This window comes from Blautia sp. An249, assembly GCF_002159835.1.
GTDB lineage: Bacteria > Bacillota > Clostridia > Lachnospirales > Lachnospiraceae > Blautia_A > Blautia_A avistercoris.
The window spans coordinates 1-56,291 of the sequence record NZ_NFJL01000016.1 but is presented as its reverse complement, the minus strand read 5'-3'; the positions used below and the strand labels follow the sequence as shown (position 1 = coordinate 56,291).

59 protein-coding genes and 1 pseudogene (1 of these 60 running past the window's edge) are annotated in these 56,291 nt (G+C 51.3%); 53 read left to right on the top strand and 7 right to left on the bottom strand.

Annotated elements, in window-relative coordinates; genetic code table 11:
- The 21 genes from B5F53_RS14290 to B5F53_RS14190 all read left to right on the top strand — a co-directional run.
- Positions 1 to 481: the 3' portion of a DJ-1 family glyoxalase III gene (locus B5F53_RS14290; RefSeq protein WP_087224494.1), read on the top strand. It extends 74 nt beyond the left edge of the window; the window shows 481 of its 555 coding nt (coding positions 75–555); its start codon lies off the left edge, out of view; it ends in the stop codon at positions 479 to 481.
- Positions 482 to 638: 157 nt separating this feature from the next.
- Positions 639 to 1,925 (top strand): trigger factor, encoded by a 1,287-nt coding sequence (gene tig / locus B5F53_RS14285; RefSeq protein ID WP_087224492.1) that lies wholly within the window; start codon positions 639 to 641, stop codon positions 1,923 to 1,925.
- 27 nt (positions 1,926 to 1,952) lie between these two features.
- Positions 1,953 to 2,534: an ATP-dependent Clp endopeptidase proteolytic subunit ClpP gene (gene clpP / locus B5F53_RS14280; protein WP_087224490.1), complete on the top strand. Its 582-nt coding sequence runs from the start codon at positions 1,953 to 1,955 to the stop codon at positions 2,532 to 2,534.
- 100 nt (positions 2,535 to 2,634) lie between these two features.
- Positions 2,635 to 3,954 carry an ATP-dependent Clp protease ATP-binding subunit ClpX gene (clpX, locus tag B5F53_RS14275; protein WP_087224488.1) on the top strand — a complete coding sequence of 440 codons (1,320 nt, stop codon included), beginning with the start codon at positions 2,635 to 2,637 and terminating at the stop codon, positions 3,952 to 3,954.
- 15 nt (positions 3,955 to 3,969) lie between these two features.
- A complete protein-coding gene (lon, locus tag B5F53_RS14270; protein ID WP_087224486.1) occupies positions 3,970 to 6,288 on the top strand; it encodes an endopeptidase La in 2,319 nt (772 codons plus the stop codon).
- Between the two features lie 16 nt (positions 6,289 to 6,304).
- A complete protein-coding gene (gene yihA / locus B5F53_RS14265; RefSeq protein ID WP_087224484.1) occupies positions 6,305 to 6,910 on the top strand; it encodes a ribosome biogenesis GTP-binding protein YihA/YsxC in 606 nt (201 codons plus the stop codon).
- Positions 6,911 to 6,940: 30 nt separating this feature from the next.
- The gene (locus B5F53_RS14260; protein ID WP_087224482.1) at positions 6,941 to 7,786 is read left to right on the top strand and encodes an energy-coupling factor transporter ATPase; all 846 of its coding nucleotides are present in this window, start codon (positions 6,941 to 6,943) and stop codon (positions 7,784 to 7,786) included.
- Positions 7,777 to 8,649, top strand: coding sequence for an energy-coupling factor transporter ATPase (locus B5F53_RS14255; RefSeq protein WP_087224481.1), 873 nt, complete (start codon positions 7,777 to 7,779; stop codon positions 8,647 to 8,649). The genes B5F53_RS14260 and B5F53_RS14255 overlap by 10 nt, the downstream gene beginning before the upstream one ends.
- Positions 8,646 to 9,449, top strand: a complete 804-nt coding sequence (locus B5F53_RS14250) for an energy-coupling factor transporter transmembrane component T family protein (RefSeq protein WP_087224479.1) — start codon at positions 8,646 to 8,648, stop codon at positions 9,447 to 9,449. Before B5F53_RS14255 ends, B5F53_RS14250 begins: the two co-directional genes overlap by 4 nt.
- A 52-nt stretch (positions 9,450 to 9,501) precedes the next feature.
- Entirely contained in the window at positions 9,502 to 10,242 is a 741-nt protein-coding gene (gene truA / locus B5F53_RS14245; protein WP_087224477.1) for a tRNA pseudouridine(38-40) synthase TruA, read from the top strand.
- A 226-nt stretch (positions 10,243 to 10,468) separates the two neighbouring features.
- Positions 10,469 to 10,897, top strand: a complete 429-nt coding sequence (gene rplM / locus B5F53_RS14240) for a 50S ribosomal protein L13 (RefSeq protein ID WP_087224475.1) — start codon at positions 10,469 to 10,471, stop codon at positions 10,895 to 10,897.
- 17 nt (positions 10,898 to 10,914) lie between these two features.
- A complete protein-coding gene (rpsI, locus tag B5F53_RS14235; protein WP_087224473.1) occupies positions 10,915 to 11,307 on the top strand; it encodes a 30S ribosomal protein S9 in 393 nt (130 codons plus the stop codon).
- A gap of 443 nt (positions 11,308 to 11,750) precedes the next feature.
- The gene (locus B5F53_RS14230) at positions 11,751 to 12,572 is read left to right on the top strand and encodes a ParA family protein (RefSeq protein WP_002576359.1); all 822 of its coding nucleotides are present in this window, start codon (positions 11,751 to 11,753) and stop codon (positions 12,570 to 12,572) included.
- On the top strand, positions 12,529 to 13,455 hold the full coding sequence (locus tag B5F53_RS14225; protein ID WP_002576358.1) for a ParB/RepB/Spo0J family partition protein: 927 nt from the start codon (positions 12,529 to 12,531) through the stop codon (positions 13,453 to 13,455). The genes B5F53_RS14230 and B5F53_RS14225 overlap by 44 nt, the downstream gene beginning before the upstream one ends.
- A 12-nt stretch (positions 13,456 to 13,467) precedes the next feature.
- On the top strand, positions 13,468 to 13,743 hold the full coding sequence (locus B5F53_RS14220) for a DUF5720 family protein (protein ID WP_002576357.1): 276 nt from the start codon (positions 13,468 to 13,470) through the stop codon (positions 13,741 to 13,743).
- 33 nt (positions 13,744 to 13,776) lie between these two features.
- Complete coding sequence (locus B5F53_RS14215) at positions 13,777 to 13,962, top strand: hypothetical protein (RefSeq protein WP_038270780.1); 186 nt, start codon at positions 13,777 to 13,779, stop codon at positions 13,960 to 13,962.
- 69 nt (positions 13,963 to 14,031) lie between these two features.
- A complete protein-coding gene (locus B5F53_RS14210; protein ID WP_002576355.1) occupies positions 14,032 to 14,925 on the top strand; it encodes a DUF6017 domain-containing protein in 894 nt (297 codons plus the stop codon).
- 48 nt (positions 14,926 to 14,973) lie between these two features.
- Positions 14,974 to 15,336, top strand: coding sequence for a DUF7768 domain-containing protein (locus B5F53_RS14205; RefSeq protein ID WP_002578791.1), 363 nt, complete (start codon positions 14,974 to 14,976; stop codon positions 15,334 to 15,336).
- Complete coding sequence (locus B5F53_RS14200) at positions 15,329 to 15,640, top strand: DUF5720 family protein (protein WP_002576353.1); 312 nt, start codon at positions 15,329 to 15,331, stop codon at positions 15,638 to 15,640. Before B5F53_RS14205 ends, B5F53_RS14200 begins: the two co-directional genes overlap by 8 nt.
- Positions 15,641 to 15,741: 101 nt before the next feature.
- A complete protein-coding gene (locus B5F53_RS14195; RefSeq protein WP_002576352.1) occupies positions 15,742 to 16,242 on the top strand; it encodes a PcfB family protein in 501 nt (166 codons plus the stop codon).
- Between the two features lie 2 nt (positions 16,243 to 16,244).
- On the top strand, positions 16,245 to 18,074 hold the full coding sequence (locus B5F53_RS14190; RefSeq protein ID WP_026649524.1) for a VirD4-like conjugal transfer protein, CD1115 family: 1,830 nt from the start codon (positions 16,245 to 16,247) through the stop codon (positions 18,072 to 18,074).
- 146 nt (positions 18,075 to 18,220) lie between these two features.
- Here B5F53_RS14190 and B5F53_RS14185 read toward each other — a convergent pair whose 3' ends face one another.
- A complete protein-coding gene (locus B5F53_RS14185; protein WP_002382856.1) occupies positions 18,221 to 19,429 on the bottom strand; it encodes an IS110-like element ISEnfa110 family transposase in 1,209 nt (402 codons plus the stop codon).
- 471 nt (positions 19,430 to 19,900) lie between these two features.
- On the opposite strand from B5F53_RS14185, the gene B5F53_RS14180 reads away from it, so the two are divergent.
- The 14 genes and pseudogenes from B5F53_RS14180 (at position 19,901) to B5F53_RS14120 (ending at position 33,072) form a co-directional block, all read left to right on the top strand.
- Positions 19,901 to 20,119: a Maff2 family mobile element protein gene (locus B5F53_RS14180; protein WP_002588903.1), complete on the top strand. Its 219-nt coding sequence runs from the start codon at positions 19,901 to 19,903 to the stop codon at positions 20,117 to 20,119.
- Positions 20,120 to 20,202: 83 nt separating this feature from the next.
- Entirely contained in the window at positions 20,203 to 21,072 is an 870-nt protein-coding gene (locus tag B5F53_RS14175; protein WP_002578790.1) for a VirB6/TrbL-like conjugal transfer protein, CD1112 family, read from the top strand.
- A 20-nt stretch (positions 21,073 to 21,092) separates the two neighbouring features.
- A complete protein-coding gene (locus B5F53_RS14170) occupies positions 21,093 to 21,515 on the top strand; it encodes a PrgI family protein (RefSeq protein WP_002578789.1) in 423 nt (140 codons plus the stop codon).
- A 10-nt stretch (positions 21,516 to 21,525) separates the two neighbouring features.
- A complete protein-coding gene (locus B5F53_RS14165) occupies positions 21,526 to 23,907 on the top strand; it encodes a VirB4-like conjugal transfer ATPase, CD1110 family (RefSeq protein WP_002578788.1) in 2,382 nt (793 codons plus the stop codon).
- On the top strand, positions 23,904 to 24,278 hold the full coding sequence (locus B5F53_RS14160; protein ID WP_033126285.1) for a DUF3851 family protein: 375 nt from the start codon (positions 23,904 to 23,906) through the stop codon (positions 24,276 to 24,278). Before B5F53_RS14165 ends, B5F53_RS14160 begins: the two co-directional genes overlap by 4 nt.
- A complete protein-coding gene (locus tag B5F53_RS14155) occupies positions 24,271 to 26,007 on the top strand; it encodes a CD1108 family mobile element protein (protein WP_002588927.1) in 1,737 nt (578 codons plus the stop codon). Before B5F53_RS14160 ends, B5F53_RS14155 begins: the two co-directional genes overlap by 8 nt.
- A 30-nt stretch (positions 26,008 to 26,037) precedes the next feature.
- Positions 26,038 to 26,295, top strand: a complete 258-nt coding sequence (locus tag B5F53_RS14150; RefSeq protein WP_002588926.1) for a DUF4315 family protein — start codon at positions 26,038 to 26,040, stop codon at positions 26,293 to 26,295.
- Complete coding sequence (locus B5F53_RS14145) at positions 26,285 to 27,058, top strand: DUF4366 domain-containing protein (RefSeq protein WP_002588925.1); 774 nt, start codon at positions 26,285 to 26,287, stop codon at positions 27,056 to 27,058. The genes B5F53_RS14150 and B5F53_RS14145 overlap by 11 nt, the downstream gene beginning before the upstream one ends.
- Positions 27,055 to 27,273 carry a hypothetical protein gene (locus B5F53_RS14140; RefSeq protein WP_038270835.1) on the top strand — a complete coding sequence of 73 codons (219 nt, stop codon included), beginning with the start codon at positions 27,055 to 27,057 and terminating at the stop codon, positions 27,271 to 27,273. The genes B5F53_RS14145 and B5F53_RS14140 overlap by 4 nt, the downstream gene beginning before the upstream one ends.
- Entirely contained in the window at positions 27,254 to 29,353 is a 2,100-nt protein-coding gene (locus tag B5F53_RS14135; RefSeq protein WP_002588924.1) for a type IA DNA topoisomerase, read from the top strand. Before B5F53_RS14140 ends, B5F53_RS14135 begins: the two co-directional genes overlap by 20 nt.
- Complete coding sequence (locus B5F53_RS14130; RefSeq protein ID WP_002588923.1) at positions 29,350 to 29,631, top strand: hypothetical protein; 282 nt, start codon at positions 29,350 to 29,352, stop codon at positions 29,629 to 29,631. Before B5F53_RS14135 ends, B5F53_RS14130 begins: the two co-directional genes overlap by 4 nt.
- A 2-nt stretch (positions 29,632 to 29,633) precedes the next feature.
- Positions 29,634 to 32,295, top strand: a pseudogene (locus B5F53_RS14125) (LPD16 domain-containing protein); the annotation flags it as partial.
- A gap of 26 nt (positions 32,296 to 32,321) precedes the next feature.
- Positions 32,322 to 32,855 (top strand): YodL domain-containing protein, encoded by a 534-nt coding sequence (locus B5F53_RS20980; RefSeq protein WP_416385621.1) that lies wholly within the window; start codon positions 32,322 to 32,324, stop codon positions 32,853 to 32,855.
- Position 32,856: 1 nt separating this feature from the next.
- Positions 32,857 to 33,072, top strand: coding sequence for a transposon-transfer assisting family protein (locus B5F53_RS14120; protein ID WP_002588921.1), 216 nt, complete (start codon positions 32,857 to 32,859; stop codon positions 33,070 to 33,072).
- Positions 33,073 to 33,121: 49 nt separating this feature from the next.
- Here the strand turns inward: B5F53_RS14120 and B5F53_RS20380 are convergent, their stop codons facing one another.
- Positions 33,122 to 33,925: a hypothetical protein gene (locus tag B5F53_RS20380; protein WP_072853160.1), complete on the bottom strand. Its 804-nt coding sequence runs from the start codon at positions 33,923 to 33,925 to the stop codon at positions 33,122 to 33,124.
- Here B5F53_RS20380 and B5F53_RS20375 point away from each other — a divergent pair.
- The 6 genes from B5F53_RS20375 (at position 33,924) to B5F53_RS14090 (ending at position 44,237) form a co-directional block, all read left to right on the top strand.
- The gene (locus B5F53_RS20375) at positions 33,924 to 34,280 is read left to right on the top strand and encodes a TnpV protein (protein ID WP_072853158.1); all 357 of its coding nucleotides are present in this window, start codon (positions 33,924 to 33,926) and stop codon (positions 34,278 to 34,280) included. The genes B5F53_RS20380 and B5F53_RS20375 overlap by 2 nt on opposite strands.
- Before the next feature lie 767 nt (positions 34,281 to 35,047).
- On the top strand, positions 35,048 to 42,322 hold the full coding sequence (locus B5F53_RS14115; protein WP_330396216.1) for an SNF2-related protein: 7,275 nt from the start codon (positions 35,048 to 35,050) through the stop codon (positions 42,320 to 42,322).
- A gap of 1 nt (position 42,323) precedes the next feature.
- Entirely contained in the window at positions 42,324 to 43,130 is an 807-nt protein-coding gene (locus tag B5F53_RS14110) for a DUF3848 domain-containing protein (protein ID WP_002578490.1), read from the top strand.
- Positions 43,127 to 43,471, top strand: a complete 345-nt coding sequence (locus B5F53_RS14105) for a plasmid mobilization protein (protein WP_002578491.1) — start codon at positions 43,127 to 43,129, stop codon at positions 43,469 to 43,471. Before B5F53_RS14110 ends, B5F53_RS14105 begins: the two co-directional genes overlap by 4 nt.
- Before the next feature lie 152 nt (positions 43,472 to 43,623).
- Positions 43,624 to 43,929, top strand: a complete 306-nt coding sequence (locus B5F53_RS14095) for a hypothetical protein (RefSeq protein WP_002578492.1) — start codon at positions 43,624 to 43,626, stop codon at positions 43,927 to 43,929.
- A complete protein-coding gene (locus B5F53_RS14090) occupies positions 43,926 to 44,237 on the top strand; it encodes a CD1845 family protein (RefSeq protein WP_002578493.1) in 312 nt (103 codons plus the stop codon). Before B5F53_RS14095 ends, B5F53_RS14090 begins: the two co-directional genes overlap by 4 nt.
- A 33-nt stretch (positions 44,238 to 44,270) precedes the next feature.
- On the opposite strand, the gene B5F53_RS14085 is transcribed toward B5F53_RS14090, so the two are convergent.
- Complete coding sequence (locus B5F53_RS14085; RefSeq protein ID WP_002578494.1) at positions 44,271 to 44,510, bottom strand: helix-turn-helix domain-containing protein; 240 nt, start codon at positions 44,508 to 44,510, stop codon at positions 44,271 to 44,273.
- Between the two features lie 120 nt (positions 44,511 to 44,630).
- Between B5F53_RS14085 and B5F53_RS14080 the strand changes: the two genes are divergently transcribed.
- The 6 genes from B5F53_RS14080 (at position 44,631) to B5F53_RS14050 (ending at position 49,030) form a co-directional block, all read left to right on the top strand.
- Complete coding sequence (locus tag B5F53_RS14080) at positions 44,631 to 45,068, top strand: hypothetical protein (RefSeq protein ID WP_002578495.1); 438 nt, start codon at positions 44,631 to 44,633, stop codon at positions 45,066 to 45,068.
- Positions 45,069 to 45,204: 136 nt separating this feature from the next.
- Complete coding sequence (locus B5F53_RS14075; protein ID WP_002578496.1) at positions 45,205 to 45,798, top strand: type IV toxin-antitoxin system AbiEi family antitoxin domain-containing protein; 594 nt, start codon at positions 45,205 to 45,207, stop codon at positions 45,796 to 45,798.
- Positions 45,795 to 46,649, top strand: coding sequence for a nucleotidyl transferase AbiEii/AbiGii toxin family protein (locus B5F53_RS14070; RefSeq protein WP_002578497.1), 855 nt, complete (start codon positions 45,795 to 45,797; stop codon positions 46,647 to 46,649). The genes B5F53_RS14075 and B5F53_RS14070 overlap by 4 nt, the downstream gene beginning before the upstream one ends.
- On the top strand, positions 46,646 to 46,978 hold the full coding sequence (locus B5F53_RS14065; RefSeq protein ID WP_002578498.1) for a hypothetical protein: 333 nt from the start codon (positions 46,646 to 46,648) through the stop codon (positions 46,976 to 46,978). Before B5F53_RS14070 ends, B5F53_RS14065 begins: the two co-directional genes overlap by 4 nt.
- Positions 46,979 to 47,033: 55 nt before the next feature.
- A complete protein-coding gene (locus tag B5F53_RS14060) occupies positions 47,034 to 48,449 on the top strand; it encodes a relaxase/mobilization nuclease domain-containing protein (RefSeq protein WP_002578499.1) in 1,416 nt (471 codons plus the stop codon).
- 284 nt (positions 48,450 to 48,733) lie between these two features.
- The gene (locus B5F53_RS14050) at positions 48,734 to 49,030 is read left to right on the top strand and encodes a hypothetical protein (RefSeq protein ID WP_002576327.1); all 297 of its coding nucleotides are present in this window, start codon (positions 48,734 to 48,736) and stop codon (positions 49,028 to 49,030) included.
- 80 nt (positions 49,031 to 49,110) lie between these two features.
- Here B5F53_RS14050 and B5F53_RS14045 read toward each other — a convergent pair whose 3' ends face one another.
- Positions 49,111 to 49,464, bottom strand: coding sequence for a helix-turn-helix domain-containing protein (locus B5F53_RS14045; protein WP_002576326.1), 354 nt, complete (start codon positions 49,462 to 49,464; stop codon positions 49,111 to 49,113).
- 165 nt (positions 49,465 to 49,629) lie between these two features.
- Between B5F53_RS14045 and B5F53_RS20720 the strand changes: the two genes are divergently transcribed.
- The 6 genes from B5F53_RS20720 (at position 49,630) to B5F53_RS14015 (ending at position 53,634) form a co-directional block, all read left to right on the top strand.
- Complete coding sequence (locus B5F53_RS20720) at positions 49,630 to 49,827, top strand: helix-turn-helix domain-containing protein (protein WP_009246557.1); 198 nt, start codon at positions 49,630 to 49,632, stop codon at positions 49,825 to 49,827.
- A complete protein-coding gene (gene bcrR / locus B5F53_RS14035; RefSeq protein WP_002576325.1) occupies positions 49,817 to 50,431 on the top strand; it encodes a bacitracin resistance transcriptional activator BcrR in 615 nt (204 codons plus the stop codon). Before B5F53_RS20720 ends, bcrR begins: the two co-directional genes overlap by 11 nt.
- Positions 50,432 to 50,611: 180 nt before the next feature.
- Entirely contained in the window at positions 50,612 to 51,529 is a 918-nt protein-coding gene (gene bcrA / locus B5F53_RS14030; protein WP_002576324.1) for a bacitracin ABC transporter ATP-binding protein BcrA, read from the top strand.
- On the top strand, positions 51,522 to 52,271 hold the full coding sequence (locus B5F53_RS14025; RefSeq protein ID WP_002576323.1) for an ABC transporter permease: 750 nt from the start codon (positions 51,522 to 51,524) through the stop codon (positions 52,269 to 52,271). The genes bcrA and B5F53_RS14025 overlap by 8 nt, the downstream gene beginning before the upstream one ends.
- Positions 52,271 to 53,098, top strand: coding sequence for a bacitracin resistance undecaprenyl-diphosphatase BcrD (gene bcrD / locus B5F53_RS14020; protein WP_002576322.1), 828 nt, complete (start codon positions 52,271 to 52,273; stop codon positions 53,096 to 53,098). The genes B5F53_RS14025 and bcrD overlap by 1 nt, the downstream gene beginning before the upstream one ends.
- Before the next feature lie 167 nt (positions 53,099 to 53,265).
- Entirely contained in the window at positions 53,266 to 53,634 is a 369-nt protein-coding gene (locus B5F53_RS14015) for an RNA polymerase subunit sigma-70 (protein ID WP_242970332.1), read from the top strand.
- Positions 53,635 to 53,699: 65 nt separating this feature from the next.
- Here B5F53_RS14015 and tnpC read toward each other — a convergent pair whose 3' ends face one another.
- The 3 genes from tnpC to tnpA all read right to left on the bottom strand — a co-directional run bounded on the left by tnpC (position 53,700) and on the right by tnpA (position 56,207).
- Complete coding sequence (gene tnpC / locus B5F53_RS14010; RefSeq protein WP_087224471.1) at positions 53,700 to 55,370, bottom strand: IS66 family transposase; 1,671 nt, start codon at positions 55,368 to 55,370, stop codon at positions 53,700 to 53,702.
- 146 nt (positions 55,371 to 55,516) lie between these two features.
- Positions 55,517 to 55,870: an IS66 family insertion sequence element accessory protein TnpB gene (tnpB, locus tag B5F53_RS14005; protein ID WP_087163148.1), complete on the bottom strand. Its 354-nt coding sequence runs from the start codon at positions 55,868 to 55,870 to the stop codon at positions 55,517 to 55,519.
- A complete protein-coding gene (tnpA, locus tag B5F53_RS14000) occupies positions 55,863 to 56,207 on the bottom strand; it encodes an IS66 family insertion sequence element accessory protein TnpA (protein WP_242970331.1) in 345 nt (114 codons plus the stop codon). Before tnpA ends, tnpB begins: the two co-directional genes overlap by 8 nt.
- Between the last annotated feature and the right edge of the window lie 84 nt (positions 56,208 to 56,291).

Sequence of the window (56,291 nt, the reverse complement as noted above, 5' to 3'; positions counted from 1 at the left end):
AAGAGCAGGGGTGTCCGTAACAACTGTTTCAATTAAGGAAGAAAAAGAGATTGTCAGTTCCCATGGGATTCCCATGAAAACAGACACATTATATAAAGATATGGATTTTTCCCAAATGGATATGCTGGTACTTCCGGGAGGAGGAAAGGGAACAGAGAACCTGGAAAATTATCAGCCCTTAAGGGAACTGGTAACGGAATTTGCCGCACAGGGGAAGAAAGTTGCCGCTATTTGTGCTGCGCCGAGGATCCTGGCGGGGCTGGGCCTTCTGAAAGGGAAGAAAGCTACCTGTTATCCTTCTGTGGCAGAGATGCTGGAAGGAGCACAGCTGACAGAGAATCCGGTGGAAGTGGACGGAAATATTACCACCAGCCGGGGAATGGGGACAGCTATTGATTTCGGACTGGAACTGACGGCTCAGCTCTGCGGAGAAGAAGCGGCGGAAAAGGTAAGAAAATCCATTGTTTACAGGTGTTCATAAAAAGTCAACAGAAATAGTAAAAAATACTGGCATTTTTAAAACTCTTATGTTATACTTCTTTAATGATTGCAAAAGTGGAGCGGTATGCCGGAAATGATGCGGGCCTGTCCGCTTAAAATAGAAATGTTCCCTAAAAGTTAAGGAGGAGTTAACCAATATGAGTTTACAAGTTGAAAAAATGGAAAAAAACATGGCGAAACTTACCATTGAAGTTTCCGCAGAAGAATTAGAAAAAGCAATTGACAGTGCATACCGGAAAAACAGAAGTAAAATTTCAGTTCCCGGATTCCGCAAAGGAAAAGTTCCGAGAAAGATTATTGAGCAGATGTACGGTAAAGGGATCTTCCTGGAAGACGCTGCCAATGAGCTGATTCCGAGAGCATATTCCGAAGAACTGGAAAACTGCGATCTGGAAATCGTATCCCAGCCGGAAATCGACGTAACACAGTTAGAACCGGGAAAACCATTCATCTTCACAGCAGAAGTAGCAGTGAAACCAGAAGTAACACTGGGCGAATATAAAGGTCTGGAAGTTCCGAAGGCAGAACTGGAAGCAACAGAGGAAGAAATTGCTGCAGAACTGAAAAAGGAACAGGAAAACAATTCCAGAACCGTTACCGTAGAAGACAGAGCGTCTGAAAACGGAGACATCGTAACTCTGGATTTTGAAGGATTTGTAGACGATGTGGCATTTGAAGGCGGGAAAGGAACCGACTATGCCTTAACACTGGGTTCCAATACTTTTATCCCGGGCTTTGAAGAGCAGTTAACAGGACTGAAAGCAGGAGACGAGAAAGACGTAAACGTAACTTTCCCGGAGGAATATCAGTCCAAAGAACTGGCAGGAAAACCTGCAGTATTTAAATGTACAATCAAGAAAGTAGAAGCAAAAGAACTTCCGGAACTGGATGATGAATTTGCAAAAGATGTATCTGAATTTGATACTTTAGACGAATATAAAGCAGACGTAAAGAAAAAACTGGAAGAGAAAAAAGCAGAAGATGCAAAACGTCAGAAAGAAGACGCAGCGATTGAGAAAGTAATCGAAGGCGCGCAGATGGAAATTCCGGAAGCTATGATCAAAGCTCAGGTAAACCAGATGGTAAACGACTTTGCAGGCAGAATGCAGGCTCAGGGCTTAACTATGGAGCAGTACTTCCAGTTTACAGGACTTTCTGCAGAGAAGATGGCGGAAGATATGAAACCTCAGGCCTTAAAACGCATTCAGACAAGACTGGTTCTGGAGAAAATTGCAGAAGTTGAAAACATTCCGGTAAGCGATGAGGAACTGGATGAAGAATTCAAGAAGATGGCAGAGATGTACAAGATGGAATTCGAGAAGCTGAAAGAGCTGATCGGAGACGGCGAGAAAGAGCAGATGAAGAAAGACATGGCTGTTCAGAAAGCAGTTACCCTTGTTGCAGACGCTGCGAAAGAAGTATAATTGCCATAGACAGGAGGCAGATATATTATGAGTTTGGTACCTTATGTCATTGAACAGACAAGCAGAGGAGAAAGAAGCTATGACATTTATTCCAGGCTGTTAAAAGACAGGATCATCTTTCTGGGAGAAGAGGTAAATGACGTATCCGCAGGGATAATTATTGCCCAGCTTCTGTTCCTGGAATCAGAAGATCCGGGAAAGGATATTCATTTATATATCAACAGCCCGGGCGGTTCTGTTACAGCAGGAATGGCTATTTACGACACGATGCAGTATATTAAATGCGATGTTTCTACGATATGTCTCGGCATGGCTGCAAGTATGGGTGCATTCTTACTGGCAGGCGGTGCAAAAGGCAAGAGAATGGCGCTTCCCAATTCTACGATTATGATTCACCAGCCATCAGGCGGCGCTCAGGGACAGGCAACAGAAATTCAGATTGTTGCAGACCATATTGCCAAGACCAAAAAGACATTAAACGAAATTCTGGCAGCCAATACGGGACAGCCCCTGGAGGTTGTGGAAAGAGATACCGATCGTGATAATTATATGTCTGCAGAAGAAGCAAAGGCATATGGCTTAATTGACAGTGTTATCATGCACAGATAAGAAAGAATGAATAAGTAAGACTCCTTGGCTGTGCGCCGGGAGTCTTATTGTTAATATTGCCCTGAAAATCAGGCGACAGTAGAAAGGATAAGGAGTATCAATGGCGGATAAAATAAAAGACAGAGTCAGGTGTTCGTTTTGCGGAAAGACAGAGGATCAGGTGCGGAAATTAATCGCGGGTCCGGACGGAGCATATATCTGTGACGAGTGTATTGGAATTTGTTCCGAGATCATGGAAGAAGAGCTCCATATATATGGAGGCGAGGAGGAAGATCTGGATATTAATTTATTAACGCCGGAAGAGATTCATGGAATTCTGGATGATTATGTAATCGGGCAGGACAGTGCGAAAAAAGCGCTGTCAGTGGCCGTTTATAATCATTATAAGAGAGTCATGGCGCCCAAGGATCTGGATGTGGAGCTTCAGAAAAGCAATATTCTCATGCTGGGTCCTACCGGTTCCGGTAAAACCCTGCTGGCCCAGACTCTTGCAAGAATGCTGAATGTTCCTTTTGCCATCGCGGACGCTACCACATTGACAGAAGCCGGATATGTGGGAGAAGATGTGGAGAACATTCTTCTGAAAATTATTCAGGCCGCTGATTACGATATTGAGCGGGCTCAGTATGGAATTATTTATATTGATGAAATTGATAAGATTACCAGGAAGTCTGAAAATGCCTCCATTACCAGAGATGTATCCGGAGAAGGGGTACAGCAGGCTTTACTGAAAATTCTGGAGGGAACCGTAGCCAGCGTGCCACCCCAGGGAGGCAGAAAACATCCGCATCAGGAGTTTATTCAGATTGACACTACCAATATTCTCTTCATCTGCGGAGGCGCTTTTGAGGGACTGGAAAAAATTATAGAAACCAGAAAAGATACGAAATCTATCGGTTTTGGCGCAGACGTTTCCCAGCTGAAAGATAAAAACGTGGGAGACGTGTTAAGAGAAGTAATGCCCGAAGACTTTATCCGGTTCGGTATGATTCCGGAATTTATCGGACGTGTTCCGGTTGTGGTAACGTTAGACGCGTTAGATGAAACAGCTTTGGTAAGAATTCTGGAAGAGCCGAAGAATTCTCTGACGAAACAATACCGGAAACTCTTCGAGATGGACGGAGTGGATCTGACTTTCCAGAAAGACGCGCTGAAACTGATTGCACAGAAATCTATGGAAAGAAAGACGGGAGCCAGAGGACTTCGTGCAATTATGGAACATTCCATGATGGATCTGATGTATAAAGCGCCGTCAGATCATACTATCCGCAAGTGCGTAATCACCAAAGAAGTGGTGGAAGGAACCGGTGAGCCGGAGATTATCCACGAGAAAGCGGAAGAGAATCCTTTAAAAGGCGCCAGACGCAGTTCCAAAGGGACCTCAAAGGTAAAACGGAAAGAAAAACCAGAAACTGCCTGACAAGGAGGCAAACGGATGAAAAATTTAATAGAAACCATTCCGGCGATTGCATTGCGGGGAACAACCATTCTGCCGGGAATGATTATCCATTTTGACGTGAGCCGTCAGCGTTCCATTAAAGCAATTGAGGCGGCCATGTTAAAAGATCAGAAAATATTTTTAGTAAGCCAGAAAGATCCGGATGTGGAAACACCGGGTCTTCTTGACTTATATCAAATCGGCACCATTGCGTATATTAAGCAGGTAGTGAAGCTTCCCCAGAATCTGATTCGGGTTCTGGTGGAAGGAATCGAGCGGGCGGAGTTACTGAGCATTGAAAAAGAACAGCCTTATCTGGAATTTGAAATTGCACATTTTGCTGAGGAAGAGGATCTGCCCATTGCCGATAATGTGAAAAAGGCCATGTGCAGGAGTCTGAAAGAGCTGTTCCAGAGCTATTGTTCAGAAAACGGGAAAATCAGCAGGGAACTGGTCAGCCAGATATTAAACATTGAGGATGTGGAGCAGTTAGTGGATCAGATCTGCGTACATCTTCCCATCCGCTATCAGGACAAGCAGAGGCTGCTGGAGGCAGTAACCCTGTCCGAGCGGTATGAACTTCTGGGTGTGATTTTAAGCAATGAGATTCAGATTATTCAGATTACCCATGATTTGCAGAAGAAGGTAAAAGAGAGAGTTGACAAAAACCAGAGAGAATATATTCTGAGAGAACAGCTTAACCTCATCCGGGAAGAACTGGGAGAAGACAATCCTCAGACAGATGCAGAAAAATATAAAAAACAGGCAGAAGAGCTGGCTGCTTCCCGGGAAGTAAAAGATAAAATTATAAAGGAAATTGACCGCTTTAAAAGTATCAATGCAAATGCGGCGGAAAGCCCGGTACTGCGCACCTATATTGAGATGCTTCTGGCCCTGCCCTGGGAACATTATTCCCGGGATTGCGAGGATTTGAAAGAAGCAAACCGGATCCTGGAGGAGGATCACTACGGACTCAAAGATGTAAAGCAGAGAATTATGGAATTTCTGGCTGTCCGCCTTCTGACACAGAAAGGGAAAAGCCCGATTTTATGTCTGGCGGGACCGCCGGGAACAGGAAAGACGTCCATAGCCAAATCGGTGGCACGGGCCCTGAACAAAAAGTATGTGCGGATCTGCCTTGGAGGCGTAAAGGACGAGGCAGAGATCCGCGGGCACAGAAGAACATATGTGGGAGCTATGCCGGGAAGGATTGCAGAAGCTCTGAAACAGGCAGGGGTAGGAAATCCGCTGATGCTTCTGGATGAGATTGACAAAACAAGCGGGGACTACAGAGGAGATACTTCTTCTGCCCTGTTGGAAGTACTGGATCCGGAACAGAACAGCCATTTCAGTGATCACTATGTGGAAATTCCCATTGATTTGTCAGAAGTGCTGTTTATTGCCACTGCCAACGACATACAGGAAATTCCCCGTCCCCTTTTAGACAGAATGGAGGTTATCGAGCTTTCCAGTTATACAGAAAATGAGAAAGAGCATATTGCCAGTCTTCATCTTCTGCCAAAGCAGCTTGCGGTACACGGCCTGAAACCGGAACAGCTTATTATCCGGCCGGCAGTCTATAAGAGTATTATTAATGGATACACAAAGGAGGCCGGAGTCCGGAATCTGGAGAGAAAGATCGGACAGATTTGCAGAAAAGCCGCAAGGGAAATTCTGGAGAACGGAAAAGAGAAGATTGTGGTTACTTCCAGAAATCTGAAAACCTATTTAGGTCCTGTAAAATATACATATAAAACCGCCAATAAAAAAGATGAGGTGGGAATTGCCAGGGGACTGGCCTGGACCAGCGTAGGAGGCGACACCCTGCAGATAGAAGTAAACGTCATGCCCGGGAAAGGAGAACTTTTGCTTACCGGTCAGTTGGGCGATGTTATGAAAGAGTCTGCCCAGGCAGGCATCAGCTATATTCGTTCTGTGGCAGACAGCTATGGAATCTCGCCGGAATTTTTCCGGAACAATGACATTCATATTCATATTCCCGAAGGGGCAGTTCCCAAAGACGGCCCTTCTGCCGGTATTACTATGGCTACGGCAATGCTCTCTGCCATCACGGAAAAGCCGGTGAAAGCAGAGGTGGCAATGACAGGGGAAATCACTCTGCGGGGACATGTGCTGCCCATCGGAGGACTGAAAGAAAAACTGCTGGCCGCCAAGTTTGCAAAGATTAAAACCGTTCTGGTTCCGGATGAAAACAGAACCGATGTCCAGGAAATGGATAAAGAAATTACAAGCGGTCTGCGGATTGCCTATGTGGAAAATATGCAGGATGTGATTTCAGAAGCTTTTACAAATTAAAAAAGGGAGAAGTTACATGATAATAAAGAACGTATCTTTAGATATTGTATGTGGAATTACCAGTAAACTGCCCAGTAATCAGGTGCCGGAAATCGCTTTTGCCGGAAAATCCAATGTGGGGAAATCCTCTCTGATTAATGTGCTGATGAACCGGAAGTCTCTGGCCAGAACCAGCGCCCAGCCGGGAAAAACACAGACCATTAATTTTTATAATATCAATGATGTGATGTATCTGGTAGACCTTCCGGGTTACGGTTATGCAAAAACGGCCGTTTCGGAAAAAGAAAAATGGGGAAAGATGATAGAGAAATATCTGCATCATTCCAGAATGTTAAAGGCCGTTTTCTTACTGATTGATATTCGTCACCAACCCTCAGAAAATGACAGGATGATGTATGACTGGATGATCTATAACGGATATGAACCCATTATTATTGCCACGAAAGCAGATAAATTAAAACGAAGCCAGCTTCCCAAACATGTAAAAATGATTAAAGAAGGGCTGAATCTGCGTCCCGGCGGAAAAATTATACCATTTTCTGCAGCCAGTAAGCAGGGAAGAGAAGAAATATGGGATTTAATGGATGAGCTGCTGGGGCTGAAAGAACCAGAACAGAAGTAGAAATACAGAGGCTTTTTACAGGAGGCAGTCATGGGAATTATTAAGGCGAAGAAACTGGGATTTGAATATGTAAAATACGACGACAATGGAAACGTACAGGAAGGCAGCCATGCCATAGAAAGTGTGGATTTGGATATTAAAGAAGGGCAGTTTATCGCTGTTCTGGGGCATAATGGAAGCGGAAAATCCACTCTGGCCAAGCATATGAACGCATTGCTTCTGCCTACGGAGGGGACTCTGTGGGTGGATGGAACATCCACAGCCGAAGAGGAGGATCTCTGGAAAATCAGACAGAAAGCCGGAATGGTTTTCCAGAATCCGGATAACCAGATTATTGGCACGGTAGTGGAAGAAGACGTGGGATTCGGCCCGGAAAACATGGGGGTGGCCACGGACGACATCTGGAAACGGGTAGATGATTCCCTGGCAAAGGTGGGGATGATTTCCTACCGCCACCATTCACCCAATAAACTTTCCGGGGGACAGAAACAGAGGGTGGCCATTGCCGGTGTGATGGCCATGCATCCCCGCTGCATTATCTTAGACGAGCCTACGGCTATGCTGGATCCCAACGGCCGGAAAGAAGTTCTGCATGCTGTGCGGGAGTTAAATGAAAAGGAAAACGTTACGGTTATCCTGATTACCCATTACATGGAGGAAGTGGTTTATGCAGATAAAGTCTATGTGATGGATCAGGGACAAATCGTAATGAAGGGAACGCCCAGAGAGATTTTCTCCCAGGTAGAAACCCTGAAAAAGTACAGATTAGATGTTCCTCAGGTAACCCTCCTGGCTCACGAACTGAAGTTAGCCGGCGCAGAGATTCCGGAGGGGATTCTGACAATTGAGGAGTTGGTAAACGCGATATGTCAATAGAATTAAGAGATGTAACTTATACGTACAATCCGGGAAGTGCATATGAAATTCATGCTCTGGAAAATATCAGCCTTAAGATCCCGGACGGACAGTTTATTGGAATGATCGGGCACACAGGAAGCGGAAAATCCACATTAATCCAGCATTTTAACGGCTTAATCCGCCCCACCCGGGGAGAAGTTTTATATAACGGAGAGAATATCTGGGAAGAAAAGTATAACCTGCGGCATTTAAGAAGCGAGGTAGGACTGGTCTTCCAGTATCCGGAACATCAGCTATTTGAGACGGATATTATCACAGATGTCTGTTTCGGACCAAAGAACCAGGGATACAGCCAGGAAGAGGCAGAACAGCAGGCCAGACTGGCGCTGGCTCAGGTGGGAATTCCGGAAGAATATTATCAGAAGTCCCCCTTTGAACTTTCCGGGGGACAGAAAAAACGGGTGGCCATTGCCGGAGTTCTGGCAATGAATCCAAAGATACTGATTCTGGATGAACCTACAGCAGGACTGGATCCCAGGGGGCGGGATGAGATTCTGGATGAAATAGCCCTTCTCCATAAAAAGAGGGGGATTACCATCATTCTGGTATCCCACAGCATGGAAGATATTGCGAAATATGTGGAACGGATTATTGTTATGAACGGGGGAAAAGTAGCCTTTGACGGAGTACCCAAAGAAGTGTTTTCCCACTATCGGGAACTGGAGCAAATTGGTCTTGCTGCTCCGCAGATTACGTACATCATGCATGAACTGAAAGCTCGGGGACTGGATGTGGATACAGGAGCAACTACGGTGGAGGAAGCGAAAGAAAGTATACTAAAGGCTCTGCACAAGAACCAGGGCGGAAAGGAAAAATCATGATCCGGGATATTACAATAGGACAATACTATCCGGGAAAATCGGTGCTTCACCGGTTAGATCCCAGAACAAAATTTATCGGAACGCTGGCTTTTCTGATTTCGGTCTTTGTGTTCCATACGTTTTTGGGTTATCTGGTAGCCACGATATTTCTGGCGGCAATGATTAAACTTTCCACGGTACCGGTAAAATTTATTTTTAAAGGTCTGAAGGCCATCGTAATTATTCTGATGATTACCGTGTTCTTCAATATGCTTTTGACTCCGGGAGAGGTTTTGTGGAAGTTTGGCATCCTGAAAATTACGAAAGAGGGTGTTTCCCTGGCTGTAAAAATGGCAATCCGGTTAATTTATCTGGTAATCGGTTCCTCTGTGATGACTCTTACGACCACACCTAACCAGCTTACAGACGGACTGGAGAGACTGCTGCGTCCGCTGAACAAGATTCACGTTCCCGTTCATGAAATTTCCATGATGATGTCCATAGCCCTTCGCTTTATTCCTATTTTACTGGAAGAGACGGATAAAATTATGAAGGCGCAGATGGCAAGGGGAGCGGATTTTGAAAGCGGAAACTTCATTCAGAGAGCCAAAAATATGGTTCCTCTTTTAGTTCCGTTATTTATCTCTGCCTTCCGGCGGGCCAACGATCTGGCCATGGCTATGGAAGCCAGATGTTACCATGGAGGTGCGGGCAGAACCCAGATGAAACCTCTGAAATATGCATCCGGGGACTGGATCGCTTTTGGAATTTTAGTTCTTTATATGGGAATTGCAATCGGTTTTCGAATAGCAGGATTATAGACAAAGGCCGCGGCAGAAAATGGATTTTGCAGCGGCTTTTTAAGGAGGATTTATGAAACGGGTAGGATTGGTAGTGGCATATGACGGAACAAACTACTGCGGGTGGCAGGTACAGCCCAACGGAGTAACCGTTCAGGGGATTTTAAATGAAAAACTGTCTGAACTTCTGGGGGAAGAAATCGAGACAATCGGAGCCAGCAGAACGGATGCGGGCGTTCATGCCCTGGGAAACGTGGCGGTATTCGATACCAATACGAGAATTCCGGGGGATAAGATTTCCTATGCTTTAAATCAGCGGCTTCCGGAGGACATCCGCATTCAGTTGTCGGAAGAGGTGGAGGCGGAATTTCATCCCCGATACTGCGACAGCGAAAAGACTTATGAATACAGGATCTTAAACCGGCGGTTTCCGGTGCCCACGGAACGACTGTATTCTTATTTCTATCACTATCCCCTGAATGTGGAAAAAATGCGGGAGGCCACATCGTATCTCATTGGCCGTCATGATTTTAAAAGTTTCTGCGGAGCGAAGGCTCAGGTAAAAAGCACCATCCGTACCATAACAGCTATAGAAATATGGAAAGACGGGGATATGATCACCATTCGTATCTCCGGAGAGGGATTCCTGTACAATATGGTAAGGATTATTGCGGGGACTCTGATAGAAGTGGGAAACGGACAGTATCCGCCGGAACAGGTAAAAGAGATTTTAGAAGCCTGTGACCGGGAAGCTGCCGGACCCACAGCTCCGGCTCATGGGCTGACGCTGATGGGGATTGCTTTTTTTGATTAAAAATCGAAAATAAGGCGGAAAAATGGTTGACACAAAATACCAGATATAATATAATAACTCAATGTGACGTAGTGCGAAGATGTCTATAAGCCAAAGCCCCGGCTCAGACGTCTCAAAGCAGTTCGGACATTCTGCTATCCGCATGAACGTTTCAAAAATATGAAAAATGCATAAGAAATGCAGACAAAATATTGATTGATACAGATTATATACAGGAGGTATAACCATGCAGACTTATATGGCTAATCCAGATAAAATCGAAAGAAAATGGTATGTAGTTGACGCTGCTGACTGTACACTGGGCCGTATGGCATCAGGAATCGCCGGCGTTTTAAGAGGAAAGAATAAACCACAGTTTACACCTCACGTAGATACCGGTGATTATGTAATCGTTGTAAATGCGGATAAGGTGAAAGTGACCGGAAAGAAATTAGAACAGAAAATCTACTATCGTCATTCTGGATATGTAGGAGGAATGAAAGAGACTACATTAAAAGAAATGTTAGATAAGAAACCGGAAAAGGTAATCGAACTGGCAGTAAAAGGTATGCTTCCCAAAGGACCTTTAGGAAGAAGCATGTTAAAGAAGCTTTTCGTTTACGCTGGACCTGAGCACAAACATGAAGCTCAGAAACCGGAAACATTAACATTTTAGTGAGGAGGTAGAGAATATTGGCTAACGCAAAATATTACGGAACAGGAAGAAGAAAAAAATCAATCGCAAGAGTTTACCTGGTACCTGGAACCGGTAAAATCACAATTAATAAAAGAGATATTGATGAATATTTTGGTTTAGAGACACTGAAAGTGATCGTACGTCAGCCATTAGTTGCTACAGAAGCAGAAGGCAAATTTGATGCGATCATCAATGTACACGGCGGCGGATATACAGGACAGGCCGGTGCTATCAGACACGGTGTTGCCAGAGCTCTGCTTCAGGCAGACGCTGACTACAGACCGGCACTGAAAGCTGCAGGTTTCTTAACAAGAGATCCACGTATGAAAGAAAGAAAGAAATACGGCCTCAAGGCTGCCCGTCGCGCTCCGCAGTTCAGCAAGCGCTAAACTTTATCAAAAGTGGTCAAAAACCCCGGAACTACGCGGTTTCCGGGGTTTTTCCTTTTCAAATGGTTTGACGCAATTTGACAGAACGAAGCCTCTTTTAACCCGTTTTCTATGGGTTAAATGGTGGACAACCACCCCAAAAAGAGGGCTTATGGGTTAAAAAATAGGACAACCGAGACGCGATTTTGGGATGCCAAGGGGATGTTTATTTATACATCTCCAAGAGACCTTTTTCGTGAAAACGGTTTGTCTGAATTTGACCTAATTTGAACAAAAGAGAATAAATCTAATCGCCAAGCGCTCAGTATTTTCTACTGGGCGCTTTTTGCGTTTCCGGGGAATTTCATTCCGGGATAAGAAAAGGCCGTCACTTTCAATTTTTGAAGTGGCGGCTTTTTCTATTTCCAGAAGCCATAGAACAATTCAGAAATGAGGTGAAGTCATTGAACACGCAAATCATCGCCATCGCCAACCAGAAAGGCGGCGTTGGCAAGACAACCACCTGCGCGAACCTGGGGATTGGGCTGGCGCAGGCCGGAAAGAAAGTGCTGCTGATCGACGGGGACCCGCAAGGCAGCCTGACCATCAGCCTGGGCCACCCCCAGCCGGACAAGCTGCCCTTTACCCTGTCCGACGCGATGGGCCGTATCCTGATGGACGAGCCGCTGCGCCCCGGCGAGGGTATCCTGCACCACCCGGAGGGCGTTGACCTGATGCCCGCAGACATCCAGCTCTCCGGCATGGAGGTCTCCCTGGTGAACGCCATGAGCCGAGAGACCATCCTGCGGCAGTATCTGGACACGCTCAAGGGACAGTATTCCCATATCCTGATTGACTGCCAGCCATCCCTGGGTATGCTCACGGTCAACGCCCTGGCCGCCGCCAACAGGGTCATAATCCCCGTTCAGGCGGAGTACCTGCCCGCCAAGGGCCTGGAACAGCTGCTCCAGACCGTAAACAAGGTGAAGCGGCAGATCAACCCCAAGCTCCAGATCGACGGCATATTGCTGACGATGGTGGACAACCGCACCAACTTCGCCAAGGAGATTGCCGCCCTGCTGCGGGAGACCTATGGCAGCAAAATCAAGGTGTTCGGCACCGAGATTCCCCATTCTGTCCGGGCAAAGGAGATCAGCGCCGAGGGCAAAAGCATTTTTGCCCATGACCCTAATGGCAAGGTGGCCGAGGGCTATAAGAATCTGACCAAGGAGGTGATAAAACTTGAAAAGCAGCGCGAAAAAAGTAGAGCTGGCTCCATACGATGATTTGTTTTCCACCGAGGAAAGCCGCCAGGATGCCAAGCTGGAGAAGATACAGGAAATTCCGCTGTCTGAGCTGCACCCATTTAAGGGGCATCCCTTCAAAGTCAAGGATGACGAGGCCATGATGGAGACCGCCGACAGCGTTCGGCAGTATGGTGTTCTGGTTCCGGCGATCGCCCGCCCGGACCCGGAGGGCGGCTATGAGCTGGTTGCCGGTCACAGGCGGCACCGGGCCAGTGAGCTGGCCGAGAAAGAAACCATGCCTGTCATTGTCCGAGACCTGGACGATGATGCTGCCACTATCATCATGGTGGACAGCAACTTACAACGTGAAAGCCTGCTCCCCAGCGAAAGGGCCTTTGCTTACAAGATGAAGCTGGAGGCTATGAAACACCAAGGCGCACGGGGGGACTTAACTTCGTCCCAACTTGGGACGAAGTTGCGTGCAGATGAATTGTTGGCGCAGCAGGCTGGTTCGAGTAGGAACCAGGTGCAGCGCTATATCCGCCTGACGGAGCTGATTCCCGAACTGCTGGATATGGTCGATGAAAAGAAAATCGCCCTCAATCCGGCTTATGAGCTGTCCTTTCTCAAAAAAGAAGAACAGCGGGATTTGCTGGACGCGATGGACAGCGAACAGGCTACCCCCTCTCTCTCCCAGGCTCAGCGACTCAAGAAATACAGCCAGGAGGGACATCTGACCCTCGATATGATGCGCGTCATCATGGGTGAGGAAAAGAAAAGTGATCTCGACAAAGTGACTTTCACCTCCGACACCCTGCGGAAGTATTTCCCCAAAAGCTATACGCCCCAGCGGATGCAGGAAACCATTATCAAACTGCTGGAGGCGTGGCAGAAGAAGCGCCAGAGAGACCAGGAACGATGAAAGGAGCCGCCTATGAGGGATATTTCAGCCCGTGAGCTGAAAGGACACAATATCTTGGCCGTAGAGCGTTTTCAGGACAGCACCCGCTGGATGATCGAGTTTTCCGTTCAGCGCCCTTGTTCCTACGGCTGCCCCGGCGATGATATGCGGCTGTTTCTTACGGAGGACGGGTATCAGGCCGCCCTCGTAAGCCAGAAGCGTCGGGAAATCAAAATCAAGCGGTATGCCCGTGTGATCGAGGGCCATGTGCTCGACTTCAAACCGGACAAGCGCCGCCGCCACCCGTAAACTCATTATCACTACGAAAGGAAAGGAATGAATATGTGTACTGTCCAGAGCATCAAAGATGCCATCCGGGAAAGTTGCCAGTCCCAGTATGATATGGAATCCACCGACATTGACCGGGTTTTGCAGACCCTCCCGTTTTCGGAGCATGAGCCGATGTTCAGTCATCCGCCGAAGTACAAGCGTCCTTACCGGCCCTGGCAGAACAACAAAAACAGCTGAAAGCCACAGTCTTTTTCACGAAGGATTGTGGCTTTTTTCATGCCCTAAAATTAGAAAGGAGTGAAGTCAATGGCCGTTTTTCGCATTGAACGGACCAAAGATTATACCGTGATGAGCAATCATCACCTGCGGAACCACGAACTATCCCTCAAGGCAAAGGGGCTTCTTTCCATGATGTTATCCCTGCCTGATGACTGGAACTATACTACCCGTGGACTTGCGAAAATCTGCAAGGAGGGCGTTGATGCCATCGGCAGTGCGCTGCGGGAGTTGGAAACCGCCGGTTACATCGTGCGGAACCAGCTGCGGGACCAACAAGGCCGGATCAGCGACACCGAGTATGTGATTTATGAGAAACCCCAGCCCAGGCAGCCAGAAACGCCAAGGCCGGATACGGCTGTACCAGATACGGCTTCACCAGATACGGAAAACCCGTATCTGGATAAACCGGATACGGAAAAGCCCGCAGAATTAAATATAGAGAAACCAAATACTCAAAAACAAAATACTCATGGAGCAAGTACCGATTCCATTCCCTTCCGGGAAACAGCGGCAGCACAGCTGCCGGAACGGAAAGGAAGGGATGCGATGTCTGTCTCAGAGATAGAAAATTATCGGGAATTGATTCTGGAGAACATCGAGTATGACTATCTGTGCAGAGAGTTTTCGACCTACCGTGAGGACCTGGACGAGATTGTGGAGCTGATGGTGGAGACCGTTTGTGCCAAACGTAAAACCACTCGGATCGCTGGCAGCGACTTTCCCCATGAAGTCGTGCGCTCCCGGTTCTTGAAGCTGGATAGCGAGCATATCCGATTTGTCATGGACGGTATGCAGAAAAACACCACGGAGGTCCGCAATATGAAACAGTATTTGCTTGCAGTGCTGTTCAACGCGCCCACCACGATCAGCAATCACTACACCGTACAAGTCAATCACGATATGAACACAGGCGGCTGGTAAACAGCCGCTTTTCTGTTGCCCGGCAATACCGGGAGAAAGGATTTTGCCATGAAACGACCTCTTGCCTACATTACGGCTCCCTGGAGCAACAACCAGTATGAGAACGCCGAGAACGCTGCCACCTACTGCCGCCAGGTGTACGACGCCGGGTATTCGCCCATCTGCCCGGTTCTGTTCTTGTCCACCTTCCTCAAGGACGAGATTCCCCAGGAACACAAGGACGGGCTGGATATGGTGCGAGACTATCTGCGCCGGTCCCATGTGCTGGTGGTCTGCGGCCACGGCATCGACGAGACCGTGAAGAATGACATCGCCACCGCTGAGCGCCTGCGGATCACCGCTACCACCCTGGACGGTATCCTGACTGTGAAAGGCCAGGGACGCGGGAAAGGAGGTGCGCGCCATGCCTGAGCGTAAGACCGTGGGCCAGCTGATGGAGGAAATGCGGCTCAAGGCCGGGGCGCAGAACTACCACGGCCATGAGTACATGGATTTGGAGCGGTTTGCCGAGGACACCCGGCACATGATTATCTTCGATGTGCTGACCCACGATTCGCCGGTGGGCTGGAAAGGCGAACGGACCCGCCTGTTTCTGACGGAGGCCGGATACCAGAAAAGCCTGGAGAACCAGGAAAAGGGCCACATCAAGATTCTCAGCCATGCCAAGGTGCGCCAGGGACATCTGTACTATGACCGCTCCGATCAGCTGCGTTGAAAGGAGCCTGCCATGATGAAATACCTGCTGCGGCGGCTGGTGGTCCCGCCTTAGTATCAAGCGCCACCCCTGCAAAATCCGTGGAAAGGAGGCGATGACCTATGCAGGAGGAAGTGGAAAACAGGACTTTGACGCTGGTAGTCAGCGGAACAAAGTTTACCGGGCGGCTGTTTAAGGCCGCCATCACCAAGTACCTTGCCCACCGCAAGGAAAAGAAGCTGCAAAAGCAGAAAAGCCGGGATACCCCCGTGATTCCCCACGGCAAACAGACGGTGAAGCAGCTGATCGGCCAGAATCAGGGCGTTTCCAACATCGAGATCACCGACCCCTCCATCAAGGAGTTTGAAAAGATCGCCCGGAAATACGGCGTTGACTATGCGGTGAAGAAGGACCGCAGCAGCTCCCCGCCCAAGTACCTGATCTTTTTCAAAGGCCGCGATGCGGATGCCCTGACCGCTGCCTTTACCGAGTACACCGGCAAGAAGGTCAGAAAGGCGCAGAAAACAGAGCGTCCGTCCGTGCTGGCAAAGCTGAGCCAGTTCAAAGAGCTGGTGAAACACGCCGTTGTGGACCGGAACAAGCGGAAGGAGCTGGAACGATGAAGATGAAAAAGCAACTTGACATCAAAAAGCTCCTTTTGCTGAATATGCCCTATATCCTGATGGGGCTGTTCGCAACCAACTTCGGTGAAGGATGGCGGATGGCCGTGGGTGCGGACGCTTCGGCAAAAATGCTTTCGTTCTTCTCCACGCTGCCGGTGGCGCTGGCCAGCTGGTGGCCCAGCCTGCACCCTTTGGACCTGCTGGTGGGGCTGTGCTGCGGCGCTGGCCTGCGATTGGCCGTGTATCTCAAAAGCAAGAACGCCAAGAAGTACCGGCACGGTATGGAGTATGGCAGCGCCCGCTGGGGCACCCATGAGGACATCGCACCCTACATCGACCCGGTGTTCCAGAACAATGTGATTCTGACTAAAACCGAGAGCCTGACCATGAACAGCCGCCCCAAGGACCCCAAGACCGCCAGAAACAAAAATGTGCTGGTGATCGGTGGCTCCGGTTCCGGCAAGACCCGCTTCTGGCTGAAACCGAACCTGATGCAGATGCACAGCTCCTATGTGGTGACAGACCCAAAAGGCACCATCCTGGTGGAGTGCGGCAAAATGCTTCAGCGCGGCACACCCAAGCTGGGCAAGGACGGCAAGCCCATGAAGGATAAGCACGGCAAGGACATCTATGAGCCTTATCGGATCAAAGTCCTCAATACCATCAACTTCAAGAAGTCCATGCACTATAATCCCTTTGCCTACATCCACTCCGAAAAGGACATCTTGAAACTGGTCACGACGCTGATCGCCAACACCAAGGGCGAGGGCAAGGCCGGGGACGATTTTTGGGTTAAGGCCGAGACGCTTTTGTACTGCGCCCTCATTGGGTATATCCACTACGAGGCCCCGGTGGAGGAACAGAATTTCTCCACCCTCATCGAGTTCATCAACGCGATGGAGGTCCGGGAGGATGACGAGGAGTTCAAGAACCCCGTGGACCTGATGTTTGACGCGCTGGAGGCAGAGAAGCCCAACCACTTCGCCGTCCGTCAGTACAAAAAGTACAAGCTGGCTGCGGGCAAAACCGCAAAATCCATCCTGATTTCCTGCGGTGCGCGCCTTGCCGTGTTCGACATCGCGGAGCTGCGGGAGGTCACGGCCTACGACGAGCTGGAGCTGGATACCCTGGGAGACCGGAAAACCGCCTTGTTCTTGATTATGAGCGACACGGACGATAGCTTTAACTTCCTGATCTCCATGTGCTACACCCAGCTGTTCAATCTGCTCTGCGAAAAAGCGGACGATGTGTACGGCGGGCGGCTGCCGGTCCATGTGCGGTGCCTCATTGACGAGGCCGCCAATATTGGACAGATCCCTCGGCTGGAAAAGCTGGTTGCCACCATCCGAAGCCGTGAGATTTCCGCCTGCCTGGTGCTGCAAGCACAGTCCCAGCTCAAAGCTATCTACAAGGACAACGCCGATACCATCATCGGCAACATGGATACCTCCATCTTCCTGGGCGGCAAAGAGCCGACAACCCTCAAGGAGCTGGCCGCCGTGCTGGGCAAGGAGACCATCGACACCTACAACACCGGCGAGAGCCGGGGCCGCGAGACATCCCATTCTCTTAACTACCAAAAGCTCGGCAAAGAGCTTATGAGCCAGGATGAACTGGCCGTCATGGACGGCGGCAAGTGTATCCTCCAGCTGCGCGGTGTGCGGCCTTTCCTCTCGGACAAGTACGACATCACCAAGCACCCCAATTACCCGTACACCGCCGACGCGGACCCCAAGAACGCCTTTGACATCGAGGCGTTCCTGTCCACCCGGCTCAAGCTCAAGCCCAACGAGGTCTACGATGTGTATGAAGTAGACGCAGAGGGCGTGTAAATCTGTTCCGCTGTGAAAGACCTGCTAATAAAAGTCAAGTAGAAATTTCAGATTTTTAGGGAGGCGAAAAAATGCAATACAAAATCAAGCCGCTGAGCATCTCAAAATTAAAACGGCGGCCAGCCAGATGGTATAGAGTGTAAAAATCAGTCGTGCTCCAGGGATTCCAAGTAGGCTTTCACAGAAGCGTAGTAGATGCGCAGGAACTTGTTGGCAGAGGCCATCATGTAGACACGATATGGCTTGCCTTCAGAGCGTTTCTTGTCCATGAACTGGTACACCGGCTCGTCTATTGGAGCACATTGCAGGATGACGCTCATCACCAGAAAGAGCGTCCTGCGCAGTGAGGCAGATCCTCGCTTGGAAATGCTACGGCTACGGACATCTATTTGACCGGATTGGTAGGGCGGGGCGTCAATACCCGCAAAGGCAACCAACGCTTTTTTGGAATGAAAACGGCGTACATCGCCAATTTCAGCCAGGAGTTGAGGGCCGAGGGTTGGGCCAACACCAAACATCCCCATCACTACAGGATACTCCGGCAGAGAAGCTGCCAGGGATTGCATCTCCTGTTTGAGAGCAGCTAACGCGGAAGAAGTTGTCTGGAGTTGAGAAATGGCCTGTTCTACCAAAAGTTTTGCCGTATCCGTTTTCGGTATGACACCGAAGTGTCTGCAAGCAGAGGCATAAATATCCAGCGCCTTATCCTCGCTGAAATTGTAGCCGTGCTTTCTGCACCACTTCTGGTATTGGGTAGTAAAGGCCTTCTCAGACCGGCCACAAACGCACTCGCAATGCCAAAAAGTAGCGACAAAGTCCACCCACTTCTCGCTGCCATCGGCGCGGGGCGGACTGGTAAACAAGCGATTTGCGTCTGGGAAGGTGGTGTCCAGCAGGGAGATCAGGTTATTCTTCAGCATGGTCTGAACTTTGGAATACTGTTGGTACTGCCGGTAGCAGATTTTCAGCATGAGTCGGGTATCCTCCTCCGGGATATATCTCGGCAATGTGAGCCAGTGGTCAAGACCGTAGTTGGCCAGCTTTACGGCATCCTTTTTGTCGGTTTTGGCCCGTCTTAAACTGTTGTTTCCGTAGTCATGCACCAGCATTGCATTGACTACCGAGACATAAAGGCCCGCGTCGTGGAGCAGCCAGGCCACCGGAGCATGGTAATTACCCGTGGATTCCATCACCACACGGGTCTCGCCGTCCAGGCTTTTGAGCAGTCCTGCCAGCTCGCTCAGTTCATTGGCGGTGTGACGTACTTCAAAGGGTGAAACCACTACCTCTCCGAAGGGCCGCATGACTGCAATCATGCTCTTACCCTTGGAAACATCGATGCCAACGCAGTTCATTCACATTCCTCCAATACAAAGAATCTGCAACCGGAATCCATCTTTTCTCGCTGCCGATTCAATCTATTGTGTGACACGAACTCTCCGACATCCGGTGGTTCAACCTGCTTAAATCGAACGCTGCAACGAGAGGATGGCTAACAGTCTTTCACACGGACATACAAGCCCAAGGAGTGATTGGTCAGCCAGTTGCTCCTCTCATTGTAGCTTAGGCACGAGATGGAGGGAAAGCCGGACTGGCTGTCCGGCTTTCCTGTCCAAATTTATTGTAATAGGAGTGATCTTATCTACCCGCCTCAACCGCCCCGGATGGGGCCATCGGCGTACAAAGCGGACAATCACCAAAAAATAATGAAAAAAGGAGGACAGCCGGAATCAGGCCCCGGAAACCGGGTGCCGATTGTTCCGGCTTTTGTATGCCTATGAATGACTAAATCAAACTTTTCAAATGATTCCGGCTAACTATAATTTATGGCATTTTTCAATCAGGCTATCACCGTTCTTCAGACCCTCGTTATCGCTCTGGGCGCTGGTCTCGGCATCTGGGGTGTCATCAACCTGCTGGAAGGTTACGGCAACGACAACCCCGGTGCGAAGTCCCAGGGCATGAAGCAGCTCATGGCTGGCGCTGGCGTCGCCGTGGTCGGCATGGTCCTCGTACCCCTGCTCTCCAGCCTGTTCACCGTCTGATCGCTCCCGTCGTTAAGCTGTCATAAGAAATCCTTGCCGCCCCTGCCCCCAAGCGGGGGCGGCTGAAAGGAGGTTGACACCGTATGGATTTCTTACTCGATGCCCTTACTGACTGGCTCAAGGAAATGTTGGTAGGCGGCATTATGAGCAACTTATCGGGGATGTTCGATAGCGTGAACCAGCAGGTCGCAGACATTGCGACACAGGTGGGCCAGACCCCTCAGGGCTGGAACGGGAGTATTTTCAGCATGATCCAAAATCTCTCCAACTCCATCATGGTGCCGATTGCTGGCGTGATCCTGGCTATCGTGATGACGCTGGAGCTGATTCAGATGATTACCGACAAGAACAACCTGCATGATGTGGACACCTGGATGATCTTCAAATGGGTGTTCAAATCTGCCGCTGCCATCCTCATCGTCTCAAACACCTGGAACATCGTGATGGGCGTGTTTGACGCAGCTCAAAGTGTGGTGGCGCAGGCGGCGGGCATCATCGGTTCCGACGCTTCCATCGACATCTCCTCTGTCATGACCGATATGGAGTCCCGGCTGATGGATATGGACCTGGGGCCGCTGTTCGGCCTGTGGTTCCAGTCGCTCTTTATCGGCATTACCATGTGGGCGCTTTACATTTGTATCTTTATCGTGATTTATGGCCGTATGATTGAGATTTACCTTGTGACCTCGGTGGCTCCCATCCCTATGGCCACCATGATGGGCAAGGAATGGGGCGGTATGGGCCAGAACTATCTGCGCTCGTTGATCGCCCTGGGCTTCCAGGCATTTCTCATCATCGTCTGTGTGGCGATCTACGCCGTGCTGGTGCAGAGTATTGCCACCGAATCCGACATCATTATGGCCATCTGGAGCTGCGTGGGCTATACGGTCCTGTTGTGCTTTACGCTCTTTAAGACCGGCAGCCTCGCAAAATCCGTTTTCAATGCACATTAACCAGGAAGGAGGTAATCCCTTTGGCTTATGTACCTGTACCCAAGGATCTTACGAAAGTCAAAACCAAGGTCGCGTTCAACTTAACCAAGAGGCAGCTTGTCTGCTTCGGCGGCGGTGCGCTGATCGGCGTACCGCTTTTCTTCCTGCTCCGGGGGCCTGTGGGAAACAGCGTGGCTGCCATGTGTATGATGCTGGTCATGCTGCCCTTCTTCATGCTGGCGATGTATGAAAAACACGGTCAGCCCCTGGAAAAGATCGTGGGCAATATCATCAAGGTGGCCGTCATCCGGCCCAAGGAGCGCCCGTATCAGACCAACAACTTCTATGCCGTTTTGGAACGGCAGGAAAAACTCGACAAGGAGGTGTATGACATTGTTCACGGTAATCAAAAGCTGGCTGCACCGGCTGTTCGGAAAAGACGAAAAGACCGCGCAGCCGGTTAATCAGAAAAAGATGAAAAAGCTGTCCCGCGCCGACAGAAAGCAGATCGAGGCTGCCATTGCCCGTGCCAATCGCACAGACAAAAAGAAAAAATCGGCTCAGGACAGTATCCCCTATGAACGGATGTGGCCGGACGGCATCTGCCGTGTGGCAGGCAGCCGCTACACAAAGACCATCCAATTCCAGGACATCAACTATCAGCTCTCGCAGAACGAGGACAAGACAGCGATCTTCGAGGGCTGGTGCGATTTCCTCAACTACTTCGACAGCTCCATTCAGTTCCAGCTGTCCTTTTTGAACCTGGCAGCCTCTGAGGAGACCTTTGCCCGCGCCATCAACATTCCTCTCCAGGGGGATGATTTTGACAGCATCCGGGTGGAGTACACCACCATGCTGCAAAACCAGCTGGCAAGAGGCAACAACGGTCTTATCAAGACCAAGTACCTGACTTTCGGCATCGACGCCGACAGCCTCAAGGCCGCCAAGCCCCGTCTGGAGCGCATTGAGACCGACATTCTCAACAACTTCAAACGCCTGGGCGTGGCCGCCGAGACCCTGGACGGCAAGGCGCGGCTGGCACAGCTTCACGGCATTTTCCACATGGATGAACAGGTGCCGTTCCGCTTTGAATGGGACTGGCTGGCTCCGTCCGGTCTGTCCACCAAGGATTTCATCGCGCCGTCCGGCTTCGAGTTCCGCACCGGCAAACAGTTCCGTATGGGTAAAAAATACGGGGCTGTTTCTTTTTTGCAGATCCTCGCCCCGGAGCTGAATGACCGGATGCTGGCGGATTTTCTGGATATGGAAAGCTCTCTGATCGTCAGCCTGCATATCCAGTCCGTAGATCAGATCAAGGCCATCAAGACGGTCAAGCGGAAAATCACCGACCTGGATAAATCCAAAATTGAGGAACAGAAAAAAGCCGTCCGCGCCGGATATGACATGGACATCATTCCCTCCGACCTTGCCACCTACGGTGCCGAGGCCAAGAAGCTCTTGCAGGATTTGCAGAGCCGAAACGAGCGAATGTTCCTTGTGACCTTCCTGGTGCTGAACACGGCGGACAATCCCCGGCAGCTGGGCAACAATGTGTTCCAGGCCAGTTCCATCGCACAGAAGTACAACTGCCAGCTGACAAGGCTTGACTTCCAGCAGGAAGAAGGGCTGATGTCTGCGCTGCCCTTGGGCCTCAATCAGATCGAGATTCAGCGGGGGCTGACCACCAGTTCCACGGCTATCTTTGTTCCGTTCACCACCCAGGAGCTTTTCCAGAACGGCAAAGAGGCGCTGTACTACGGTATCAACGCCCTGTCCAACAACCTCATCATGGTGGACCGCAAGCTGCTGAAAAACCCCAATGGACTGATTCTCGGCACCCCTGGTTCCGGCAAGTCCTTCAGCGCCAAGCGCGAGATCGCCAACTGTTTCCTGCTCACCAATGATGACATCATTATCTGCGACCCGGAGGCCGAGTACGCGCCCTTGGTGGAGCGCCTGCATGGGCAGGTCATCAAGATTTCGCCCACCAGCAGCAATTACATTAACCCTATGGATTTGAACCTGGACTACTCGGACGATGAAAGTCCGCTGTCTCTCAAGTCCGACTTCATCCTGTCTCTGTGCGAGCTGATCGTAGGCGGCAAAGAGGGCTTGCAGCCGGTTCAGAAAACCATCATTGACCGCTGTGTGCGGCTGGTGTATCAGGACTATCTCAATGACCCCCGCCCGGAGAATATGCCCATCCTGGAGGACCTCTACAACCTGCTGCGGGCGCAGGACGAGAAAGAGGCGCAGTACATCGCCACGGCGCTGGAAATCTATGTGACCGGCTCCCTCAATGTGTTTAACCATCAGAGCAATGTGGACATCAACAACCGTATCGTCTGCTACGACATCAAGGAGCTGGGCAAGCAGCTGAAAAAGATCGGTATGCTGGTGGTCCAGGACCAAGTGTGGAACCGCGTTACCATCAACCGTGCTGCCCACAAATCCACCCGTTACTACATCGACGAGATGCACCTGCTGCTGAAAGAGGAACAGACCGCCGCCTACACGGTGGAGATTTGGAAGCGGTTCAGAAAATGGGGCGGCATCCCCACCGGCATCACGCAGAATGTCAAAGACTTGCTTTCTTCCCGCGAGGTGGAGAACATCTTTGAGAACTCCGACTTCGTGTATATGCTCAACCAGGCGGGCGGGGACCGGCAGATTCTCGCCAAGCAGCTGGGCATTTCCCCTCACCAGCTTTCCTATGTGACCCACTCCAGCGAGGGCGAGGGCCTGCTGTTCTATGGCTCCACGATCCTGCCTTTCGTGGACCATTTCCCCAAGAACACCGAGCTGTACCGCATTATGACCACCAAACCCCAGGAACTGAAAAAGGAGGATGAATGACCATGAAACCCAACACCGAACTGAATACCATGATGTTTTTTGACGATGCCCTGGAGGGTGAGCGCACCCAGCTGCTCACCGAGCTGGCCGATGCCGTCAGCGAGACCCGCACGGCGGCGGATCAGGCTGCGGAGCTGAACGAGGACGGCGAAGCGGGCCTGCTGCGCCTGACGGAAATCTGGTGCGCCATGAACGGCGTCCCGGCCATCGTCATCTTCGAGGGCGGGCAGTCCGAGCTGCTGGCCAATGTGGTGGCGCAGATCTACGCCCATCTGCTTCAGCACCCCTCCCGTGACCCTGTGGGGCTGGCCGTCTATGTGGAGCTGCGCTACATGACGGCCTCCCTCATGTTGGGGGAATGGTTTGAATAAGGAACCGCGCCTGCGCTTTACGGACGAGGAACGGGCTGACCCGGCTCTGGAGAAGCCCATCCGTAAGGCGGACAAGGCCGCCGCCAAAGCAGACAAGGCGCAGGCCAAAATCCCCAAAAAGCAGGTCCGGCAAAAGACGGTGGACCCGGAGACCGGCAAAGTGACCACCAAGCTGGTGCTGGAGGACAAGAAGAAGCCGCCCTCCAAATTGTCCCATGCGGTGCGGGATACCCCCGCCAATGCCGCTCTGGGGAAGCTCCACAAGGAAATCCGGGAGACCGAACAGGACAATGTGGGCGTGGAGAGCGCCCACAAGTCCGAGGAGGCTGCCGAGACCGGCGTTAGGCTTGCACGGGAAGGCTACCGCAGCCACAAGTTGAAGCCCTACCGCAAGGCGGCCCAGGCCGAGCAGAAGCTGGAGAAGGCCAATGTGAACGCCTTGTATCAGAAGTCCCTGCGGGAAAATCCCCAGCTTGCCAGCAACCCCATCTCCCGCTGGCAGCAGAAACAGGCCATCAAAAAGGAATACGCTGCCGCCAAGCGCGCCGGTCAAGCTGTCGGGAACACCGCCAAGACTGCGGAGGCCACCGGCATGGCGGCCAAGGCGGTCAAGGAGAAAGCCCAGCAAGCGGGCGCGTTTGTCATGCGCCACAAAAAGGGCTTTTTGATTGCGGGTGCGATCTTCCTGCTGGTCTGTATGCTGCTCAACACCATGTCCTCCTGCTCCATGATGGCGCAGAGTATCGGTTCCGTGGTGTCCGGCACCACCTACCCGTCGGATGATCCTGAGCTGGTGGCGGTGGAGGCCGACTACGCTGCCAAAGAAACGGCGCTGCAAGCCGAGATCGACAACATCGAAAGCAGCCATCCGGGGTATGACGAGTACCGCTATGACCTGGATATGATCGGGCATGACCCCCATGAGCTGGCAGCCTACCTGTCCGCCGTGCTGCAAGGCTATACCCGGCAGAGCGCCCAGGCCGAGCTGGAGCGCGTGTTCGACGCACAGTATGAACTGACGCTTACCGAGGAAGTGGAGATACGATACCGCACCGAAACTTCCACGGACCCCGTGACCGGCGAGACGACCACCGAGGAAGTCCCGTATGAGTATTACATTCTGAATGTGAAGCTCACCAGCAAGCCCATATCTTCCGTGGCTTCGGAGCTGCTAACCCCGGAACAGCTGGAAATGTACCAGGTGTACCGGCAGACGCTGGGCAACAAGCCGCTGATCTTCGGCGGCGGCTCCCCGGATACGAGCAACTCCGAGGACCTGACCGGCGTGGTATTCGTCAACGGCACCCGCCCCGGCAATCAGGCCGTGGTGGACATAGCCAAAAGTCAGGTGGGCAATGTGGGCGGTCAGCCCTACTGGAGCTGGTACGGCTTCAATTCCCGTGTGGAATGGTGCGCCTGCTTCGTGTCCTGGTGCTACGGCCAGATGGGGCTGTCCGAGCCGCGCTTTGCCGCCTGCCAGTCCCAGGGTATTCCGTGGTTCCAGTCTCACGGACAATGGGGCGGGCGTGATTACGCCAATATCGCCCCCGGCGACGCCATCTTCTTTGACTGGGACCTGGATGGCAGCGCCGACCATGTGGGCCTTGTGGTCGGCACAGACGGCAGCCGGGTCTACACCGTGGAGGGCAATTCTGGCGACGCCTGCAAGATCAAGAGTTATTCCCTGTCCTACGAGTGCATCAAGGGCTACGGCCTGATGAACTGGTAAGGCCGATTTATGAGAAAAGGAGTGATTGAAATGGCTAAGAACAAAATCCAGCGCATTGACCAGGAGATTGCCAAGGTCCGCGAGAAGATCGCGGAGTACCAGGACAAGCTGAAAACCCTGGAGGCGCAGAAAACCGAGGCGGAGAACCTGGAAATCGTTCAGATGGTGCGCGCCCTGCGGCTGACCCCGGAGCAGCTGAACGCCATGCTCTCCGGTGGTACGGTCCCTGGCATGGCCGCTGCCTCCGCCAACTACAACGAACAGGAGGATACCGACCATGAAGAATAAGAAAATTTTCAAAACCCTTTCGGCCCTCTGCGCCGCCCTGGTGCTGATGATGGGCCTTTCCGTGACTGCCTTTGCCCAGGGAACGGAAGAACTTCCGGCGGAGGATGCCACCAACGACAGCAATGTGGTCGTGGAGGAAACCGAGGACAGTCCGGCCCTGACCCCGGATGGCAACGCCGCCCTGGTGGATGATTTCGGCGACAACAAGCAGCTCATCACCGTCACCACCAAGGCAGGCAACTACTTCTACATCCTCATTGACCGGGCCAACGAGGACAAGGAAACCGCTGTCCACTTCTTAAACCAGGTGGACGAGGCGGACCTGATGGCGCTGATGGAGGACGGTCAGACCACCCAGGAGCAGCCCGCCACCTGTACCTGTACGGAGAAATGTGTGGCCGGTGCGGTGAATACGGCCTGCCCGGTGTGTGCCACCAATATGAGCGCCTGCACGGGTAAGGAGCCGGAACCGGAGACCCCGGAAGAAACCCCGGAACCGGAAGAACCGGCGCAGAAACCCGCAGGACTGAATCCGGCCATTCTTTTGGCGGTGCTGGCTCTGATGGGTGGCGGCGGCGCTTTTGCCTACTTTAAGCTGGTAAAAAGCAGACCCAAGACCAAGGGCAACGACAATTTGGACGATTATGACTACGGCGAGGATGATACCGATCAGGAGGACGAGGACTCCTGGGAGACCGAGGAATCTGACGAGCCGGACGCTGACGGGGGCGGCGACGAGGAAAGCGAGGACAAGACGGTTTGACCCGCTTCACCGACAGCCCCTATGAACGCATGATGACACGCAGGCCGGAGGGCGGGAAGGAAACTTCCCGTCCTCCTACTTTATCTCCCGGCCACCCCTGTTATGGCTGCGGAAATTACCGTGACGGTCAGCCCTGCGTGGGATTCTGCCACCGGCAGCTGACCGCATGGCTGCGGGAAAGGAGGATGAAAAACCATGAAGCTGGTGATCGCTGAGAAACCGTCCGTTGCCCAAAGTCTGGCCGCCGTGATTGGGGCCACCGCCCGCAAGGACGGCTATCTGGAGGGCGGCGGCTGGCGGGTCAGCTGGTGTGTGGGCCATCTGGCTGGTCTGGCCGACGCCGACGCTTATAACCCGGACTACGCCAAGTGGCGCTATGACGATCTGCCCATTCTGCCGGAACCCTGGCAGATGGTGGTGAGCAAGGACAAGAAGAAACAGTTTGATGTGCTGAAGCAGCTGATGAACGCCCCGGATGTGACCGAAGTGGTAAACGCCTGCGACGCCGGACGCGAGGGGGAGCTGATCTTCCGCAGCGTCTATGAGCTGGCGGGCTGCCAGAAGCCCATGAAGCGGCTCTGGATTTCCTCAATGGAGGATTCCGCCATCCGGGAGGGCTTTGCAAACCTGCGCCCCGGTGCAGACTATGACGGCCTGCGGGATGCGGCCCTCTGCCGCGCCAAAGCGGACTGGCTGGTGGGTATCAATGCCACCCGGCTGTTTTCCGTGCTGTACCACCGGACCCTCAACATCGGACGTGTCATGTCCCCGACGCTGGCCCTCATTGTCCAGCGAGAAGCCGAGATCGACACCTTCAAGCCGGTGCCATTCTACACGGTCACACTGGAGCTGCCCGGTTTCACCGTTTCCGGGGAGCGCATGGCAGACAAGGCTGCCGCCCAACAGCTGAAAACGGCCTGCCAAGGTGCGGCTGCCACAGTGAAAAAAGTGGGGCGCAAAAACAAATCCGAGAAGCCGCCCGCCCTCTATGACCTGACCACCCTCCAACGGGACGCCAACCGGCTGCTGGGGTTCACCGCCCAGCAAACCCTGGACTACCTGCAAAATTTGTATGAAAAGAAGCTCTGTACCTACCCTCGGACGGACAGCCGCTATCTGACTTCGGATATGGCGGCGAGTCTACCGGAGCTGGTCCAGCTCACTGCCGGGGCGATGCCCTTTTCCAATGGCATGGAGATTGCCTGCAATGCCGCCCAGATTGTCAACGACAAGAAAGTGACCGACCATCATGCAGTGATCCCTACCCGCAACCTCCAGGGCGCGGACCTGTCCGGCCTGCCGGTGGGCGAAAAGGCGGTGCTGGAGTTGGTGGCTCTGCGCCTGCTGTGCGCCGTGGCCCAGCCCTATACCTTTGCGGAAACCGCCGTTGTTGTCGAGTGCGCCGGAGCGGAGTTTACTGCCAAAGGCCGCACAGTGAAAAATTACGGCTGGCGGGCGCTGGACGCTGCCTATCGCGCAGGGCTGAAGAATGTGGAGCAGGACAAAGAACCCGAGGACAAGGCTCTGCCTGAGCTGTCTGAAGGTCAGACGCTGCCCCTTTCTGGTGCTACCGTCAAGGAGGGCAAGACCACCCCGCCCAAGCACTTCACCGAAGATACGCTACTCTCCGCAATGGAGACTGCCGGGAAGGACGATATGCCGGAGGATGCCGAGCGCAAGGGCCTGGGGACCCCGGCCACCCGCGCCGGGATTCTGGAAAAGCTGGTTTCCACCGGCTTTTTGGAGCGCAAAAAGAGCAAGAAAACCGTGCAGCTCATGCCATCCCATGACGCGGTATCCCTTATCACCGTGTTGCCGGAGCAGCTGCAATCGCCCCTTCTGACTGCTGAGTGGGAGTACCGGCTGGGTGAGATCGAGCGTGGCGAGCTGGCCCCGGAGGATTTCATGGCTGGGATTAGTGCCATGCTCAAAGAACTTGTGGGAACCTATCAAGCTATCAAGGGAACGGAGTATTTGTTCAGCCCTTCCCACGAAGTGGTGGGCAAATGCCCCCGCTGTGGCGGAGAGGTTGCAGAAATGCAAAAAGGCTTCTTCTGTCAGACAGAATCTTGCAAATTTGCAATTTGGAAAAACAACAAGTGGTGGGAGATGAAGCACAAGCAACCTACCAAAGCCATCGTAACGGCACTGCTCAAAGATGGCCGCGCTCATGTGAGGGGCTTGTACTCCGAGAAAACCGGCAAGACCTACGATGCCACTGTGGTGTTGGCGGATGATGGGCAGTACGCCAACTTCAAGCTGGAGTTTGACCAGCAGAAAGGTGGCAAACGATGAAGCTCTCACGCTATGAACAGGAAACCATCATCCTCTACAACCAGGCCGAAGCCACCGCCGAGGTCTATACCCATGACCCCCGGCTGCTGGAGAAGCTGCGGCGACTGGCAGAGAAATACCCGGACCAGATTGTGAAAAAGGACCGCCAGACCTTTCTCGTTCCCAAACGCTGTGTGTCCGTCCGGGAACCTTACAGCGCCGAGCGCCGTAAGGCAGCCAGTGAACTGGCCAAGGCTGCCGGATACAGGCCGCCCACCCCCAAGAAAGGCAATGAGTAAGCATGGCTGAAAGTGTCTTTGAGGCTGTCAAGCAGTCCATCACCGTCCGAGAAGCAGCGCAGATGTACGGAATCGAGGTCAACCGGAGCGGCATGGCCTGTTGTCCCTTCCACGATGACAAAAATCCCAGCATGAAGCTGAACGAGGAATATTTTTATTGCTTTGGCTGCGGAGCCACCGGCGATGTGATTGACTTCACAGCGAGGCTCTACAATCTGTCCCCCAAAGAGGCCGCCGAGAAGCTGGCCCAGGATTTTGGCCTGGCTTATGACAGTCAGGCCCCTCCCCGGCGACGCCATGTCCGCCAGAAATCCGAGGCGCAGAAATTCAAGGAGGACCGAGACCATGCCTTTCGTGTCCTGGCCGACTACTTTCATTTGCTCCGCAAGTGGGAAACGGACTACACACCCAAAACACCGGAGGAAAATCCACATCCCCGATTCATGGAGGCAATCCAGAAAAAGGACTATGTGGGCTATCTGCTGGATTTTTTTCTGGAGAACAGCCCGGAGGAGCAAAAGCTGTGGATTGCCGAACATCAATCAGAAATAGCCAAATTGGAAAGGAGAGTGAAATTCATGGCTGATAAGACCACCAATCGAGAACGGTTACAAGAGATCACAGCGGGCATTGAACAGGGTATCAAGGAACTGTTTGAGAGCGAGAAGTATATGCGCTATCTGTCCGTCATGTCCAAGTTCCACCGCTACTCCGTCAACAACACCATGCTCATCTATATGCAGCGCCCGGACGCCACCCTGGTGGCCGGGTTCAACAAGTGGAAAAATCAGTTTGAGCGCCATGTGAAAAAGGGTGAGCATGGTATCACCATCATTGCCCCCACGCCCTACAAAAAGAAGATCGAGGAAATGAAGCGCGACCCGGATACTCATGCACCCATCCTGGACGCGGATGGCAAGGCGGTCATGGAGGAAAAAGAAATTGAAATCCCCATGTTCCGTCCGGTGAAGGTGTTCGATGTGAGCCAGACGGACGGAAAGCCCCTGCCAGAGCTGGCCTCCAGCCTGTCCGGGACGGTGCCGCACTATGAGGCTTTCATGGAAGCTCTGCGCCGCTCGGCTCCGGTTCCCATCGAGTTTGAGCCGATGGCCGAGAACATGGACGGCTATTTCTCCTCTGACCAGCAGCGGATCGCCATCCGGGAAGGCATGAGCGAGGTGCAGACTGTTTCCGCCGCTGTCCATGAGACCGCGCACAGTAAGCTCCACGACCCCAAAAAGTACGAAGCGGAGCCGACCTGGAAGATCGTGATGGTGAGCGAGGGCGGCACCAAGCATGACTTCCGTCTGGACTTCGCCACCGAAGCAGAGGCGGAACAGGCCGCCGCCGAGGAAGGCTGGCGCTATGTGGACGAGAATCGGTTTGAGTGGCGGTTGGAAGTGGAGGAAGATCTGACGGCGGTGAAACAGGCCGCCAAGAACCGCAACACCGAGGAAGTGGAGGCCGAGAGCATTTCTTATGCGGTTTGCCAGTATTTCGGCATCCAGACCGGCGAGAACAGTTTTGGCTACATCGCTTCCTGGTCGAAGGACAAGGAGCTGAAGGAGCTGCGGGCCAGTCTGGAGACCATCAACAAGACTTCCTGCGAGCTGATTAACGACATCGAGCGCAACTACAAGGAAATCTGCAAGGAGCGCGGCATTGACCTGACTGCCGCCACGGAACCGCAGCAGGACTCTATCGAGCAGCTGGCAGCAGACATCGACCAGTTCACTTTCGATTATGACCCTTATGAGTATCGGAACAATGCAGATAGCCGTGAGGACGCACTGCACGAACTGACTGCCACACTCCGAAGCGGAGATGCCAGCGGTGTACGCGAATGGCTCCAGAATATCGTGAACGAGGATGAACCGGATGAAACCACCCAAAAAGCTGCCGAGCTTATGGGACGCTTGGATCAGCTGGTGCCGATGACTGAACCGGAACAGCTGACCGAGCCGGAAAATACCGAAAGTGTCCAGCCCAGCGCCGAGTACCGGGAGGCCCTGTTGGTGCTGGATGATACCAGCTACCTTCATGTTCAGCCCTGCGACACCGGCTGGGACTACACGCTCTACGATGTGGCAACCATGAAGCAGATGGACGGCGGCCAGTTGGACGGGCCGGATATGGGCCGTTCCACAGCGGTTAGCCATATCTGCGAGGACCTGGGGATGGGCGGCAAGTCCATCAAGTATGCGCCGCTGTCCATGATCGAGACTTTGCAGGAGGCGGCTTACCACCAGATGCAGGAACAGGTCAGCCAGCAGACCACAGAAGCTGCCGCCACCCAGCTGCCGGATGCCCAGGAGCAGGCGTTGGACGAGTATCCCATGCCGGACCCGGCACTGACTCAGGATGATCTGGAGAAATGCGGCTACCTGGACGGTGACCTTCTGCCCCTCTCCAAAGAGCGAGCCTATGAGCTGATGGAGCGAGACCTGACCGTTTATATCGTCCAGGAGGGTGAAAACCCGGAAATGGCCTTTGACACTGCCGACCTGGACGCCCATGACGGTATCTTTGCTGTGTCCCGCGAGGAATGGGAGCAAAGCCCGGACTTTCACGAAAAAGTTTTGGAACGACAGGATCGGCAGTTGGAACGGGAACAGGCGTTTCTTTCCCATGAGGGAAATTGTTTTGCTATTTATCAGGTGAGCAAGGATGACCCGCAGAATGTGCGTTTTATGAATCTGGATTGGCTGCAATCGCACAATCTGTCCGTAGAGCGGAGTAACTATGACCTTATCTATACCGCCCCTCTGGACGGTTCCGGCAGCACTATGGAGCAGCTGGAAAGGCTGTATGAGCAGTTCAATCTGCAAAAGCCGGTGGATTTTCACAGCCCGTCTATGAGCGTCAGTGACATCGTTGCCATCAAGCAGAATGGTCAGGTATCCTGTCATTACTGCGACAGTGTTGGTTTCACCCAGGTGCAAGGTTTCTTGCCGGAAAATTCGCTGAGAAATGCGGAAATGACGGTGGAAGATGATTACGGCATGATCGACGGTATCATCAATAACGGCCCAAAGGAGCCGACAGTGGCCCAGCTGGAACAACAGGCCCGCAGTGGTCAGCCCATTTCTCTTATGGACTTGGCAGCAGCCGTCCATCGAGAGGAACGGGAAAAGAAAAAGTCCGTAATGGAGCAGCTGAAAAGCCAGCCCAAGACGGAACACAAAAAGACAGCGCAAAAAAAGAGCGCGGAAAGGGAGCTTTGATATGAACAACTTCACCTTTGAGGAAACGAACCTTCTTTGCATCTACAACACCGGCAGCCGCACCGGGCTGATCGACGCTCTGACGGAGATGCGCGGTGAGCTTTCGCCGGAGGAAGCCGAGCTGCGGGAACTGACGGACAGCGCCCTGGGTAAACTCCAAGCTATGAACGACACCGAGTTTGCCGAACTGGAGCTGTACCCAGATTTCGACGAGTAAAAAACACACATAAAGACCTGATGGGACGGCCTGATATGCCGTCCCATTTCTATTCAACATGAAGGGAGGACAGAAAACCATGCCATCCAAAGCTGAATTTTACCGGCAGATGGCCGAACAGGTATCGACCCAGCTTGTAGGCAGCTGGAAGGAGTGGACGGCTTTTCTCACCACCGCCGCCCGCCTTTATAAATACCCATTCCACGAGCAAATGATGATTTACGCCCAGCGCCCGGATGCCACCGCCTGCGCCGAGTATGACCTGTGGAATGAAAAAATGGGACGGTATGTGCGCCGTGGCTCCAAGGGTATTGCCCTGGTGGACGATTCCGGCGACAAGCTTCGCCTGCGCTATGTGTTCGATATTTCCGATACCGGCACCCGTGAACATTCCCGTACACCCTGGTTGTGGCAGCTGGAAGAACAGCACATTGGGCCTGTGTCGGCCATGCTGGAGCAAAACTACGGCGTTGCCGGTGACAATCTCGCCCAGCAGCTCACGGATGTAGCCGGAAAGCTGGCGAGTGAGTATTGGGACGATCATCAGAGAGATTTCCGCTATATCGTTGACGGTTCGTTCCTGGCGGAGTACGATGATTACAACATCGAAGTCCAATTTAAGTCCGCCGCCACCGTCAGTATCGCCTATGCCCTGATGTCTCGCTGTGGGCTGGATACGGAACAATATTTCCAGCATGAGGACTTCATGCCGATTTTCGATTTCAATACCCCGGCCACGGTTGGGGCGTTGGGCGCGGCGGTCAGCCAGATTAACCAGCAGGTTTTGCGGCAGATCGGCGTCACCATCCAGATCTATGAGCGCGAGCAACTCGCGGAAAGGAGCGTTACACATGGAGAACAGCCTGACTTACACGATGAACGGAGATTATCAGATTCCCGACCTGAAGCTGACCGAACAGCCGGAGAAGCCCCTGGGCAAGTACGGCAGGATGCGGAAAGCGTACCTGAAGGAACACCGGCCCCTGATTTACAATCAGCTGCTGCTGACCGAGAAGCTGTACCCGCACCTCATCGAGATCGACGAGACAGCGCAGAGCCGTCTGGAGCAGATGATGCCCCAGCTGGCGAAAGACGCGGGCGCGACGGAGCAGCTGAAAGCCAGCGACCCGATGCGCTGGGTGGGCCTGATGAACACCTGCAAAGCACAGGCCGAGGAGATTCTGATGGCGGAGCTTATTCACAGCTGAGTTTCTTCCTCTCCGAAGCAGAACAAATCAGAATCATAGATGAAGCAGAGAATGTGAAAACATCCTCTGCTTTTTCTTTTGCCCAGGCTGACATCGACCATGTGCTGCGGCTGGGCGGCAACACCTATCGCCAGAGAGAGCGCATTGTCGCGGCCTTTGAGGAGCAGAAGTCCACCACCGAGATCGCAGACACCCTGAAAACCCTGTACCATGGCGGCAACGGGATTGGCAGCATCACTGCATGGTATGCCGAGGATGGAATCCATCTTTCCCACGGCAAAACTGCCCGTTACGATAAGTCCGCCCAGGTCATTTCCTGGGAGAGTGCCGCTGAGCGTATCGGCCAGCTTTTGCAGGACGGCCAGTTTGCCACCAATGTGGAGCTGGCTGAGGCTGCGGGCTATGAACGCTCCCTCCTCGCGGAAAAGTTCTGGAATCTGTACCACGATTTCAGCGAGGAAGCCAGAGAAGCTGGGTATCTGCCCATCCTTTCCAACAATCCGGGGCGCGGTTTCCCGGAGGAATCTGCATGGCTCACCGAACAGCTGAAAAGCCCGGAGTTTCGCCAGAACCTTGCGGAAGAATATGCTGCCTTCTGGACGGCCTACCAGCAGGATCGGGATTTGCTGCGCTTCCACTACCATAAACCCAAAGAAATTTGGGAGAACCTGCAAGATCTGTCCTTGCCTCGCACCACCTTTACCTCTCAGTTGACGGAAGTACCTTCGGTCAAGCAGTTTATCTCTGAGGACGAGATCGACGCCGCCATGACCAGAGGCAGCGGATTTGAGGGCGGTAAGGGCCGAGTTTTCACCTTTTTCCAGGAACCCCATACGGATAAGGAAAAGGTGGATTTTCTCAAACATAAGTATGGTATTGGCGGTCACTCCCATGCCCTGTCCGGTGCAATGAAAAGCGATGAAAGCCACGACGGAAAAGGTCTGCACTACAAAAAAGACGGCTGCCCGGATGTGCATTTCACCTGGGAGAAAGTCGCCAAACGGATTACCGACCTGATCCAGAAGGGACGCTATCTCACAGAACAGGAACAGGCGGAGTATGACAAAATCCAGGCAGAAAAGGCCCTGGCGGAAGAAGATGCCCTGCAAGCCCAGCAGCCGGACCCGGCTGTGTGGGAATACAACGGCGTCAAGGAGCGCCACCCGGATGATATAATCCTCTACCAAATGGGGGATTTTTTTGAGCTGTACGGTGAGGACGCCAAAACTGCTGCTGCGGAACTGGACCTCAATCTCACGACCCGCGCTATCCCCGGCGGTGGCCGTGTGGAAATGTGCGGCTTTCCGGCAAACCGGCTGGAGCAGGTTGTGGAACAGCTGCGGGATAAGCATGATGTGACCATTTCCGCTGTCCCGAAGGGCGGCAGGGAGCGGCAGGAGTATTCCATGCCCTCTATCGACCATGAGGCGGAACAGCACATCAATGCCCAGGAAGCGGAGTTTGGCGCAGACGGGACCAGAGTATTTCAGGAGACCGAAGCAGCCGCAGCCCCTACGATTCGAGAACTGCATGAGCAATACAAGCCCATTGTACTTGCCGCTGTTATGGAAGATGTGCCATATCGCAATGCCTGCGGTCACAGTGACCATGAGAACGCCGTGATCGAGGGCAATGCCGCTATTCGCCGTGCTGTCCTGGGATCTGGCAACATGGAGCTGCTCCGCCTCTATTCCGACACACCGGAGTTCCGCCAGCGCCTTCATCGAGAAATCATCGACGAGACCTATCCCAAGCTCCATGAGCTGCTGCACCCTCTCACGGACAATGACATCGACAAGGCTATCCAGGACTGGAACGGCAAAATCGAAAGTAAACACGCCGTTGTCCGTTACATGGAGAAACATGGGCGGGAAAAAGATACCGCTGCATGGCTGGCCCATGAGTTTGACGGCGGCGATGGCAAAACCCCGTTTTCGGTTCGCCCGGAAAGCCCCGAAGGAACGGTGCTGCCCTGGCCCAAGGTACAGCGCCGGATCGCTCAGCTTATCAAGGAGGACCGGTTCTACACCGAAGCGGAACAGGACCGGTTCGACAACATCGACCCCATCGCCATTCGGGAGGCTTTGGCCGAGCGCGGCATTGTGAATGGTGAACTGGTGGATGAGGAAAAACTGGATAATGACCCATTCATCCAGCGTGTTATGGCGGATGTGGAGGCCATATCCAGAGAGAGCGTCCCGGCAGATGAGCCGGAACAGCCTTCTCCCCATAATTTGCGTGTTCTGGTTTCAGATGAGGAATACGCTGCGGCTCGTGGCACACTCCGGGAGCGAACCTCCTACGATCCAGCGGTTCCTCCTTACAATGTGGGTGATATTGTCTATCTGGATGACCGGCCCCATCAGATCACAGAGCTGCGGGATGACACGGTGCAGCTGCTGCCCACCGGCATGAGCTATCCCATCTACCGGGCTGAGAGCCGGGAACGGTTTGAGCAGCTTTTGCGGGAGGATAACCGCAACGACTTCTATACCGAATTCCTGCCTGCAAATCTGGATACGGTGGACCAGGACCTTCGGGATGTGCTGGCCCATGGCCTGATTGGTGAGGCGGACAAGGCGGAGCTTTCCGAGCTTCTTCGCAACGGCAAGAGTAACCAGGAGGTAGCCTTGTGGCTGAGCCGGGCCTATCCCAACATCGTGGAAACGATGGAGCTGGAGACCGGCGAGACCGCCGATTACCGCACGATGCCGGAAGGTATCGAGCTGGAAGTGCTGGATGCAGATGAAAAGCGTCTGGCCATGCTGTTCTTCCAGTGGAGCGAGGTTGCGCCTTTGCTGCGCGGGATGTATGCCCGTCAGTTGGACGGTTTTGAGCAGGAACGCCCCGAACCGGCTGCCGAAACCCCGGCCTTCCAAGCCGAGACTGTGGCTGTCTATCCGGGCGATAAGAACAATCTGCCCTATGATGTGGTTGTTCAGACCCTGCGAACCAATGAGCCGGAGCCGCCCACGCCTGCTGTCGAGCCGGAAAAGACTCTGGATGAGGTACTGGACGAACACCCCGTTTCCATTCAGGTAAACGGCGAGTGGCAGACCTTCCCCAATGTCAAAGCTGCCGAGGAAGCCTCTTATGAGGAATACAAGGCCAATCTGCGTCGCACCGCCGAGAATTTCCGTATCACTGACGATCACCTGGGCGAAGGCGGCCCCAAGGCTAAGTTCCAGGCCAATGTCGAGGCAATCAAGCTGCTGAAATACCTGGAGGAAACCACCGAGCAGGCAACGCCGGAACAGCAGAAAATCCTTTCTCGGTATGTGGGCTGGGGCGGCCTTGCCGATGCCTTTGACCCCGACAAGGAAAGCTGGAGCAAGGAATATGCCCAGCTGAAGGAACTGCTGACCCCGGAGGAATACGCTGCTGCCAGAGGTTCCACCCTCAACGCGCACTACACCAGCCCTACGGTCATCAAAGCGATTTACGAGGCTGTGGGCCGCATGGGATTTGAGACCGGCAACATCCTGGAGCCGTCCTGTGGTGTAGGCAATTTCTTCGGTATGCTGCCGGAGGAAATGCGAAACAGCCGTCTTTACGGCGTGGAGCTGGATTCCATCAGCGGGCGTATTGCCCAGCAGCTCTACCCCAAGGCCGACATCACCGTGGCAGGGTTTGAGACCACCGACAGGCGGGATTTCTACGATCTGGCGGTGGGTAATGTACCGTTTGGCCAGTATCAGGTTCGGGATAAAGCCTATGACAAGCTGAATTTCAGCATTCACAACTACTTTTTCGCCAAGGCTCTGGATCAGGTTCGTCCCGGTGGCGTGGTGGCCTTTGTCACCAGCCGCTACACGATGGACGCCAAGGATTCCACCGTGCGCCGGTATCTTGCTCAGCGCGCCGAACTGCTGGGGGCCATCCGTCTGCCCAATGACGCTTTCAAAAAGAACGCAGGTGCCGAGGTCGTTTCGGACATCATCTTCCTGCAAAAGCGTGACCGTCCGTTGGACATCGTGCCGGAGTGGACGCAGACCGGGCAGACCGAGGACGGCTTTGCCATCAACCGCTATTTCCTGGACCACCCGGAAATGGTGCTGGGCCGACAGGAACCGGAAAGCACCGCCCACGGCATGGACTACACCGTGAACCCCATCGAGGGGCTGGAGCTTGCCGATCAGCTGCATGATGCCGTGAAGTACATTCGCGGCACCTACCAGGAGGCCGAGCTGCCGGAGCTGGGCGAGGGCGAAGCCATCGACACTTCTATCCCTGCTGACCCCAATGTGAAAAATTACTCCTACACCGTTGTGGACGGCGATGTGTATTACCGTGAAAACAGCTGTATGGTACGGCCTGACCTGAATGCCACCGCCGAAGCCCGTGTGAAAGGACTGGTGGGTCTGCGAGAATGTGTCCAGCAGCTCATTGATCTGCAAATGGACGCCGCCACACCGGACAGCGCCATCCAGGACAAACAGGCCGAACTGAACCGGCTCTATGACAGCTTCTCTGCAAAATATGGTCTTATCAATGACCGGGCGAACCGGCTGGCCTTTGCTGATGATTCCAGCTACTATCTGCTCTGCGCGCTGGAAGTCATTGACGAGGACGGCAAGCTGGAGCGCAAGGCGGATATGTTCACCAAGCGCACCATCAAGCCCCACAAGGCGGTGGACACTGTGGATACCGCAAGTGAAGCTCTGGCCGTATCAATTTCCGAAAAAGCCTTTGTCGATATGGCGTATATGGCGGAGTTGACCGGCAAGACCGGCGACGAACTGGCCGCCGAGCTAAAAGGCGTGATCTTCCGTGTACCTGGGCAGTTGGAGAAAGACGGCACTCCCCATTATGTAACAGCCGACGAATACCTGTCCGGCAATGTGCGGCGCAAGCTGCGTCAGGCACAGCGGGCCGCACAGCAGGACCCTTCCTTTGCAGTCAATGTGGAGGCCCTTACCGCTGCCCAGCCCAAAGACCTGGATGCGTCGGAGATTGAGGTGCGCCTGGGCGCTACCTGGATCGACAAAGAGTACATCCAGCAGTTTATGTATGAGACCTTCGACACGCCGTTTTATCTCCAGCGCAATATCGAGGTCAACTATTCTTCTTTCACCGCTGAGTGGCAGATCACCGGCAAAAGCTCTGTAAGCCAGAACAATGTGGCAGCCTATACCACCTACGGAACCAGCCGTGCCAATGCCTACAAGATTCTGGAGGACAGCCTGAACCTGCGGGATGTCCGTATCTACGACACCATAGAGGATGCAGACGGCAAAGAGCGCCGGGTGTTGAATGCCAAAGAGACCACCCTGGCCGCCCAAAAGCAGCAAGCGATCCGGGACGCTTTCAAAGACTGGATTTGGAAAGACCCGGACCGCCGCCAAGCTCTGGTCCGCCAGTACAATGAGGAAATGAACTCCACCCGTCCCCGTGAATACGACGGCGGACACATTACTTTCGGTGGTATGAACCCGGCCATCACCTTGCGGGAACACCAGAAAAACGCTATCGCTCATGTGCTGTACGGCGGCAATACGCTGCTGGCACACGAGGTAGGCGCTGGCAAAACCTTTGAAATGGTGGCTGCCGCCATGGAGAGTAAGCGCCTGGGCTTGTGTCAGAAATCCCTCTTTGTGGTGCCGAACCATCTGACCGAACAATGGGCGTCGGAGTTTCTGCGGCTCTATCCTTCCGCCAACATTCTTGTCACCACCAAAAAGGACTTTGAGACCCACAACCGCAAGAAGTTCTGCGCCCGCATTGCCACCGGCGATTATGACGCCATCATCATGGGACACAGCCAGTTTGAGAAAATCCCCATCAGCCGAGAGCGTCAGGAACGGCTCCTTCAGGAGCAGATCGACGAGATCACCGAGGGCATTGCCGAGGTGAAGTACAGCGGCGGTGAGCGTTTCACGGTCAAGCAGTTGGAACGCACCAAGAAGTCCCTGGAAGCCCGGCTGGAGAAATTGCAGGCCGAGAGCCGCAAGGACGATGTGGTAACATTCGAGCAGTTGGGTGTGGACCGCCTGTTCGTCGATGAGGCGCATAACTATAAAAACCTGTTTTTATACACCAAGATGCGGAATGTGGCAGGTCTCTCCACAAGCGATGCCCAAAAGTCCAGCGATATGTTTGCAAAGTGTCGCTATATGGATGAACTGACCGGAAACCGTGGTGTGATTTTCGCCACTGGCACCCCCGTATCGAACAGCATGACCGAACTTTACACCATGCAGCGGTATCTCCAGTATGACCGCCTGCAAGAGCTGAACATGACCCACTTCGACTGCTGGGCCAGCCGCTTCGGAGAAACCGTCACGGCGCTGGAGCTGGCACCGGAAGGCACCGGCTACCGGGCAAGAACGAGATTCAGCAAGTTTTTCAACCTCCCGGAGCTGATGAACTTGTTCCGTGAAGTTGCCGACATCAAAACCGCCGATCAGCTGAACTTGCCCACCCCGGAGGTGGAATACCACAACATCGTGGCCCAGCCTACTGAACACCAAAAAGAGATGGTGCAGGTTCTCTCCGAGCGCGCCTCCAGGGTACACAGCGGCAGCGTTGACCCCTCAGAGGACAATATGCTCAAGATTACCGGCGATGGCCGCAAGCTGGGTCTGGACCAGCGTATCATCAACCAGCTGCTGCCGGATGAACCCGGCACCAAGGTCAATCAGTGTGTGGGTAATATCATGCAGATCTGGCGGGACGGCGAGGCTGACAAGCTGACCCAGCTGGTATTCTGCGACATTTCCACGCCCCAGGCAGCCCCCTCCAAAAAGGCAGCCAAACAGCTGGATAATCCCACACTTCATGCGCTGGAACAGGCTGTGCCGTTGGATGAGCCTGAGCCTGCCTTTACCATCTATGAGGACATCCGCCAGAAGCTCATCGCCCAGGGAATGCCCGCCGAGCAGATTGCTTTTATCCACGAAGCCAAGACCGAGGTGCAGAAGAAAGAACTGTTTTCCAAGGTTCGCACTGGGCAGGTGCGCGTCCTGCTGGGCAGCACCTCCAAAATGGGCGCTGGCACCAATGTGCAGGACCGGCTTGTGGCGCTCCATGACCTGGATTGTCCGTGGCGTCCGGGAGACCTTGCCCAGCGCAAGGGCCGTATCGAGCGCCAGGGCAACCAGAATCCGCTGGTCCATGTGTACCGCTATGTTACCGAGGGAACTTTCGATGCCTACCTGTGGCAGACGGTGGAGAACAAACAGAAATTCATTTCGCAAATCATGACCAGCAAAAGCCCGGTCCGCTCCTGCGATGATGTGGACGAAACGGCGCTGTCCTTTGCCGAGATCAAGGCCCTGTGCGCCGGAGACCCCCGTATCAAGGAGCGCATGGATTTGGATGTGGAGGTTGCGCGTCTGAAGCTGATGAAAGCTGACCATCAGAGCAAGCAGTACCGCCTGGAGGATCAGTTGCTCAAATACTTCCCCCAGGAAATCGAAACTAACAAGGGGTTTATTAAAGGCTTTGAAGCGGATCTGGAGACCCTGGCCGCCCATCCTCACCCGGAGGATGGCTTTGCTGGAATGGAGATCCGGGGCGATGTGCTGACTGACAAAGAAAACGCCGGTGCAGCCTTGCTAGACGCCTGTAAGGAGGTCAAAGGCTCCGAACCGGTGCAGATCGGCAGCTATCGGGGCTTTACTATGTCCGTGGAGTTTTCCGCTTGGAAACAGGAATATACGCTCCTGTTGAAAGGCCAGATGACCCACCGGGCAAGCCTCGGCACAGACCCGCGCGGAAACCTCACCCGTATCGACAATGCACTGGCTCAAATGCCTCAGCGTTTGGAAGCCGTGAAAAACCAGCTGGACAACCTTTACCAACAGCAGGCCGCAGCCAAAGAGGAAATCGGAAAGCCGTTTCCCTTTGAGGATGATCTGCGAGTCAAGTCCGCCCGTCTGGTGGAACTGGACACGCTGCTGAACATTGACGGCAAGGGCCATGCCCAGCCGGAAACTGTGGTTGCCAAGAGCGCACGGCCTTCGGTGCTGGACAGCTTGAAGCGCCCGGTGCCACCCCGTAGCCCTGAAAAGAAACCGAAACAACATGAGGAGGTGCGATAACATGAATACCAACGATCTGAATACGGCCCTTTATGAGAAGATGGCCGCTGAACAGGACAAATACCGGGACTGGCTGAAAAGCCAGCCCCCGGAGGAAATCCTGCACCATACCTATGAGTACACCGTCCGGGAGGACATTGTGATGGCGATGGAGGACTTGGAGCTGACCGATGCCCAGGCCCAGGCGCTTTTGGATTCGCCTACACCGCTGGCCGATGTGTACCGTCACTTTGAGAAGCTGGAGACCGGCTACATGGATGTGATCCGGGACAGCATTGAAAACCGAGCGGATGATGTGTGTAAGGTTTTGGAAGAACAGCGGTCCATCCCTCTCTATCTCCATTCTGCCGCCTATGCGTCCCAGCATGGGGAGATGGCACAATATAACCGCTCTTATCAGGCAAACTTTGACTGTAAAGAGGCCATTGAACACGCCATCAGCGCCCACTATGCGGATAACCGACTGGATACGGAGTCTGCGGTTAAGGCGGTGCTGGAAAAGTTCGGGTCGGAACGAGTACAGTTCATCCTTGCCAACACCATCCAGCATAAGGACAGCGACGGTCGCGTTTCCCGTGACAACAAAGCCTGGGCAAAGACCATTCCCATGCCGGAGGACAGCGGCACTTCGCGCCACTGTGCTTATCTGGTTGTGGATGAGGTCAATCTTGGTCTGACCGATCTGTTTACACGGCAGGCACGAAAAACGCTTCAGGAACCGGAGAAAGGCTCTGTCTTGCAAAAGCTCAAACAGGAGCCTACCACCCACAAGCCTGCTTTATCGAAGAAACAGGAGCCGGAACGATGAGCGCCAAAAAGCGTAAACGGGATGTGCCGGTCCTGTTTTGGGTTTCCGATGCGGAGATGGAAGCGATCCAGCAGAAAATGGCACAGTTCGGAACAAAAAACCTGAGCGCCTATCTGCGGAAGATGGCTGTGGACGGCTATGTGGTACAGCTGGACTTGCCGGAGCTGAAGGAACTGGTATCCCTGTTGCGCCGAAGCAGCAATAACCTGAACCAGCTCACCCGACGGGTACATGAAACGGGGCGGATTTATGATGCTGACCTGGAGGATATAGCCCAACGGCAGGAGCAGTTATGGGAGGGCGTGAAAGAAATCCTAACCCAGCTTTCCAGGCTTTCGTAACAGGGATATATGCCCCAACTGCGGAGGGAGGAACGGCGTTCTTTTCGCCGCGCCTTCCTCCGTTTTTTCTTTTGCCCATATCCTTGTCTTTTTGAAATGTTGGAAGGATAATATGGGTAGAAAACAGATTGCCGCAAAGGAGTTGAGAATAGATGAAAACCTTTGAGAAGGTGTTGGAGATTTTTCGTGAGTATTTGGACTGTGATCTAGAGGAAGAAGTCCTCCCTTGTCGAGAAGGTTATCTCCGCGTCACATGGAATGGAGATTCCCGCTACTGTGTGGATGGACTTCTCAGCCGGACACCGGACGAACTATTCGAGGTGCTGTTATCTGATTATCGCAGCTATGAGGAACTGCGGCTAACCAAAGGATGCCGAGAAGTGACGGAAGAAGATGAAAGACAGGCAGAAATTCTCTGTCAGAGCTTTCGGGAACGATGGAAGGAGGAAGAAAAATGAGGGCGATCTGGTTCATTCTGAAACTGCCGTTGAAGATTTTAATGGCTCCGGTGATTCTGTCGCTGACCCTGTTCGTCTGGATTTGTGTGGGGATTGTCTATGTCTCCGGTTTGGTGCTGGGGCTTATCAGCATGGTGGTTGCCCTGCTGGGTGTGGCAGTTCTGATTACTTACTCCTTGCAAAACGGCATTATCCTGCTGGTGATAGCATTTCTCATTAGTCCCTATGGTTTGCCAATGGCTGCAATCTGGCTACTGGGCAAGGTACAGGACTTGAAGTTTATCATTCAAGATTTGGTTTATGGATAATATGAAAACCTCCGACGAATTTCGTCGGAGGTTTTATGGTTCTAGGTTATCTTCTTGAAAAAGCGGCGATGCAAAAAAGGTATCTATCCCAATCCCCATTCCTTGGCACATCTCATGAATGATCCGTAGCTTAACCGAATCATACGAGCAGTTGATGACATTTCCAATCGTAGACTTGGGAACACCGCTTTTCATATACAGTTGATATTGTGTCATTTTTCTTTCATCTAGTAATTCTAACAGACGTTTGCTTACCGCCTCGTTTAGCTTCATTCTATACACCGCCCCTGTGACTGTACTATATTTAGTATATGGGCAGTTTTGCTAAAATTGGTCCCTGTACCTGTACTAATAGAGCTATTTGCAGTATGATGGTAATAGGGGTGCCATCGTATGAACGTAACTTTTTGTGGCCATTCGCAAATCACAAAGGCAGACAATATTGCGAATTGGCTTCGCAATGTAACACAAGACCTAATTGAGCAAGGAGCAACAACTTTTTATCTTGGAGGATATGGAGAGTTCGACAGTTTAGCAGCGTCTATTTTACGGGAACAAAAGAAAAAGTATCCGCAAATCGAGCTGGTTCTTGTATTGGCATATTTGAACACTGGCCGGGATGTTTCTGGCTATGACAGTACCGTGTATCCACCGCTGGAAAACGTACCGCGCCGTTTTTCGATTTCTCATAGAAATCGCTGGATGGTAGAGTCCGCCGATGTAGTGGTGGCCTATGTTCTCCATGATTGGGGCGGAGCAGCCACAACGTTACGGTGTGCCAAACAGAAAAAGAAGCAGATTATTTCATATCGTGATGAAATGGGCAGCTGAGGTTGTCTATTTTGCTGCCACTTCATATTTCCAAAACTGTTGAACGTTAAGCTGTCGGTAAAATTATGCCGAATTTTCATCACTTTACTTTTGAACTAATATTGCTTATAATATTAGTGTGAAAGGAAGTGGTACGGTGGGACAATTTGAACAGCTGGATCAGCTGCTGGAAACACAGGATGGGATGCTGCGAACAGCTCAAGTAGTATCTGCTGGTATTTCTAAGCCTGTTTTTTATGATTATGTGCACTCACGGGAATTGGAGCGGGTCGCGCATGGAATTTATCTTTCCAAGGATGCCTGGGTCGATGCCATGTACTTACTTCATCTGCGGGTCGAACAGGCAGTGTTTTCCCATGAGACAGCTTTATTTTTTCACGATCTGACAGACCGCGAGCCGCTGGAATATACGGTCACAGTCAAGACCGGATATAATCCCTCCAAGCTGAAAGCAGAGGGCGTACAGGTATTCACCATTAAGGCGGAACTGCATGGGGTGGGCCTGACAACGGCTCAGACACCATTTGGGCATACAGTTCCTGTCTATGACCTGGAGCGCACCATCTGCGACCTGCTCCGCAGCAGGAACAACATGGAGATGCAGACTTTTCAAGGGGCATTAAAGATGTATGCCAGAAGAAAAGACAAAGACCTGCGGACATTGATGCGGTATGCCGGTATGTTCCGGGTAGAAAAAATTCTGCGGCAGTATTTGGAGGTGCTTTTATGATAAAAACAGCAAGGCAGTTGAAGGATCTGATCCGCAATCTTTCCAGAAAAAAATCTGCGGACGCCCAGCTCTTGATGCGGAACTACATGATGGAGCGTTTTCTGGAGCGTATCTCCCTTTCTGAATATCGTGACAAATTTATTCTGAAAGGCGGTATGCTGGTAGCGGCTATGGTTGGTCTGGATGCCCGTTCCACGATGGATTTGGACGCTACTGTAAAAGGAGCCAATGTCAATGTGGAGGACATAGAGAATTTGATTTCCGCTATTGTGAGTGTCCCGCTTGATGATGGCGTCAAATTCCAGCTGAAAAGTATTTCGGAGATTATGGATGAGGCGGAATATCCGGGGATTCGCGTAAATATGACTACAACCTTTGACGGTGTGGTGACGCCTTTGAAGATTGACATTTCCACAGGGGATGCCATTACCCCCAGGGAGATCCGCTACTCTTTCAAGCTGATGCTGGAAGATCGCTCCATTGATATTTGGGCGTACAATCTGGAAACGGTTCTGGCCGAAAAGCTGGAAACGATCATTACCAGAACTACCACCAACACCCGCATGAGAGATTTCTATGACATTTATATTCTGGAACAGCTGCATGGGAATACATTGGACCCTCAGATTCTCCATGATGCGCTGCGGGCCACTGCTCACAAACGCGGGACAGAACGACATCTTGCAGAAGCTGCCGAAGTTTTTGAGGAAGTGGAGAACAGCTCGGTTATGCAGAAACTTTGGGAATCGTACCGCAAAAAATTTTCCTATGCGGCAGATCTGGAGTGGAACATCATCATGGGGGCGGTGCGCAGTTTATACGCTCTCAGTGAAAAGGAATCGAGCCTATGAAGAAGCACGGCCATTATTGTAAAGTCTGCGGAGAATATAAGGCTAATGAAAAATTTTCCGGCAAAGGTCATGCGGCGCACGTCTGTAAATCCTGTGCTTCTTTGCCGCCGGAGAAGCAAGCGGAGCAAATGACAATAAACCGCTTGCTGAATCTCCCATGGAGATTATCAAAGGAGCAGATTTCCTGGCTGAAGAACCGAATGAAAGATAAGCGCCGGGAAGTTCGTGCGCTGGCAAAAGAACAATACGAGATGAGGTTTCCTCCGAAGCGGTTAGAGGACATCGAGGACAATTTTGATTTTCTCGATGAGGACGATTTAATAGAATAACAAAAGCGGTCTGCACCATGCAGGCCGTTTCTTTTTTGGAAAGGAGGTCTCCCTTATGGCAACCACACGCATCATGCCGCTGCATATCGGCAAGGGTCGGACTGAGAGCCGTGCCATCAGCGATATTATTGACTATGTGGCAAATCCCCAAAAGACCGACAACGGAAAATTGATTACCAGCTATGGATGTGACAGCCGCACTGCTGATGCAGAGTTTCTGTTGGCAAAGCGGCAGTATATTGCCGCCACCGGACGAGTGCGCGGTACAGATGATGTGATCGCCTACCATGTGCGCCAGTCGTTCAGGCCCGGAGAGATCACACCGGAGGAAGCCAACCGGCTGGGCATAGAATTTGCCAGGCGGTTCACCAAAGGCAATCATTCCTTTGTGGTCTGCACCCACATCGACAAATCGCATATTCATAATCACATCATCTGGTCGGCGGTCAATATGGATTGTGACCGGAAGTTCCGTAACTTTTGGGGAAGCACCAGAGCTGTTCGACGTTTAAGTGACACCATTTGTATCGAGAACGGACTATCCATTGTGGAGAACCCCAAGCCCCACGGAAAAAGCTATAACAAGTGGCTGGGCGAACAAGCCAAGCCCTCCCATCGGGAACAGCTACGGGTGATGATTGACCGGGCGCTGGAGCAAAAGCCAGCAGACTTTGACACACTTCTGCAACTGCTTTCCGAGATGGGCTGCGAGGTATCTCGGCGCGGGAAAGCAATCCGCCTTAAAGCTCCCGGCTGGAAGAATGTAGCCCGTATGGATGACAAGCTGGGAGCCGGGTACAGCGAAACAGAAATCCGTGCGGTGCTGGCTGGAGAAAAGCAGCACACGCCCCGCAAGAAATCCACCGTGCAGCCGGAGCCACCCAAGGTCAATTTGCTGGTGGATATTCAGGCAAAATTGCAGGCCGGGAAAGGTGCTGGATATGCACGCTGGGCCAAGGTTTTTAACTTAAAACAGATGGCGCAGACCGTGAATTTTCTTACCGAACATCACCTACTGGACTATACAGAGCTGGAAGAAAAAGCGGTGGCGGCTACCGCCCATCACAATGAGCTGTCAGCGCAGATTAAGGCGACGGAGAAACGCATGGCAGAGATCGCCGTCCTGCGTACCCATATCGTTAATTATGCCAAGACCCGCGAGACCTATGTTGCCTATCGCAAGGCCGGTTATTCCCGAAAATTTCGGGAGGAACATGAGCAAGAAATTCTGCTCCATCAGGCGGCAAAAAATGCCTTTGATGAGATGGGAGTGAAGAAGCTGCCCAAGGTCAAAGACCTGCAATCTGAGTATGCCAAACTGCTGGAGGAAAAGAAGAAAACCTACGCCGAGTACCGGCGTTCCCGTGAGGAAATGCGGGAACTTTTGACGGCAAAGGCCAATGTGGATCGGCTGCTGAAAATGGATGAGGAACAGAAAAAAGAACAAGAAAAAGACCACGGCCAGCGGTAAGCCGGTCATGGTCATAAGCGTCCATCGGACGCGTAGCCGCAGAATGAAATTCTGCGTTCAAAGGGGCTTGGGGGCGCTGCCCTCAACAAGCAAAGCAGAGGGGGAAATCACGTCAGGATTTTTCCCTCTGTGGGCCGAGTGTATTAACACCGGCATTGCTTGCCACTTTTGTTCGCAAACAATATCCGTATCCTTTACACGATGATTTACTTTTATTATCATAGTCGTAATAAGTATATAAACTACTTACATATAAGCACCTAAAATATGAAAGGGCTGATAAAATGATGACCTTTGAAAAGGTTTTAGAAGTATTCAACGATTACCTAAATAAAGATAGTGTTTTGGAGGTGGTGAACACTAAGCGAGGATACACCGTTATGATTTGGGATGAAAAAGATGAGCAATGGTTTGGTGTGGAACATTGCAAAGCCCCCGAGCTTTTACGGGATGCCTTACTTGATGGCTATCGTGATTTTTTAGAGCAACAACTTACTCATAACCGCAGGAGTTTAACCGAAACAGAAATCTTAGATATTCAAAACCGATGTGAACAGCTTTATGATTTGTGTGGAGAATAAAAAAATAACCTAAAAAGTGCGATAGCCTGTGTAGGTGTCGCACTTTTTTCAGTTGGCTTGGCTTACGAAAACAGCGTTAATTATTCCGCAGTTTCTCTTGCCTTTTTCAAGCCTTGAGCCGTAGCTTCCATCACGATAAGCTCCTTTTCTTCCATATCATTCAACAGTACATCAACTTGTTTGCGGCGATTGTTGTCGCCATCTTCATTGCATGGAAAAAAGAACTGGTCTACAGAGATGTCAAGCAAGGTAGTAATGAGATAAAATTTGTTAAGCCTTGGGTGCTGCCCCCTGTTCTCTATATACATAATAGAGCGTGGCGTAAGGTCTACCAGTTGGGCAAGATATTCCTGTGTCCACCCTTTTGCTTCCCGAGCTTTTTTTATCGCTATACCTAACGGCTTAAAATCAAGTTTTCTTTCATCTTGGTACATTTTAATATCATCCTATATCATTGTACATTTCGGGTGATGATATTTGAACGAAGTATGATTTTATGTTTAGTAGTGTATAATTTCGTATTAGTGGAGAGAAACTTGCTATTATTCGTCATTCCGTATATAATAATTATATACTCTTTGCGAAAGGAAGTTGATATTATGAATTACATTTCTGTGAAAGCCGCTTCTGAAAAATGGGGCATATCGGAAAGACGGATACAAAAATTATGTGAGGAAAATCGCATTGACGGAACTGAAAAATTTGGTCGTGCATGGATGATACCAAAAGATGCAGAAAAACCCGTTGATGGACGTATGAAAACAAGGAACAAACAGGAGGAGAATCATGGAATTTAATGAAAAGCTACAACAGCTTAGGACTGGAAAGAACTTAACGCAGGAACAACTTGCGGAGCAATTATATGTATCAAGAACAGCCATTTCAAAATGGGAAAGCGGCAAGGGTTACCCTAACATTGAGTCGCTCAAGTGTATTTCTAAATTCTTTTCTGTGACCATAGATGAACTGCTATCGGGCGAAGAACTGATTACACTTGCCGAAACTGAAAATCGTTCCAACTTGAAAAAAATTTACAGTTTCATTTATGGAATATTAGATATGATGGCGGTTACTTTTATACTTTTGCCGTTGTATGGTAACCTTGTTGACGGATATATTTATTCTGTCAATCTACTTTCATTTACAGACACTACCCCAATATATCTTGCAATCTATTGGATTGTTTTTATTGTTTTGATTGCACTTGGGATAGCGAAACTGATGTGTGTTTGTTTTGAAAAGGAATCATGGAGCAACATAATCACAAAATGCTCTCTCGTGCTGAGTACGCTTTTTATCTGCTTCTTCGCTGCGGCAAGACAACCCTATGTAACCGCCCTTATGTTTCTGCTATTTGTTGCTAAAATATTTGTCTGGATAAAGCAAACCCAAACAAAGTAAAATGCCATAAACCCTTTAAAATAGGCTCTGACACGATAAGTGTCGGAGCTTTTTTCGTGCTGACATCTATTGTGTCGGCATTGTGACGGTAGATTTCTTGGCTTCTATGCAATACTCGTGGATAATAAGATTGTGGTCAGCGAAAACAAGAACAGCAACCCACGGAAAGGAGAATCAAATATGGATTATATCATTGAAACAGAAAATCTTACGAAGCGATACGGAACAGCCACCGTTGTCGATAAGGTAAATCTTCATGTGCCAAAGGGCAAAATTTATGGTTTGCTCGGCAGAAACGGAGCAGGCAAAACCACAGCAATGAAAATGATGTTGCAGCTTGCTTTCCCAACGGAGGGAACGGTACGCTTGTTTGGCACAAACTATAAGGAAAATATCCATACCCTTTATAGCAAAGTAGGCTCTATTATCGAAACACCGGGATTTTACAGTAATTTAACAGGGTATGAGAATTTGCAAATTCTCGCTAAACTGCGAGGGGGAGTATCTAAAAGTGGAGTAGAAAAAGCTCTTGAAGTTGTGGGGCTGCATAAGGAGAAAAGAAAAGTCTTTTCCGATTATTCCCTCGGAATGAAGCAACGGCTTGGTATTGCCGCCGCCATTATGCACGAGCCGGAGCTTTTAATACTTGACGAACCGATTAACGGACTTGACCCCATTGGAATAGTTGAAATACGCTCATTTTTATCTGAACTTAGTCACAATCATGGCATTACCATTTTTATCTCAAGCCATGTTTTAAGCGAGATTGAACAGATAGCAGATATTATCGGCGTTATGCACGAGGGGCATTTAGTAGAGGAAGTGAATATATCCGAGCTTCACAAAAGGAATCGAAAATACATTCAATTTGATTTATCTGACAGTGAGATAGCCGGAAAGATTTTAGAAAACCACTACCACATGACGGATTTTACAGTGCAGGACGGTACGGTGAGAATTTATGACTTTAGCCAAAGTGTTGGAGAAATCAATCGAGAATTTGCACGAAATGGACTGCTCGTGACAAGGATAAATGATAGTGAGGAAAACTTAGAGGACTACTTTTCTAAACTGATTGGAGGTGGCGGTATTGCTTAATCTTATTTCTTGTGAATTATTAAAACTAAAGCGTTCAAAAATGGTGCTAATTAGTGTGGCAGGGGTATTATCTACCCCACTTTTGATGTTAATAGAAGCCTTGCAAACACATTTTGATAAGCCGGAGATTATCTTTACCTTGTCTGACATATACAGCGACAGTGTACTGTATATCATGCTGCTGGTAAACATTATGATATATGTGGCAATTGCAGCTTACTTGTTTAGCAGAGAGTACACAGAAAGCACCCTCAAAACCATATTGCCCATACCCATTTCAAGGACAAAACTATTAATTGGAAAATTTTGCACCCTGCTTCTTTGGATTGTTATGCTAACCCTTGTAACATGGGCAGGTATATTTATCGTTTGTGGGCTATATGACGCTGTCTTTACATTGGAGGGATATAGCTTACTAGTGGCAATAGTATGGCTCCCCAAGTTTTTGTTTGGCAGTATCCTGATGTTTTTAACAGTTTCTCCTTTTGTGTTTGTTGCTATGAAAACAAAAGGATTTGTCGCCCCGATGATTGGCTCTGCCGTGATTGTCATGGGAAGTGCCGCACTTTCAAATCAAGAATGGGGAGCGTTGTATCCGTGGACAGCCACCTATTTCTTGGTGCAGGGTAAACTTCAGAGTACCGGCTATCCTACACTGCTGTCTGTATCTATTATTATTCTTGTATCAGCAGTTGGTTTTCTTATGACCTTTCATCATTTTAAAAAGGAGGATTTGAAATAATGGTACTTGATTTTATAGAAATTTTAAAAGTTATTTTTCTTGGAATTGTTGAGGGTATTACTGAGTGGCTACCTATCAGCAGCACAGGACATATGATTCTTGTGGACGAATTTATCACACTTAATATGAGCGAAGCATTTAAAGAAATGTTTTTTGTTGTTATTCAACTTGGAGCTATACTCGCAGTGGTTGTAATGTTTTGGAACAAGATGTTTCCCTTTCAATTTAAGAACAAAGCACAGTCAATTGTTAAAAAGGATACTTTCTCGTTGTGGTTCAAGGTTGCGGTAGCTTGTGTACCGTCAGCTATTATGGGGATTCTATTTGATGATTATTTGGATGCTTACCTCCAAACCCCCATTGTGATTTCAATCATGTTAATCTTTTATGGTTTGTTATTCATTCTCATAGAAAATTGGAATAAAAAGCGTACTCCTACTACTATGGCACTTTCTGACATCAGCTATAAAACAGCAATCTTGATAGGGGCATTTCAAGTGTTATCACTTATACCCGGCACATCACGGTCGGGAGCAACGATTATAGGTGCTTTACTCATAGGAGTTTCACGAGTGGCAGCAGCAGAGTTTACTTTTTTCCTCGCAGTACCTACTATGCTTGGAGCAAGTGCTTTTAAGCTGTTAAAATTCGGGTTTGAATTTACAAGTGCAGAACTGCTCGCTCTTGTTCTCGGTATGGCTGTGGCATTTGCGGTATCTGTCTTAGTAATTAAATTCCTAATGAACTTTATCAAAAAACATGATTTTAAGGTGTTTGGTTGGTATCGAATTGTGCTTGGTATACTTGTTGTACTTATAAAATCTTAATAATGCGTTTTCTTTGTGCGCGAATAAAAATGCCAGTTGGTCCTTAAGATCAGCTGGCATTTTTGTTTCTGGGGATGGAAAACAACCCAGAGATTCTCGTTGTCGATCTCCTCCTGATTTTAGTTTGCATGGTGAATTTTGCAAATTGAATCTACAGGAGGTTAATAATGGGATTTAATTATGGATATGAGAAAAAGAAGTTTGATAGTAGATGGAAGCGTTTAGAAGTTGAGTATTGTGATGCAGGGATGAGCGAAGAACAGATTGCTGCCATGAAAGAATATGACTGGGCATGGTTTTGCAGTCAAAGGGTTTTTCAAAACCATACGCAACCAATACCTTGTGAACAATATGATGAAGTATGTGGTCAATCACAGCTGTTCCGAAAGTTTGCATCGTTATCTTATCAATGGGATGTTGATAAGATTGATCAAACGCGATATGGATGGTTGGCTTCGGTGGAAAACGAACAACTACTGTTGAGATTGAAGAAGCTGTCGAAGAAAGATTTGGAGCTATTGACATTACGTAAGTAGGTAATCATCCGTGCCTTGACAAAATATGAAAATCCCCCAGCATTTACCGGGGGAAAATTAGTCTCTCATTTTTTCAGTTTGCTGCGGCAGTCAGTCGGCAGGCTGTTGGACCATGGAAGCAGTTCCAGCATAGCTTCCTTTTCCGGGAATGGACTAAGATCTTTCATCTGCTCCATCACATAGGTGAGATAATTGTAGGGTTTCAGTCCGTTCAGCATGGCTGTTTCCGTGATGCTGTATACAGTTGCGCTGGCCTGCGCTCCACGGATGCTCTTTGCGAAAAGCCAGTTCCGTCTCCCTGTCGCAAAGTTTTTTAGTGCACGTTCCGCTGCCAGATTATCAATACTTAAGTGTCCGTCCTCCAGATATCTTTTCAGATAAGCTTCCTGGTTCAGGGTGTACAGGACAGCTTCACCGATCAACGAAGACCGGTCTACGGAATCCTCCAGTGTATGAAGCCACTCAAAGAAAGCCTCTAAAAGCGGTTTCGCCTGCTTTTGACGCTCTCCATACCGTTCTTCCGGTGACTTGTCACGGATCATCTCCTCAATCTTATAGAGCATCCCGATCCGTGCCATTGCCTGATATGCGGTTGTCTCCTTCAGCTGCTCTTTGGTGAAATCCTTTTTCAGTACCGTCAGGGCTTCATCAAACCTGCGCCTCGCATGGGCCATGCATCCCGTTACAGTGATCCTTTCCGGGAGACTGTGGTATGCCTGGTAACCATCACAGGTGAAATATCCCTCAAACTGGTCTCCAAGGAATTCCACCGGATGATATCCGGCGCGGGTCCTTTCATATTGGAAGAGGACCATCCGGGGTGAGCTACTGTATTCATCGGTGAGATAGACCCACATCCAGTTCTGGGTGGAGCCCTTCTGGTCCGGTTCATCGATCACCTGGATCCGGGTTTCGTCTCCGTGTAAATATTTACTCCGGAGCAGCTCTTCTTTCATCAGAGCGTAGAGTGGCTGCAGATACCGGTCCGCACATTGGATGATCCAGTTCGCCATGGTCTTTGTGGAAAGGTCCAGGTCGTACCGGGCGAATTCCCGTTCCTGGCGTGCAAGCGGCATCCCGTTTACATACTTGGCATTCATGATGCCCGCCACCAGGGATGGCGTTGCCACGCTGCCCTTCAGAAGTGACGGCGTTTTTTCCGGCCGCTTCATGGCTCCGCATTTCGGGCAGCTGTATACAAAGGTCACTTCTTCCACGACTTCAAACCGTGCGGGAACGAATTTCAGCCGTTTTACGGTTTCCTTTGTGACAACCTTATATTTCGTATTGCAGTCCGGGCAGTAACGGTCTGCCCCTGTCAGCTTGTACTCGATCACTTCGGTTGTCTCAAAGGAGGAAAGGTCTTCCTCCTTTTTGCCGGAACGTTTCTTCCTCTTGTAAGAAGACGGATGGACCTCTTCCAGGTCCGGTTCCGGGGCATTGGGATCCGCTTCCTGCTCTGCCTCGTTGAAAAGATCCAGCTGGGTATACCCGTCCGCATATTTTTCGCTGGACGCTCCAAAGCGTTTCCTCTGGGCAAGGGTAAGGCGGTCCGAGAGCATGGCGTTCAGGAATTCCAGTTCCTTTGTTTTCTCTTCCAGGAGCTGGATCCTCGTTTCCTGTTTTTCCAGGGCCTCTTTCTGTTTCTGATAATGCCCCTGCATGATCTTTACCAGTGAAAGCATATCATCCCTGCTCATCCTGTTCAGTTGTTCCTCTGTAAAAATCGGATCCATCGTGCCGCCTCATCTTTCTGAAATCTCTATGGACAGTTTACCATAAAAAGGAGCTGGTTTCTATTGGAAACTGCTTTCAGGAGCAGAGGAAAATCTGCGTAAAATCAAGGAATTTTCGGCTTTTTGCGAATTGACAGGAAACGGGCTCAGACCACGATCTTTGGGTGGCGTTCTTCAAAAGCGCCGCTGGGATTCAGGGACAATCCATCGCACAGCCAGTGGATCTCTTTGAGAGTCACTTTCCGCAGTTCATCCGGTGTGTCCGGCCAATGGAAGGAATTCCGGTCCAGGCGTTTCATCAGGATCCAAAATCCGGAACCATCCCACTGGAGGATCTTGATCAATGTGCGTCTGCGATTGCAGAATGCGAACATACAGCGGGAGTACGGGTCGAGGTGGAATTTCAGTTTGATGATCGCGGCTAAACCGGTATAACTCTTGCGGAGATCCGTAACCCCGCACGCCAGATAGACCGTTGTGCTTCCTGAAAAATCAAGCATAGTTCTTCAAAGCCTGGAGCAGAGCAGTCATCAGCCTGGAAGGACAGTCGGCACCCACTTCAATCCGGATATTTTCCGGAAGAAAGATCGTAACAGAATGATTTCCTGCCGGGGCGTTAAACTGCTGCTCCTGTTCCGAAGGGAGCTTTGCGAACACCGGATCAGAAAAAGGTTCCGTTCCAGTAGCTCCTGACTGGATCTTACGGATCCAATAGCCCAGAGTAGACTGTGGAATCTCATTCTGCTGACACCAGTCTTTGCGGGATAAGCCGCTTTCCTGGAAAGAATGGACTCGATCAGCCCAGAGATCAGTTTTTGAGATTTTATTGTCATCCATCTCTATTGGTATCACCTCCATCATTTGAGAACATCTTATCAAATGATGGAAGGGATTTGAAGATACGGATGATTACCTACTTAC

Excerpts from the sequence above, each read along its gene's own strand:
- bcrR (WP_002576325.1), top strand. The coding sequence starts at position 49,817 with ATGGAATTTAATGAAAAGCTACAACAGCTTAGGACTGGAAAGAACTTA.
- B5F53_RS14250 (WP_087224479.1), top strand. The coding sequence starts at position 8,646 with ATGATCCGGGATATTACAATAGGACAATACTATCCGGGAAAATCGGTG.
- B5F53_RS14145 (WP_002588925.1), top strand. The coding sequence starts at position 26,285 with ATGAAGAATAAGAAAATTTTCAAAACCCTTTCGGCCCTCTGCGCCGCC.
- B5F53_RS14255 (WP_087224481.1), top strand. The coding sequence starts at position 7,777 with ATGTCAATAGAATTAAGAGATGTAACTTATACGTACAATCCGGGAAGT.
- bcrA (WP_002576324.1), top strand. The coding sequence starts at position 50,612 with ATGGATTATATCATTGAAACAGAAAATCTTACGAAGCGATACGGAACA.
- rplM (WP_087224475.1), top strand. The coding sequence starts at position 10,469 with ATGCAGACTTATATGGCTAATCCAGATAAAATCGAAAGAAAATGGTAT.
- B5F53_RS14175 (WP_002578790.1), top strand. The coding sequence starts at position 20,203 with ATGGATTTCTTACTCGATGCCCTTACTGACTGGCTCAAGGAAATGTTG.
- B5F53_RS14135 (WP_002588924.1), top strand. The coding sequence starts at position 27,254 with ATGAAGCTGGTGATCGCTGAGAAACCGTCCGTTGCCCAAAGTCTGGCC.
- B5F53_RS14185 (WP_002382856.1), bottom strand. The coding sequence starts at position 19,429 with ATGAACTGCGTTGGCATCGATGTTTCCAAGGGTAAGAGCATGATTGCA.
- B5F53_RS14110 (WP_002578490.1), top strand. The coding sequence starts at position 42,324 with ATGAATACCAACGATCTGAATACGGCCCTTTATGAGAAGATGGCCGCT.
- B5F53_RS14115 (WP_330396216.1), top strand. The coding sequence starts at position 35,048 with ATGACCAGAGGCAGCGGATTTGAGGGCGGTAAGGGCCGAGTTTTCACC.
- B5F53_RS14045 (WP_002576326.1), bottom strand. The coding sequence starts at position 49,464 with ATGTACCAAGATGAAAGAAAACTTGATTTTAAGCCGTTAGGTATAGCG.
- tnpB (WP_087163148.1), bottom strand. The coding sequence starts at position 55,870 with ATGCTTGATTTTTCAGGAAGCACAACGGTCTATCTGGCGTGCGGGGTT.
- clpX (WP_087224488.1), top strand. The coding sequence starts at position 2,635 with ATGGCGGATAAAATAAAAGACAGAGTCAGGTGTTCGTTTTGCGGAAAG.
- B5F53_RS14060 (WP_002578499.1), top strand. The coding sequence starts at position 47,034 with ATGGCAACCACACGCATCATGCCGCTGCATATCGGCAAGGGTCGGACT.
- B5F53_RS14210 (WP_002576355.1), top strand. The coding sequence starts at position 14,032 with ATGGCCGTTTTTCGCATTGAACGGACCAAAGATTATACCGTGATGAGC.
- B5F53_RS14065 (WP_002578498.1), top strand. The coding sequence starts at position 46,646 with ATGAAGAAGCACGGCCATTATTGTAAAGTCTGCGGAGAATATAAGGCT.
- B5F53_RS14150 (WP_002588926.1), top strand. The coding sequence starts at position 26,038 with ATGGCTAAGAACAAAATCCAGCGCATTGACCAGGAGATTGCCAAGGTC.
- B5F53_RS14180 (WP_002588903.1), top strand. The coding sequence starts at position 19,901 with ATGGCATTTTTCAATCAGGCTATCACCGTTCTTCAGACCCTCGTTATC.
- B5F53_RS14080 (WP_002578495.1), top strand. The coding sequence starts at position 44,631 with ATGAACGTAACTTTTTGTGGCCATTCGCAAATCACAAAGGCAGACAAT.
- clpP (WP_087224490.1), top strand. The coding sequence starts at position 1,953 with ATGAGTTTGGTACCTTATGTCATTGAACAGACAAGCAGAGGAGAAAGA.
- B5F53_RS14070 (WP_002578497.1), top strand. The coding sequence starts at position 45,795 with ATGATAAAAACAGCAAGGCAGTTGAAGGATCTGATCCGCAATCTTTCC.
- B5F53_RS14095 (WP_002578492.1), top strand. The coding sequence starts at position 43,624 with ATGAAAACCTTTGAGAAGGTGTTGGAGATTTTTCGTGAGTATTTGGAC.
- B5F53_RS14190 (WP_026649524.1), top strand. The coding sequence starts at position 16,245 with ATGAAAAAGCAACTTGACATCAAAAAGCTCCTTTTGCTGAATATGCCC.
- truA (WP_087224477.1), top strand. The coding sequence starts at position 9,502 with ATGAAACGGGTAGGATTGGTAGTGGCATATGACGGAACAAACTACTGC.
- B5F53_RS20720 (WP_009246557.1), top strand. The coding sequence starts at position 49,630 with ATGAATTACATTTCTGTGAAAGCCGCTTCTGAAAAATGGGGCATATCG.
- tnpC (WP_087224471.1), bottom strand. The coding sequence starts at position 55,370 with ATGGATCCGATTTTTACAGAGGAACAACTGAACAGGATGAGCAGGGAT.
- lon (WP_087224486.1), top strand. The coding sequence starts at position 3,970 with ATGAAAAATTTAATAGAAACCATTCCGGCGATTGCATTGCGGGGAACA.
- B5F53_RS14050 (WP_002576327.1), top strand. The coding sequence starts at position 48,734 with ATGATGACCTTTGAAAAGGTTTTAGAAGTATTCAACGATTACCTAAAT.
- B5F53_RS20980 (WP_416385621.1), top strand. The coding sequence starts at position 32,322 with ATGAATCTGGATTGGCTGCAATCGCACAATCTGTCCGTAGAGCGGAGT.
- B5F53_RS14015 (WP_242970332.1), top strand. The coding sequence starts at position 53,266 with ATGGGATTTAATTATGGATATGAGAAAAAGAAGTTTGATAGTAGATGG.
- tnpA (WP_242970331.1), bottom strand. The coding sequence starts at position 56,207 with ATGGATGACAATAAAATCTCAAAAACTGATCTCTGGGCTGATCGAGTC.
- B5F53_RS14085 (WP_002578494.1), bottom strand. The coding sequence starts at position 44,510 with ATGAAGCTAAACGAGGCGGTAAGCAAACGTCTGTTAGAATTACTAGAT.
- B5F53_RS14260 (WP_087224482.1), top strand. The coding sequence starts at position 6,941 with ATGGGAATTATTAAGGCGAAGAAACTGGGATTTGAATATGTAAAATAC.
- B5F53_RS14200 (WP_002576353.1), top strand. The coding sequence starts at position 15,329 with ATGCCTGAGCGTAAGACCGTGGGCCAGCTGATGGAGGAAATGCGGCTC.
- B5F53_RS20380 (WP_072853160.1), bottom strand. The coding sequence starts at position 33,925 with ATGTGTAACGCTCCTTTCCGCGAGTTGCTCGCGCTCATAGATCTGGAT.
- B5F53_RS14165 (WP_002578788.1), top strand. The coding sequence starts at position 21,526 with ATGAAAAAGCTGTCCCGCGCCGACAGAAAGCAGATCGAGGCTGCCATT.
- B5F53_RS14090 (WP_002578493.1), top strand. The coding sequence starts at position 43,926 with ATGAGGGCGATCTGGTTCATTCTGAAACTGCCGTTGAAGATTTTAATG.
- B5F53_RS14220 (WP_002576357.1), top strand. The coding sequence starts at position 13,468 with ATGAGGGATATTTCAGCCCGTGAGCTGAAAGGACACAATATCTTGGCC.
- B5F53_RS20375 (WP_072853158.1), top strand. The coding sequence starts at position 33,924 with ATGGAGAACAGCCTGACTTACACGATGAACGGAGATTATCAGATTCCC.
- yihA (WP_087224484.1), top strand. The coding sequence starts at position 6,305 with ATGATAATAAAGAACGTATCTTTAGATATTGTATGTGGAATTACCAGT.
- B5F53_RS14160 (WP_033126285.1), top strand. The coding sequence starts at position 23,904 with ATGACCATGAAACCCAACACCGAACTGAATACCATGATGTTTTTTGAC.
- B5F53_RS14215 (WP_038270780.1), top strand. The coding sequence starts at position 13,777 with ATGTGTACTGTCCAGAGCATCAAAGATGCCATCCGGGAAAGTTGCCAG.
- bcrD (WP_002576322.1), top strand. The coding sequence starts at position 52,271 with ATGGTACTTGATTTTATAGAAATTTTAAAAGTTATTTTTCTTGGAATT.
- tig (WP_087224492.1), top strand. The coding sequence starts at position 639 with ATGAGTTTACAAGTTGAAAAAATGGAAAAAAACATGGCGAAACTTACC.
- B5F53_RS14105 (WP_002578491.1), top strand. The coding sequence starts at position 43,127 with ATGAGCGCCAAAAAGCGTAAACGGGATGTGCCGGTCCTGTTTTGGGTT.
- B5F53_RS14195 (WP_002576352.1), top strand. The coding sequence starts at position 15,742 with ATGCAGGAGGAAGTGGAAAACAGGACTTTGACGCTGGTAGTCAGCGGA.
- B5F53_RS14120 (WP_002588921.1), top strand. The coding sequence starts at position 32,857 with ATGAACAACTTCACCTTTGAGGAAACGAACCTTCTTTGCATCTACAAC.
- B5F53_RS14205 (WP_002578791.1), top strand. The coding sequence starts at position 14,974 with ATGAAACGACCTCTTGCCTACATTACGGCTCCCTGGAGCAACAACCAG.
- B5F53_RS14130 (WP_002588923.1), top strand. The coding sequence starts at position 29,350 with ATGAAGCTCTCACGCTATGAACAGGAAACCATCATCCTCTACAACCAG.